At 72.6% G+C, this 46,247-nt stretch carries 38 protein-coding genes, 1 pseudogene and 1 riboswitch; of the genes and pseudogenes, 24 read left to right on the top strand and 15 right to left on the bottom strand.

Annotated features, from left to right (window positions below):
- Together gabD2 and ABZ471_RS34650 are read left to right on the top strand one after the other, a co-directional pair.
- A pseudogene (gabD2, locus tag ABZ471_RS34655) lies at positions 1 to 171 on the top strand (succinic semialdehyde dehydrogenase); the annotation flags it as partial.
- 42 nt (positions 172 to 213) lie between these two features.
- Positions 214 to 2,019: a GMC family oxidoreductase gene (locus ABZ471_RS34650; protein WP_359072128.1), complete on the top strand. Its 1,806-nt coding sequence runs from the start codon at positions 214 to 216 to the stop codon at positions 2,017 to 2,019.
- Positions 2,020 to 2,585: 566 nt separating this feature from the next.
- On the opposite strand, the gene ABZ471_RS34645 is transcribed toward ABZ471_RS34650, so the two are convergent.
- Positions 2,586 to 2,852 (bottom strand): chorismate mutase, encoded by a 267-nt coding sequence (locus tag ABZ471_RS34645; RefSeq protein ID WP_359072126.1) that lies wholly within the window; start codon positions 2,850 to 2,852, stop codon positions 2,586 to 2,588.
- A gap of 388 nt (positions 2,853 to 3,240) precedes the next feature.
- Here ABZ471_RS34645 and guaA point away from each other — a divergent pair, with 388 nt between their 5' ends.
- Positions 3,241 to 4,821, top strand: a complete 1,581-nt coding sequence (gene guaA, locus ABZ471_RS34640) for a glutamine-hydrolyzing GMP synthase (protein WP_359072124.1) — start codon at positions 3,241 to 3,243, stop codon at positions 4,819 to 4,821.
- Between the two features lie 15 nt (positions 4,822 to 4,836).
- Here the strand turns inward: guaA and ABZ471_RS34635 are convergent, their stop codons facing one another.
- Entirely contained in the window at positions 4,837 to 5,298 is a 462-nt protein-coding gene (locus ABZ471_RS34635) for a pyridoxamine 5'-phosphate oxidase family protein (protein ID WP_359072134.1), read from the bottom strand.
- 155 nt (positions 5,299 to 5,453) lie between these two features.
- Between ABZ471_RS34635 and ABZ471_RS34630 the strand changes: the two genes are divergently transcribed.
- Positions 5,454 to 6,248 (top strand): class II aldolase/adducin family protein, encoded by a 795-nt coding sequence (locus ABZ471_RS34630; protein WP_359072122.1) that lies wholly within the window; start codon positions 5,454 to 5,456, stop codon positions 6,246 to 6,248.
- Here the strand turns inward: ABZ471_RS34630 and ABZ471_RS34625 are convergent.
- Entirely contained in the window at positions 6,241 to 7,128 is an 888-nt protein-coding gene (locus tag ABZ471_RS34625) for a DUF4429 domain-containing protein (protein WP_359072120.1), read from the bottom strand. The genes ABZ471_RS34630 and ABZ471_RS34625 overlap by 8 nt on opposite strands.
- Positions 7,129 to 7,318: 190 nt before the next feature.
- Between ABZ471_RS34625 and ABZ471_RS34620 the strand changes: the two genes are divergently transcribed.
- Together ABZ471_RS34620 and ABZ471_RS34615 are read left to right on the top strand one after the other, a co-directional pair.
- Positions 7,319 to 8,605, top strand: coding sequence for a hypothetical protein (locus tag ABZ471_RS34620; RefSeq protein ID WP_359072119.1), 1,287 nt, complete (start codon positions 7,319 to 7,321; stop codon positions 8,603 to 8,605).
- A gap of 135 nt (positions 8,606 to 8,740) precedes the next feature.
- The gene (locus tag ABZ471_RS34615; protein WP_359072118.1) at positions 8,741 to 9,271 is read left to right on the top strand and encodes a DoxX family membrane protein; all 531 of its coding nucleotides are present in this window, start codon (positions 8,741 to 8,743) and stop codon (positions 9,269 to 9,271) included.
- 108 nt (positions 9,272 to 9,379) lie between these two features.
- Here ABZ471_RS34615 and ABZ471_RS34610 read toward each other — a convergent pair whose 3' ends face one another.
- Positions 9,380 to 9,589: a hypothetical protein gene (locus tag ABZ471_RS34610; protein ID WP_359072116.1), complete on the bottom strand. Its 210-nt coding sequence runs from the start codon at positions 9,587 to 9,589 to the stop codon at positions 9,380 to 9,382.
- Entirely contained in the window at positions 9,576 to 11,048 is a 1,473-nt protein-coding gene (locus tag ABZ471_RS34605) for a PspC domain-containing protein (protein WP_359072114.1), read from the bottom strand. The genes ABZ471_RS34610 and ABZ471_RS34605 overlap by 14 nt, the downstream gene beginning before the upstream one ends.
- A 198-nt stretch (positions 11,049 to 11,246) precedes the next feature.
- On the opposite strand from ABZ471_RS34605, the gene ABZ471_RS34600 reads away from it, so the two are divergent.
- Both ABZ471_RS34600 and ABZ471_RS34595 read left to right on the top strand, forming a co-directional pair.
- A complete protein-coding gene (locus tag ABZ471_RS34600; protein WP_359072113.1) occupies positions 11,247 to 12,536 on the top strand; it encodes a PspC domain-containing protein in 1,290 nt (429 codons plus the stop codon).
- Complete coding sequence (locus ABZ471_RS34595) at positions 12,533 to 13,264, top strand: response regulator transcription factor (protein ID WP_359072112.1); 732 nt, start codon at positions 12,533 to 12,535, stop codon at positions 13,262 to 13,264. The genes ABZ471_RS34600 and ABZ471_RS34595 overlap by 4 nt, the downstream gene beginning before the upstream one ends.
- Before the next feature lie 21 nt (positions 13,265 to 13,285).
- Here ABZ471_RS34595 and ABZ471_RS34590 read toward each other — a convergent pair whose 3' ends face one another.
- On the bottom strand, positions 13,286 to 14,350 hold the full coding sequence (locus ABZ471_RS34590; protein WP_359072133.1) for an NlpC/P60 family protein: 1,065 nt from the start codon (positions 14,348 to 14,350) through the stop codon (positions 13,286 to 13,288).
- Positions 14,351 to 14,770: 420 nt separating this feature from the next.
- On the opposite strand from ABZ471_RS34590, the gene ABZ471_RS34585 reads away from it, so the two are divergent.
- Positions 14,771 to 15,124: a hypothetical protein gene (locus ABZ471_RS34585; RefSeq protein ID WP_359072110.1), complete on the top strand. Its 354-nt coding sequence runs from the start codon at positions 14,771 to 14,773 to the stop codon at positions 15,122 to 15,124.
- A 3-nt stretch (positions 15,125 to 15,127) separates the two neighbouring features.
- On the opposite strand, the gene ABZ471_RS34580 is transcribed toward ABZ471_RS34585, so the two are convergent.
- Complete coding sequence (locus ABZ471_RS34580) at positions 15,128 to 16,096, bottom strand: tellurite resistance/C4-dicarboxylate transporter family protein (RefSeq protein WP_359072109.1); 969 nt, start codon at positions 16,094 to 16,096, stop codon at positions 15,128 to 15,130.
- A gap of 72 nt (positions 16,097 to 16,168) precedes the next feature.
- Positions 16,169 to 17,224, bottom strand: coding sequence for an NlpC/P60 family protein (locus ABZ471_RS34575; protein ID WP_359072107.1), 1,056 nt, complete (start codon positions 17,222 to 17,224; stop codon positions 16,169 to 16,171).
- A 7-nt stretch (positions 17,225 to 17,231) separates the two neighbouring features.
- Positions 17,232 to 17,403, bottom strand: a riboswitch (cyclic di-AMP (ydaO/yuaA leader).
- 284 nt (positions 17,404 to 17,687) lie between these two features.
- Here ABZ471_RS34575 and pcrA point away from each other — a divergent pair.
- Positions 17,688 to 20,198: a DNA helicase PcrA gene (pcrA, locus tag ABZ471_RS34570; protein ID WP_359072105.1), complete on the top strand. Its 2,511-nt coding sequence runs from the start codon at positions 17,688 to 17,690 to the stop codon at positions 20,196 to 20,198.
- A 52-nt stretch (positions 20,199 to 20,250) separates the two neighbouring features.
- On the opposite strand, the gene ABZ471_RS34565 is transcribed toward pcrA, so the two are convergent.
- Both ABZ471_RS34565 and ABZ471_RS34560 read right to left on the bottom strand, forming a co-directional pair.
- Positions 20,251 to 21,810, bottom strand: a complete 1,560-nt coding sequence (locus ABZ471_RS34565; RefSeq protein WP_359072104.1) for a M23 family metallopeptidase — start codon at positions 21,808 to 21,810, stop codon at positions 20,251 to 20,253.
- A 256-nt stretch (positions 21,811 to 22,066) separates the two neighbouring features.
- Positions 22,067 to 22,918, bottom strand: a complete 852-nt coding sequence (locus ABZ471_RS34560) for an alpha/beta fold hydrolase (protein ID WP_359072102.1) — start codon at positions 22,916 to 22,918, stop codon at positions 22,067 to 22,069.
- A 224-nt stretch (positions 22,919 to 23,142) separates the two neighbouring features.
- Here ABZ471_RS34560 and ABZ471_RS34555 point away from each other — a divergent pair, with 224 nt between their 5' ends.
- On the top strand, positions 23,143 to 23,565 hold the full coding sequence (locus tag ABZ471_RS34555) for a cobalamin B12-binding domain-containing protein (RefSeq protein WP_359072101.1): 423 nt from the start codon (positions 23,143 to 23,145) through the stop codon (positions 23,563 to 23,565).
- Positions 23,566 to 23,686: 121 nt separating this feature from the next.
- On the opposite strand, the gene ABZ471_RS34550 is transcribed toward ABZ471_RS34555, so the two are convergent.
- The gene (locus tag ABZ471_RS34550; protein ID WP_359072099.1) at positions 23,687 to 25,336 is read right to left on the bottom strand and encodes a DUF5691 domain-containing protein; all 1,650 of its coding nucleotides are present in this window, start codon (positions 25,334 to 25,336) and stop codon (positions 23,687 to 23,689) included.
- A 79-nt stretch (positions 25,337 to 25,415) separates the two neighbouring features.
- Positions 25,416 to 26,777, bottom strand: coding sequence for an SWIM zinc finger family protein (locus ABZ471_RS34545; protein WP_359072098.1), 1,362 nt, complete (start codon positions 26,775 to 26,777; stop codon positions 25,416 to 25,418).
- Between the two features lie 132 nt (positions 26,778 to 26,909).
- Here ABZ471_RS34545 and ABZ471_RS34540 point away from each other — a divergent pair, with 132 nt between their 5' ends.
- The 7 genes from ABZ471_RS34540 (at position 26,910) to sucD (ending at position 37,076) form a co-directional block, all read left to right on the top strand.
- A complete protein-coding gene (locus tag ABZ471_RS34540; protein ID WP_359072097.1) occupies positions 26,910 to 28,040 on the top strand; it encodes an AAA family ATPase in 1,131 nt (376 codons plus the stop codon).
- Complete coding sequence (locus ABZ471_RS34535) at positions 28,037 to 30,427, top strand: DUF5682 family protein (RefSeq protein ID WP_359072096.1); 2,391 nt, start codon at positions 28,037 to 28,039, stop codon at positions 30,425 to 30,427. The genes ABZ471_RS34540 and ABZ471_RS34535 overlap by 4 nt, the downstream gene beginning before the upstream one ends.
- Positions 30,424 to 31,617, top strand: a complete 1,194-nt coding sequence (locus ABZ471_RS34530) for a VWA domain-containing protein (RefSeq protein WP_359072094.1) — start codon at positions 30,424 to 30,426, stop codon at positions 31,615 to 31,617. The genes ABZ471_RS34535 and ABZ471_RS34530 overlap by 4 nt, the downstream gene beginning before the upstream one ends.
- A 185-nt stretch (positions 31,618 to 31,802) precedes the next feature.
- Positions 31,803 to 32,564: a hypothetical protein gene (locus ABZ471_RS34525; protein WP_359072093.1), complete on the top strand. Its 762-nt coding sequence runs from the start codon at positions 31,803 to 31,805 to the stop codon at positions 32,562 to 32,564.
- Between the two features lie 139 nt (positions 32,565 to 32,703).
- A complete protein-coding gene (locus ABZ471_RS34520) occupies positions 32,704 to 34,563 on the top strand; it encodes a hypothetical protein (protein WP_359072091.1) in 1,860 nt (619 codons plus the stop codon).
- A 429-nt stretch (positions 34,564 to 34,992) separates the two neighbouring features.
- A complete protein-coding gene (gene sucC, locus ABZ471_RS34515) occupies positions 34,993 to 36,171 on the top strand; it encodes an ADP-forming succinate--CoA ligase subunit beta (RefSeq protein WP_359072090.1) in 1,179 nt (392 codons plus the stop codon).
- A 20-nt stretch (positions 36,172 to 36,191) separates the two neighbouring features.
- Positions 36,192 to 37,076, top strand: coding sequence for a succinate--CoA ligase subunit alpha (sucD, locus tag ABZ471_RS34510; RefSeq protein WP_359072088.1), 885 nt, complete (start codon positions 36,192 to 36,194; stop codon positions 37,074 to 37,076).
- Positions 37,077 to 37,185: 109 nt separating this feature from the next.
- On the opposite strand, the gene ABZ471_RS34505 is transcribed toward sucD, so the two are convergent.
- Positions 37,186 to 38,067 carry a sigma factor-like helix-turn-helix DNA-binding protein gene (locus ABZ471_RS34505; RefSeq protein WP_359072087.1) on the bottom strand — a complete coding sequence of 294 codons (882 nt, stop codon included), beginning with the start codon at positions 38,065 to 38,067 and terminating at the stop codon, positions 37,186 to 37,188.
- Between the two features lie 113 nt (positions 38,068 to 38,180).
- Here ABZ471_RS34505 and ABZ471_RS34500 point away from each other — a divergent pair, with 113 nt between their 5' ends.
- Positions 38,181 to 40,079, top strand: coding sequence for a DUF6350 family protein (locus ABZ471_RS34500; protein WP_359072132.1), 1,899 nt, complete (start codon positions 38,181 to 38,183; stop codon positions 40,077 to 40,079).
- 24 nt (positions 40,080 to 40,103) lie between these two features.
- Here ABZ471_RS34500 and ABZ471_RS34495 read toward each other — a convergent pair whose 3' ends face one another.
- On the bottom strand, positions 40,104 to 40,871 hold the full coding sequence (locus tag ABZ471_RS34495; protein ID WP_359072085.1) for a hypothetical protein: 768 nt from the start codon (positions 40,869 to 40,871) through the stop codon (positions 40,104 to 40,106).
- A 282-nt stretch (positions 40,872 to 41,153) separates the two neighbouring features.
- Between ABZ471_RS34495 and purN the strand changes: the two genes are divergently transcribed.
- Together purN and purH are read left to right on the top strand one after the other, a co-directional pair.
- Complete coding sequence (gene purN / locus ABZ471_RS34490; protein WP_359072083.1) at positions 41,154 to 41,792, top strand: phosphoribosylglycinamide formyltransferase; 639 nt, start codon at positions 41,154 to 41,156, stop codon at positions 41,790 to 41,792.
- Positions 41,789 to 43,360, top strand: coding sequence for a bifunctional phosphoribosylaminoimidazolecarboxamide formyltransferase/IMP cyclohydrolase (purH, locus tag ABZ471_RS34485; RefSeq protein WP_359072082.1), 1,572 nt, complete (start codon positions 41,789 to 41,791; stop codon positions 43,358 to 43,360). The genes purN and purH overlap by 4 nt, the downstream gene beginning before the upstream one ends.
- Positions 43,361 to 43,442: 82 nt before the next feature.
- On the opposite strand, the gene ABZ471_RS34480 is transcribed toward purH, so the two are convergent.
- Complete coding sequence (locus ABZ471_RS34480; protein ID WP_359072080.1) at positions 43,443 to 44,033, bottom strand: RDD family protein; 591 nt, start codon at positions 44,031 to 44,033, stop codon at positions 43,443 to 43,445.
- Between the two features lie 277 nt (positions 44,034 to 44,310).
- On the opposite strand from ABZ471_RS34480, the gene ABZ471_RS34475 reads away from it, so the two are divergent.
- The 3 genes from ABZ471_RS34475 to ABZ471_RS34465 all read left to right on the top strand — a co-directional run.
- Positions 44,311 to 45,165: a bifunctional methylenetetrahydrofolate dehydrogenase/methenyltetrahydrofolate cyclohydrolase gene (locus ABZ471_RS34475; protein ID WP_359072078.1), complete on the top strand. Its 855-nt coding sequence runs from the start codon at positions 44,311 to 44,313 to the stop codon at positions 45,163 to 45,165.
- Positions 45,155 to 45,625, top strand: coding sequence for a DUF3017 domain-containing protein (locus ABZ471_RS34470; protein ID WP_359072076.1), 471 nt, complete (start codon positions 45,155 to 45,157; stop codon positions 45,623 to 45,625). Before ABZ471_RS34475 ends, ABZ471_RS34470 begins: the two co-directional genes overlap by 11 nt.
- Before the next feature lie 480 nt (positions 45,626 to 46,105).
- A partial coding sequence (locus tag ABZ471_RS34465; protein ID WP_359072130.1) for a helix-turn-helix transcriptional regulator occupies positions 46,106 to 46,247 on the top strand: 142 nt, incomplete at its 3' end.

Raw genomic sequence — 46,247 nt, 5'->3', positions numbered from 1 at the left:
GGACTCGGCCGCCGCCACGGCTCCGAGGGCATCCTCAAGTACACCGAGGCCCAGACGGTGGCCGAGCAGCGCCTGCTCCCGATGGCGCCGTCGCTCGGGATGGACGACGAGAAGTACGCCGCCTTCATGAGCCGCAGCCTCCGCCTGATGAAGGCGTTCCGTTTCCGCTAGACCACCGCGTTCGCACCACCAGGTTCTCAACGAGGAGAGCACGTGTCGCAGGAGAAGTCTGTCCAGACCCGGGACGAGGACGGGTACGACTACGACGTCGTCGTGATCGGTTCGGGGTTCGGCGGCTCGGTGTCCGCCCTGCGCCTCACCGAGAAGGGCTACCGGGTCGGCGTCCTGGAAGCCGGCCGCCGCTTCACCCGCGACGCCCTTCCCAGGAACTCCTGGGACCTGAAGAACTACCTCTGGGCGCCCAGGCTCGGCATGTACGGCATCCAGCGCATCCACCTGCTGGGCAACGTGATGGTGCTGGCCGGCGCGGGGGTGGGCGGCGGCTCGCTCAACTACGCCAACACCCTCTACGTACCGCCGAAGGCCTTCTTCGACGACCCCCAGTGGAAGGACATCACCGACTGGCAGGAGGAGCTGAAGCCGTACTACGACCAGGCGCAGCGCATGCTCGGCGTACGGCTCAACCCCACCATGACCCCCTCCGACGTGCACCTGAAGGCGGCGGCGCAGCGGATGGGCGTCGGCGACACCTTCCACCTCGCCCCGGTCGGCGTGTTCTTCGGTGACGGCAAGGACGCCGACGGGACGGCGAAGGCGAAGCCGGGCGGCCAGGTGGCGGACCCGTACTTCGGCGGTGCCGGACCGACCCGCAAGGCCTGCACCGAGTGCGGCGAGTGCATGACCGGCTGCCGGCACGGCGCGAAGAACACCCTGAACGAGAACTACCTGTACCTCGCCGAGAAGGCGGGCGCGGTGGTGCACCCCATGACGACGGTCGTGTCCGTCACGGACGACTCGCGGGGCGGCTACGCGGTGGCGACCCTGCCGACCGACGAGAAGAAGAAGGGCAAGGGGCGGATCCTCACCGCGCGGAAGGTCGTGGTCGCGGCGGGTACCTACGGCACCCAGACCCTGCTGCACCGCATGAAGTCCGGCGGCCAGCTGCCGCACCTCTCCGCCCGCCTCGGCGATCTGACCCGCACCAACTCCGAGGCGCTGGTCGGCGCGCAGACCGACAACCGGCGCTACCGCAAGGCGACCGGGGAGTTGAAGGCCGACTTCACGCGCGGGGTCGCCATCACGTCCTCCGTCCACCCCGACGAGAACACCCACATCGAACCCGTCCGCTACGGCAAGGGCTCCAACTCCATGGGTGGCCTGTCGATCCTCCAGGTCCCCTACGCCGAGGGTTCCTCGCGCGTCCTGGCCTGGCTGGCGAACGCGGCCCGCCACCCGCTGCTGGTCGCCCGCTCCCTGTCCAACCGGCGCTGGTCGGAGCGGACCATCATCGGCCTGGTGATGCAGTCGCTGGACAACTCGCTGACGACGTACCTGAAGCCCGGCGGCGTCGGCAAGGGCCTGCTCACCGCCCGGCAGGGCCACGGCGCGCCGAACCCCAAGCAGATCAAGGCCGCCTCGGAGGCCGCCTCGGCCCTGGCGGCCGAGATCAACGGCTTCGCGGGCAGCAACGTCGGCGAGCTGATGGGCACCCCGCTGACCGCGCACTTCCTCGGCGGCTGCCCCATCGGCGACTCCCCGGAGACGGGCGTGATCGACCCCTACCACCGTCTCTACGGTCACCCCGGCATCTCGGTGGTGGACGGCGCCGCGGTCTCGGCCAACCTGGGCGTCAACCCGTCGCTGACGATCACCGCGCAGGCCGAGCGGGCCATGTCGTACTGGCCGAACAAGGGCGAGGAGGACCCGCGTCCGGCGCAGGGGGCGGCGTACGAGCGGTTGAAGCCGGTGGAGCCGTGCACACCGGCGGTCCCCGCGGACGCGTTCGGCGCGCTGAAGCTGCCGTTCCTGGGGATCCCGGCGGTGCCGCCGAAGAAGTAGCCGGGCCGGAAGAGTGACGCCGGGCCGGAGAAGGGCCGAGGGACCTGCATCCCCCTCCGAACGCAGGTCCCTCGCTTCTTACCGTCTTCTTGATCCGGCAGCAGGTTTGATCAGCGAGGGGCCTGAAAGGTTGTCTCGCCCCACGTGGTTTTTGTGTGAGGTGAGTCACGCGTGAGGCGCATGGCGAAGGGCCCCGCGGGGCCTGAGGCCGCGGGGCCCTTTTTTCGTCAGCACCGACGTCAGGGCGGCGCCGGTGCCTGGGAGCGGCGCCGGGGGGTTGCGCCGCTTGGGGTGGTCATCTCGGGCGGACGTGGGGGATTCCGCCGGTCGGCCCCGGGCGTCCCCGGAGCCGACCGTTCACTTGTGTGACCGGGCTGCTGTCCCCTGCCGTCCGGTCACTTCCCTGGAGCGAGGTCCCACGGTGCACGGCACGACCCGTACGCCTCATCGCCCCAGCGAGCCACGCGTGGTTCTGTCGGGCCCGCCCCTGGCTGGCACGGACACCGGTCTCAACGAAGCGGTCGGCGGGCCGGTCACGCGCCGTACGGGTGAGAGCGGGACCGAACTCAGATGCGACCCCGGCACAGCTCCAGCAGGGTCATCGCGAGGGCGGTGCCCGGCTTGCCGAGGGCCTCGCGGTAGCGGCCGAGGATGTCCATCTCGCGGGAGAGGTTCACCCGCCGGCCGCCGGAGGCGATACGGGCCTCCTGGACGACGGTGGACACGGCCATCCGCTCCTGGATGAGGCCGATGATCCGGTCGTCGAGCGCGTCGATGCGCTCGCGGGCGTCGGCGATGGTCTGTTCCGCATGGGCGGTGGTCACGGCGGTCATGCTGGGGGCTCCTCGTGAAGGTGGCTGAGCTGAGTGAGGCCCCGGAACGGCAGAACCCGGAAAACGACAGGCGCCCCGGGCCTTGTCGGCCCGGGGCGCCTGGGAAGTCGCTTGGCGTTGGCTCAAGCAGCACGACCATGGCAGCCGGCGGGCCGGGTGCCATAGGTAAAGAAGCGGGTCGTCTGCGTGAGCATGGGGTCAGTATGGCACGGAACCTCTGGGCGCCGGCCGGGGTCGTCCAGCCCGTCCGGCGTTCGAGGGCGAGGCCGTCCGGACCGAAGCAGGGGTCCGGGGGCGGCAGCCCCCAGGACGAGGGGGAGGTCGCTCACGGCCACCCCGGTAGAATCGTCAGCACAAGACCCCCGCCCAAACCGCCGGAAGGCACCCCGTGTCATCAGCGACTCCCGCTGCCGCCACCCCCGACACCGTCCTGGTCGTCGACTTCGGCGCGCAGTACGCCCAGCTCATCGCCCGTCGCGTCCGCGAGGCGCGGGTCTACAGCGAGATCGTGCCGAGCAGCATGCCGGTCGCGGAGATGCTCGCCAAGAACCCCGCGGCGATCATCCTCTCCGGCGGCCCCTCGTCCGTGTACGAGGCGGGCGCCCCCCGCCTCGACCGCGCGCTCTTCGAGGCCGGCGTCCCCGTCTTCGGCATGTGCTACGGCTTCCAGCTGATGGCCCAGTCCCTCGGCGGCACCGTCGACAACACCGGCGCCCGCGAGTACGGCCGTACCGACCTGCACGTCTCCCGGGCGTCCTCCACCCTCTTCGAGGGCACCCCGGCCGAGCAGCACGTGTGGATGTCGCACGGCGACGCCTGCTCCGCCGCCCCCGAGGGCTTCACCGTCACCGCGTCCACGGACGTCGTCCCGGTCGCCGCCTTCGAGGACGACGAGAAGAAGCTCTACGGCGTCCAGTACCACCCCGAGGTCATGCACTCCACGCACGGCCAGCAGGTGCTGGAGCACTTCCTCTACCGCGGCGCGGGCCTGACCCCCTCCTGGACCACCGGCAACGTGATCGAGGAGCAGGTCGCCGCGATCCGCGAGCAGGTCGGCGACAAGCGCGCGATCTGCGGTCTGTCCGGCGGCGTGGACTCCGCCGTCGCCGCCGCCCTCGTCGCACGCGCCATCGGCGACCAGCTGACCTGCGTGTACGTCGACCACGGCCTGATGCGCAAGGGCGAGACCGAGCAGGTCGAGAAGGACTTCGTGGCCGCGACCGGCGTCAAGCTGGTCGTCGTGGACGCCGAGGAGCGCTTCCTGACCGCGCTCAAGGGCGTCAGCGAGCCCGAGGAGAAGCGGAAGATCATCGGCCGCGAGTTCATCCGCGTCTTCGAGCAGGCGCAGGCCGAGATCATCGCCGACGAGGGCCCGGCCGTGGAGTTCCTGGTCCAGGGCACGCTCTACCCGGACGTGGTCGAGTCCGGCGGCGGCACCGGCACCGCCAACATCAAGTCGCACCACAACGTCGGCGGCCTCCCCGAGGACCTCGAGTTCCAGCTCATCGAGCCGCTCCGCAAGCTGTTCAAGGACGAGGTCCGGATGGTCGGCCAGGAACTGGGCCTGCCCGAGGAGATCGTCCAGCGCCAGCCCTTCCCGGGCCCCGGCCTCGGCATCCGCATCGTCGGCGAGGTCACCAAGGAACGCCTGGACCTGCTCCGGGACGCCGACGCCATCGCCCGCGAGGAGCTGACCGCGGCCGGCCTCGACCGGGACATCTGGCAGTGCCCGGTGGTCCTGCTCGCGGACGTCCGCTCGGTCGGCGTCCAGGGCGACGGCCGCACCTACGGCCACCCGATCGTCCTGCGCCCGGTCTCCTCCGAGGACGCCATGACCGCCGACTGGTCGCGGCTGCCGTACGAGGTCCTCGCCCGTATCTCGACCCGGATCACCAACGAGGTCCGGGACGTCAACCGCGTCGTTCTCGACGTGACGTCGAAGCCGCCGGGCACCATCGAGTGGGAGTAGTCCCGCTTCTGAAGATCACGTCCGCTTGAGAGTGCGCACCGGCTCTCCGGGCTTCCAGACCTGGGTGACCAGGTACGTCTCGTCCTCGACGTAGGTCCGCACGACCTCCGTCAGCTCGGTGCGGAAGAGGTGGAACGGCTGCGGCGGTTCCACCTCTTCGACGTATGCCGCCCTGGCCGCGCCGCCTTCGACCTCGAACGCCCGGCCGCCGATCCGCACGTCCCCGCTGTCCACGTCGGCTCCCGGATTCGCCTGGAGCGCGAAGCGCGGATCGCGCAGCAGGTCGAGGACCTTAAGGGAGTTCGGCATCATGCCGAGCCACAGCTCTCCGCCCAGGAAGCGGACCTCCAGGCCGGACGTGCGGGGGGACCCGTCCCTGCGCAGGGTCGCGAGGACATGGTGCCGGTAGGCGCCGAAACGCTCCTCGGCGAGCGCTGCCAGTTCGGGTGCCGCGGTGGTGAAGGCTGCCCAGTTCATACGTGCCAGATCCATACGCCTCAGTCTCACCGGCAAACCGGACAACTTCTGTCGTGTATTCGCTGCGTACGTCATCTTTACAAAACAGCTCTGCCCTTTTGCGCTGACCGGCGGTAACTTCCGGCCCGTACAGCAATTCCCCCGCTGGAGGACCTATGCACGGGCCCACGCCGCCCCTGCCGCTGCCCACCGGCCAGCTGCAGTTCGCCATGCCGCCGATGCACGACTCGGTCGAGGACGAACGCCGGCACCGCAAGGAGCGGCTCGCGGGCGCCCTACGAATCTTCGGGCGCGCCGGATTCGAGGACGGGGTGTCGGGCCACATCACCGCGCGCGACCCCGAGTTCACCGACTGCTTCTGGGTCAACCCGTTCGGGATGCCGTTCAAGCACGTCACCGTCAGCGACCTCGTCCTCGTCAACCAGGACGGGCAGGTGGTCGAGGGCCGCTACCACGTCAACCAGGCCGCGTTCACCGTGCACGCCCAGGTCCACGCCGCCCGCCCCGACGTCGTCGCCGTCGCCCACTGCCACTCCGTGCACGGCCGGGCCGTCGCCGCGCTCGGCGACCTCATCGACCCCCTCACCCAGGAGAGCTGCGCCTTCTACGAGGACGTGGCGCTCTACGACGCCTACACCGGCGTCACCGTCGACGCCGAGGAGGGCCGCCGTATCGCCGGGGCCCTCGGCTCCCGCAAGGCGCTCGTCCTGCGCAACCACGGACTGCTCACCGTCGGGGACTCGGTGGACGCGGCGGCCTGGTGGTTCCTGTCGCTCGAGCGGTCCTGCCAGGTGCAGCTGATGGCGAAGGCGGCCGGCCGTCCCCTCCTCATCGACCACAAGCAGGCCGTGGCCACCCGCGAACAGCTCGGCGGCGACCTCGTGGCCTGGATCAACTACCAGCCGCTGTGGCAGGACATCAGCCGCGGCGAACCGGACCTGCTCAGCTGAAGCCTCTGAGTACTGCCGCCTTGGTCGTCGCGAACTCCTCGTCCGTGAGCACCCCGTCGCGGTGCAGCTCGCCCAGCTCCCGCAGCCGGCGCAGCAGTACGTCGTGGTGGGCGGCCTGCGCCGGCACGGCGACCGGCGGCCGGGCCCGGTCCGCGAGCGCGCCGCCCGTGCGCGTGGAGGGATGCGGCAGCCGGGCGGTGACGGCCGCCGCGACCAGCGCGGTCAGCAGGTCGCGCCGGACGCTGCCCCACAGGTCGAGGGTGTAGGGGTCCCGCTCGGGCGGCAGCTTGGAGAACGCCGTCTCCCGGGTCACGAACCGCAGGAAGCCGTCCTCGAAGCCGGAGTTGGGCAGCCACTCGACCTGGACCAGGTCGCCGAGGCCGATGATCCGTGGTCCGGTCGCGCGCTTGACCCGGTCCGAGGTGTCGGCCCAGTCGATGCGCACCTGGGAGCCGTCGAAGGAGACAGTGCCGTCGGAGGACCGCACCGAGACCGGCACCGGCGGCCCCGCCAGCAGATAGGCCGCCGTGGGCTCCTTGGGGACCTGGTCGAGCAGCAGCGCGTGCCGGATCTCCTCGGCGACGAACTCGGCGGCCCCGCCGCGGTCCGCGTCCACGGCCAGCCGGTAGGGGTCGGCCGCCTCCGGCAGCCGGCCGCCCGTGGCCTGGAGCAGCGGGTCGGCGCCCTCGCGCAGCCGCATCCGCAGTCGGCCCCGCTTGCGCTGGGGTTCGTAGCCGACGCCGGACACCGCTTCCAGCGGTACGGCGATCTCCCCGTACGTCTGCCGGAACAGCGGTACGGAACGGTGGAGTCCGGGGGTGATCCGGATGGTGCTGCCGTCGAACGCCCAGGTGCCGTCCCGCTGGATGATCTCGGCCATACGGTGATTCTCGCAGCCGGGTCAACACGGCGGCCTCGACTTCACCCGCAGTGACCCGTCCCGGCGGGCCCCGACTGCCTCGGGTAGGGCACAATTCGCTCTCGACACTGGGGAGTTGCACGGCTGCGGGAAGGCCCACACCGAGGGCCGCCGGCCGTGTCTCGGACCGAAGGGAAGGCGGGCGTCGGGCGTGGCGGTGCAGGAGGCGCGACAGGGCGTGGCAACGGGTGCCGACGGGGCGCACGGGGGCGGCTGCGCCTGCGGGGACTGCCCGCACGGGGCCCGTGAGGGGCACCGGCGGGCCGTCGCCGCGTTCCTGCGCGCCCGCGACGAGTTCGCGGCCGGGCAGGGCCTGCCGACGGCCGTGGCGCACTCCGCCTCCGCCTCCCGCCAGTGGGTCTCGGAGGAACTGACCCAGCAGGCGGAGGCTGTCGCCGAACGGGGCCGGGCAGAGGGCGAGGCCTGGCTCGCCCGGCTGTGGCTGCGCACGGTCTGCGTGGTGTGGGGCGCGGTCGTCGCCCTGCTGCTCGCCGAGTCGCTCACCGCGATCGGCGCGGGCTGGACCAGCGCCCGTACGGCCGCGCTGCTCGCCGCGCTCGTCGTCGCGGGAGCCCTGACCGCCGCCTCCTGGTTCCACCGGGCACGCGGGGGAGTGCTGGCCCCGGTGATCGGCGAGGACAACCGGATGTCCACCTCGCGTACGGTGGCGGCCGGTTGGGTGCTGCTCGTCGCCTACGCGGTCCTGCTGCTGGCGGGCCGCCTGGCCGCAGCTTCCGACCACGCCGAACGCGATGTGCTGGTCTCCGGCCTCGACCTCGCGCGCGGGGCGGGCGTGGTGACCGTCCTCGCCGTGGTGTGCGGCATCGCCGTGCTGGTCCGGCGGGTGGTCGGCCTGCGCATCCTCGGCCTGCGGCTGCAGAAGGTGCCGGCCTCCCGGCCGCGCGCCGCCGACCTGCTGACCGACGACTCCGGCCGGGGGGCCTTCGCCGATCTCCAGTACGTCGTCATCAGCGCCGTCGCCCTGCTCTTCGCCGCCGTCCGGCTCGCCCGCCGCCCCGACCAGCTGCCCGACCTGCCGTGGGGTCTCGCGGTCGTGGTCCTGATCTCGGCCGCGACCTACCTGGCCGGCAAGTACGCCGAGGGCGGCCGGCCGGTGATCCTCTCCGTGGTCCGCGCCCGTGAGCCCGGAGACCTGGACGGGCCGATCCGCACCGGCGACGACATCGAGATCCGCGGTACCGGTTTCGTCCCGCCGGGCGCCCAGAGCGCCGACCGGCTCTCCCGCGTGGTCGTGCGCATCGGCTCCGTCGACGTCCATGTCCCGCTCGTCCCCGTTGCCGGAGGCTTCCGCAACCCCACGGACAACGTCCTGACCGTGCCCGTACCGGCCGAGGTCGAGCCCGGGTCGGTGGAGGTACAGGTGGTCACCGCGGCCGGGGTGGCGACCAACCGGTGCATCGTCCACGTGACCGAGTGAGAGCGGGAGAGCGCCCCTCTCCCGCACGGGACCCGAAATCCGCAAAAACGCCCGGGAGAGGGTTGAACCGACCCCGTCGGTCGTACGTATCGTCGAGTGAGGGGTGGCACGGCGGGCGAGAGGCGGCTTACAGCGATGACTCACGGCATTCGGACGGACACTGACACGTCCTACCTCAACCGCAGTGGCGACTGGCGGGACACCGCCACCCGCTACGCCCTCCTTCCCCTTCGCGTCTTCCTCGGCGTCACCTTCATCTACGCCGGCCTGGACAAGCTCACCGACAGCGCCTTCCTGAAGTCCGGCGGCGCGGGCTCGATCGGTGACACGATGCGCGCGGCCCGCGACTCCGCCGCCATCCCGGCCTTGATCGACATGGCCCTGAAGAACCCGGTCGGCTTCGGCTATGGCATCGCCCTCGGCGAGCTGGCCGTCGGTATCGGCACCCTGCTCGGCCTGCTCGGCCGACTGGCCGCCCTCGGCGGCGCCCTGATCTCGCTGAGCCTGTGGCTGACCGTCAGCTGGGCCACGACGCCCTACTACTACGGCAACGACCTCGCCTATCTGATGGCCTGGCTGCCCCTCGTCCTGGCCGGTGCCCCCTACCTCTCCCTGGACGCGGCCTGGCGCACCCGGCGCCGCCGGCGGACCGGCGGCTACCGCTAGGGCCCAGGGCCTGCCCGGCGGATCGGGCCGGCTTCAGCCAACGGTGCCTCATCAGCGCAGACGGGCGCGCCGGACCCCGCGATTCCGGCACGATCCGCCGGACAGGCCTTAGCCGCTCTCGGTACCGCGCCGTCTGCGTAGGCCCCGTGCCACGACCGCCGCGACACCGGCCAGGAAGAGCCCGCCCGCCACCAACGGGACGACGGCGAACCACGGGGTGTCCCACAGCCCGGCCGCGTCACCGGCGTAGACGACGCCGGCGGCGGCGAGGAAGAGACCGGCGACCAGCTTCCCGGGCTGGAACTCATGACGCAGCACGGCTGACCTCCACCTGTCCGACGCCCACCCGGAGACCGAGCTCGAGCGTGCCGGCGTCCTTGCCGCCCTTGACCGGCGACAGCGTCACCTCCTTGTGCCTGCCCGGCTCCACGTCCACGTCCTTCCTGTTGTCATCGGGCAACCGGACGTCGCCCACCCCCACGTCGATGCTCATCCGCACGGTCGCGTCCGCCGGCACGATCACCTTCAGCTCACCCGCCCCCACCTCGGCGTGCGTGGCCACCGTCTGCCCCCGGGCGGTGCGCACGCCGGTCAGGTCCAGGGTGCCGACGCCGGTCCCGAGGTCGTAACCGGACCGCACGTCCGCCGTCGCGGCCGGCTTCCAGGTCGCCTCCTTCCAGTGGGTCGAGATGTCCTTGGGCAGGGCAGTGGTCCCTGCGAGCAGCGCTGCCGTGACGAGCGCCAGGAACACCGACCCGGCCCCCGTCCGCCCCAGGAACGCGCTGAGTGTGATGCCCAGGCCGAAGACCACGAGTGCACAGGCCAGGCCGGTCTGCAGGCTGGTGCCCAGCGGATGCGTGTCCCAGGTCAGCCCGGTACCCAGGCCGCCGGCCAGCAGGGCGAGCAGGAACACCCAGCCGCCGATCCAGCGCGGGCCGCGCGGTCTCGGGGGCGCGGTGCGTGACGGGGGCGGGGAGCCGGGGTGGCTCCAGGGGGTGGGCATGCCGACGTCGACGGCCGTAAGGAGGTCCTGGTCGCGGGTGTCGCCGGGGCCCCACAGATAACCGGTGCCGCCGACATGGGTGCCGTCCTTGAAGATCGGGTCCCGCCACCAGGAGGGGTAGCTGGTGACGACCGGCGGGGCCTGGGCCTCCGGCGGGGCGTCGGCGGCGGCCTGCGCGGCGAGCGGGTCGGGGCCGGGGGCGCCGCGGCGCCGCGACCAGTACCCGGCGCCGGCCAGCAGCAGGGAGAGCACCACGGCGAAGGTCAGCACCCCGCCGTTCCTCAGCATCGTCAGGAACGTCCCGCAGCCGACCAGGGCGAACAGCACGGCGGCCAGCGCCTGGCCGTCGACCCGTCCCGTCAGCAGCTTGCGGACCTCGTTCTCCTCTTCCTCCTCGTAGGGCACGAGGAGCCAGGCGAAGCCGTAGAAGATGAGGCCGATGCCGCCGGTCGCGGCGAGCACGGCCAGGGTGATCCGGAAGATCACCGGGTCCATGTCGGTCTGCCGCCCGAGCCCGGCACACACGCCCGCGATCATCTTGTGCCGACGGTCGCGCCGGAACCGGCCGGGGGCCTCGGCACCGCCCTGATCCTGTGCCGCTCCCGTCTCTCCTGCTGCTCCCGTCTTTCTCGTCGCTCCCGTCTCTTCTGCCTTTCCCGGCTCTCCTGCCGCTCCCGTCGCGGCGGGCGCGGCATCCGTCGGCCCGGTGCCCGGGGCCGGGCGCGGGCCGGAGCCGGGTCCCGGACCCGTCGCGGCGTGCTCGTGATCCGTCATGCGTCCATGGTGACGGCCCGTCCGCCGCGACGGCAGTCGGGATGACCCTGGGCGAACCCTGAGATCTGCCCTGAGACGGGACGGGGAGGTGTTCGACGGCCGGTCGGCGGCCGGTTCGGACGACCGGCGCGAAGATCAGGGGAGTCTAAGGGGCCGACCCTGATGCCCTGAACGGACGGCCGTGTGACCATCGATGACATGCCGGAAGCCGCAGCACTGCCACTCGAAGACCCGCGGCCGCCGCGCAAGCTCTACCGCAGCAGCGACGGCCGCTGGCTCGGCGGAGTGGCGCGGGGTCTCGCGGGGCACCTCGGGCTGCCCGTGATCTGGGTCCGGCTGGCCTTCGTCGGCCTGTTCATGGCCAACGGACTCGGCGCGCTGCTGTACGCGGCGTTCTGGTTCTTCGTCCCGCTCGGCGTCGGCGGCGTCGGTGGGCACAAGCCGCCGCCGGTCGCCACCGAGACCGGTCCGGGCGGCCGCCGTCGACTCCTGACCCGCAAGCCGGACAAGGGCCAGATCGTCGCCCTGCTCCTCATGGTCATCGTGTCCATGGTGTTCGTGGGCAGCGTCAACCTGAGCAGCGCGGCCAAGGCGTATCTGCTGCCCGCCGTCCTGGTCGCGGCCGGTGTCGCCCTCGTCTGGCGCCAGGCGGACAACGCCCGCCGGGCCCGCTGGGTCGAGGTCGGCAGCCGCCGGCGCACACTCACCCTGCTGCGGGCGGGCGCCGGCGTCCTGCTGGTCACCGCCGGTGTCTCGGCCATCTTCGTCATGCAGGGCTCGGCCGCCCACCTCGGCGCGGTCCTCCAGGCCGCGCTCATCGTCCTCGTCGGCATCACGCTGCTCGCCGGTCCCTATCTGGTCCGTATGACCCAGGACCTGTCCGAGGAACGCCTGATGCGCATCCGCGCCCAGGAGCGCGCCGAGGTCGCCGCCCACGTCCACGACTCCGTGCTGCACACTCTCACCCTGATCCAGCGCAACGCCGACAACGCGAACGAGGTGCGCCGCCTGGCCCGCGCCCAGGAGCGGGATCTGCGCACCTGGCTGTACAAGCCGGAGGGCACCGGCAAGGACGAGGCCGACGAGCCGGACACGGTCGCCGAGGCGGTGCGGCGCAACGCGGCCGAGGTCGAGGACAAACACGGCGTCCCCATCGAGGTGGTCGTGGTCGGCGACTGCCCGCTCGACGAGCGGACCGGCGCGCAGATGCAGGCCGCGCGCGAGGCGATGGTGAACGCCGCCAAGTACGGTGGCGAGGGCGGTGCCGTACAGGTCTATGCCGAAGTCGAGGGGAAGACGGTGTTCGTGTCCGTCCGCGACCGCGGCCCCGGCTTCGATCTCGACTCGATACCCGCCGACCGCATGGGCGTTAGAGAATCGATCATCGGCCGTATGGAGCGCCACGGCGGCACGGCCCGGCTGCGGGCGGTGCCGGGCGGCGGTACGGAGGTCGAGCTGGAGATGGAGAGGGCGGAGAGGACGTCATGAGCGACGCGACCGAGGCGAACGGTACGGCGGGAGCGGCGGAGCCGGCCGGGTCCGGCCCCGCCGGGGAGCGGCACGTGCGTGTGGTGCTCGTCGACGACCACCGCATGTTCCGCACCGGGGTGCAGGCCGAGATCGGGCAGACCGCCGAGACCGGTGTGGAGGTGGTCGGCGAGGCCGCCGACGTCGACCAGGCGGTCACGGTCATCACCGCGACCCGGCCCGAGGTGGTGCTTCTCGACGTGCACCTGCCGGGCGGCGGCGGGGTCGAAGTGCTGCGCCGGTGCGCCGCGTTGATGGCGGACGCCGAGCGGCCCGTCCGTTTCCTCGCGCTGTCCGTCTCGGATGCGGCGGAGGACGTGATCGGCGTGATCCGGGGCGGCGCCCGCGGCTATGTCACCAAGACCATCACCGGCACCGACCTGGTCGACTCGGTCTTCCGGGTGCAGGAGGGCGACGCCGTCTTCTCCCCGCGCCTGGCCGGGTTCGTCCTGGACGCCTTCGCCTCCACCGACGCCCCGCCGGTCGACGAGGACCTGGACCGCCTCACCCAGCGCGAGCGGGAGGTGCTGCGCCTCATCGCCCGCGGCTACGCCTACAAGGAGATCGCCAAGCAGCTGTTCATCTCGGTGAAGACGGTCGAGTCCCATGTCTCGGCGGTCCTGCGCAAGCTCCAGCTGTCCAACCGCCACGAGCTGACCCGCTGGGCGACGGCCCGACGGCTGGTCTGACCGCCCGCCCGGCTGCGGCCCTCAGACGACCCGCGTAGCCCCTGCGAACGGCATCTGGTCGATGGGCGCCAGCCGGACCGGTGCCGACGGGTTCGGGGCGTGGATCATCTGGCCGTTGCCGACGTAGATGCCGACGTGGCTGATGCCGGAGTAGAAGAACACCAGGTCACCGGGCTGGAGTTCGGAGCGGGAGACCCGTCGGCCCGCGTTGATCTGGGCGTAGGTCGTGCGCGGCAGGGAGATGCCGGCCGAGCGGTAGGCGGCCTGGGCCAGGCCCGAGCAGTCGAAGGCGTTCGGGCCGGTAGCGCCCCACACATAGGGGCTGCCGAGCTTCTGGTAGGCGTAGGCGACGGCCGCCGCCGCGCGGGAGTCGGAGGCGGCGACGGTCCCCGCCTGCTCCAGGGCCGCCCGGACGTCCGAAGCCGATCGTGAGGCGTGCCCCGGAGTCGCGCCGTCGCCGGTGACCTCGGCCCGCTGCGGCGAAGTGAGCCGGGCCAGCAGCTCGCGCGCCTGAGCCAGCTTCCCGGTGATCGTCTTCTTCTGCTGCCGCAACTCCGCCTGCCGCGACCGCAGCGACTTCAGCTCGACGCGGGCGGCGCCGCGCAACTGCTCGATCTCCCGCAGCTGTTCGCGTACCCCCGCCACCGCCTTGGCCTGCCGCTCGCCGGCCCGCTCCGCGAACTCCGCCTTGTCCAGATACCGGTCGGGGTCACTGGACAACGCCAGCTGCCAGGCGGGGTCGATCCCGCCCTCGCGGTACTGGGTCGCGGCCAGCGAACCCAGCGCGTCCCGGTCCGTGTTGAGCTTCTGCTGCTTGCGGGCGGTCTCGTCGCGCAGCGAGTTCAGCCGCCGCTGGGCCGTGACCGCCTTCTCCTTCGCCCCGTTGTACGTCTCGGTGGCGGTCTCCGCCTCCTGGTACAGCTTGTCCACCTTGGCCTTCACCTGTGCCGGGGTCAGCTCCGGCGCGGCGTTGGCCGCTCCTTCGAAGGCCGTTGCGGTGGCCGCGCCCGCCAGGGCGAGGGTGGCGGCCGTGCGGGCCGTGTTCCCGCCGAGCGAGCGCTGTCGGGGCTTGCGGTGCGCTGCCACCTGGACCGTCACGTCCTTCCGTGGGACTCGTGCGACCGAGCGAGCGGTCGATGCGTCCGGCGGCGGCCCGCACAGGGGAAGCGGGCCGCCGCCGGACCTTTCTCGGCGGTGGTGGCCGACGGCCGCCCCTGGCCCGGGCGGCGGTGGGGAGCCGGTCACCTGGGGGAGGACGCTAGGCCTGCCTGTGACAGGCAGGTAACGCGGAGTGCAGAACTGGCTTTGACCGATCGAGGTGTGACCGTATGTGACCGAGATTCGAGGTCGGAGGCGTCGCCTTCACGCAGCGTGGTGACCGATGCGCGCAATGCGGGACACGCGGGAGCCGCGTGGTGCTATGGGGCGCATATATGCAAGATCCACGGATCCGGCGGCGAGCCCGGTGAAGGGAGCCTCAAGCGCCCTTCACTAGGCTCCGGGCCCATGGACGTACTCATCCATCTTTTCGTCGGCGTGCACATCATCGGCATCGCCGCGCTGCTCGGTGGTTTCCTCACCCAGATGAAGGCGATAGGCCAGGGCACAGCCCGCTTCGTCCCCGGAATGCTGCATGGCGCGCTGGCCATGCTGGGCACCGGCGTGATCCTGGTCGGCCTGAACCAGGCCGACGACCACCACGTCAACACCGTCAAGATCGGCCTGAAGCTGGCCCTGCTGATCGTGATCCTCGGGCTGGTCTACGTGAAGCGCGACGAGGAGAAGGTGGACAAGGGCGCCTTCGGGCTGGTCGGCCTGCTGACCGCGGCGAACATCTTCATCGCCGTGCTGTGGACCTGACGCTCAGCGCCGTCCGCTGATCCCTCCACGGACCGCGAGGGCCGCGCCGGCCGCGACCACCAGCCACGCCGCCACCGCCCCCCACACCAGCACCCGCCCCAGCCCCTTCAACGACCCGATGCCCAGGGCGGCCGCGACCGACAGCGTGGCCGCCCCGGTCATCCCCAGCGGGAACACCGTCGCCCACCGCCGGATGTCGTAGCGCAGCCGCGGCCGGGCCACCTCGGCGGCCAGCAGGACCACGCACAAGGCCAGATCCAGGACGAGCAGCGCGACCGTCACGTTGCGCAGCACACCCCGGTCGTCGTCGTTCCACAGGTACAGCCGCGCACTGTCGGCGGAGAGCAGCTTCGCCCCGGCCAGTGCCGAGATGCCGAGCGCTCCGCCTGCGATCCACTGGTCCCCGGCCGCCTCGAACACCTGCCGCCGATCGAAGTGCCGCAGTGCGAGGACGTAGAGCACCAGGCCCAGCCAGAACAGCACCAGCGCGGCACGCGCGAGCCATGCCGTCGTCTCGGCCGCGGCCAGCGTGGCCGCCAGCACCGCCGGCCCCTGTGTGGCCACGCAACACAGGAACACCGCTCCCGGCATGCGCCGCTTCCAGTGCCCCACGACGAGGAACAGCAGCACCGGCCACAGCACCACCGCCACCACCAGCAGCACCTCGGCCAGGGTCTGCCGGCCGAGCGCCGAGAACCGGGTGCCGAGCACCGCCGTGGCGGCGACGGCGGTGAGCGCGCCCGGACTCTCCGCCGCGGCCACCCATCGCTGCCGCTGCATCAGCAGCCGTACGAGAAAGTCGGCGGCCAGCGCCACCCAGGCGACGCAGGCCGGCCAGAGGAAGACCCGGGACAGCGTCTCGTCGCCCGTCAGGTGCAGGCCCACCGAGACGATGCCGGTCGCCATGACGGCGGCTCCTGCCGCCGGCGGACGCTCCGCCCACCACGCACGCAGACCTGAGATGCCGGGCATGCGCCCGATGCTAGGGAGCCGAGCGGGCCCGGCGAGGAGGGCACGCGCGCGTGGGGCTCGAAAAGAGGACGGTCAGGCCGGCCGGACCACGCTGTGAATGATCGATTCGCCCCCGTGGAAGACGGACTCCTCGCGGATGTACGCGCCGGGCCGCGGGGCATGGATCATCATCCCGTTGCCCGTGCAGAGGCCGACGTGGCTGTGGTCGCCGTGGAAGAAGACCAGGTCACCGGGGTGCGCGTCGGCGAGGGAGACCGGGGTGCCCGCGGCGGCCTGGTCGCGCACGGCACGGGGAAGGGTGACACCGGCGGCCTTCCAGGCGGCCTGGGTGAGGCCTGAGCAGTCGTAGGAGCCGGGGCCGCTGGCCCCGTTCACGTACGGCTTGCCGATCTGGGCGCGGGCGAAGGAGACCGCCTTCTCGGCCCTGGAGGCCTGCGCGCCCGAGGACCCGTACGACCGCGGCTCGGCCCCCTCCTGCGTCCGCTGCTCCGGCGCGGCCGGCCGAGCCTGCTCCCGGTCCGTCAGCCGGGACAGCAGCTCGCGGGCGGAGGCGAGCTTCTTCTGGACGACGGCCTTGGCGCTCTTCGGGTCACGCGGCGACGGGGTTCGGGTCTCGTCCGGCCTCCCGGCCGGCGCCTCCTGGCTCCAGACGGGGGCCGCCTCCGTGCTTCTGGCGGTCGGTGCCGCCGCGCTCCTGTCGGCCTGTGTCTCCGGGGCCCTGTCGGCCTGCGGCTCCAGGCTCCGGGCGGTCTCCTGCCGCTTCTTCACGGTCGAGGCCAGCCGGTCCATCAGCCGGTTCTGGTCGAAGTAGTCCGGCGAGGGCTCCGGCTGCTCCTGCGGCGCGTCCGCGAACAGGGTCTTCCCGCGCGGGTCTTCCCGCCGCCCCCGCTGTCGCCCGGCCCGCTCCGTGGCCTCCTCGGACCGCTCGGCCGCGGAGTCCGCCCGGCGGTACAGCTCGTCGATCTTCTTCTCGATCTCCTCCACGCTCGGCCTGCCGTCGTCGGCGGGGGCGGCCTCGGCCGTCTGGGACAGTACGGCCACGGAGGTGAAGGCGGCGGTGGCGAGGGCGGGCGTGTGCAGGCCCGGTCCGAGGGTTCCGCCGGGGCGCGGCTTGCGGTGCGACGCCAAGAGAGGCGACTCCTTCCAATGTGCCGCCTACCGAGTTAGCTGTCGGGTTCGGGCGGGTGGTTCGGAAGGGTTGCCCTACGGCGTCGTCCCGGGCGGGAGTCGGCCGATTCACCCCGGGATCGGTGGGTCCCCGGCTCCGGCTGCCACGTAGGGCGCACCGGACTCGGCGGAGGCCGCGGCGCTCGGCGACGTTCGCCGGAAGGGGGTCGTGCGGCCTGACGGCAACCTAGCCAACTCGTGTGACTCCTGTGAAGGTTGGTGTGCCATATGTCCGATACATTTCCGTGACCTGAGGCTGTTTTCATACAGGCGTGACAAGACGCTTCCGCAGCGTGAGGGCCTGATCGGCGCGGAACTGCGCGATGACCGACCGCTCGGGAGCGGTGATCAACCCTCCGGCGATCCGGCCATGTTCCCGGGGTGGCGGCCGGTTGTCGGTGCGGCGCCCTAGACTCGGAGAGCGATGAGCAGCCTCTTTGACGACAGCTTCCTGGCGGACCTCCAGCCCCCTCGCGGGCGCGAGGAGGAGCCCCCGCCGCCGCCCGAGGACGATCACGCTCCGGAGCCGCTTGCGGACGATCTGTTCGGCGGGAAGTTCGACGTGCCGCCGGACCGGGACGCGTACTACCGCGACGGCGCCCCGCGCCCCGCGATCGACGCGGCAGCGCTCCTGGAGGGGCTGAACGAGAACCAGCGCGCGGCGGTCGCCCACGCCGGCTCCCCGCTGCTCATCGTCGCCGGCGCAGGTTCCGGCAAGACCCGTGTGCTCACCCACCGCATCGCCCACCTGCTCGCCGAGCGGAACGTGCACCCGGGCCAGATCCTCGCGATCACCTTCACCAACAAGGCCGCGGGCGAGATGAAGGAGCGCGTCGAGCAGCTCGTCGGTCCGCGCGCGAACGCGATGTGGGTCATGACCTTCCACAGCGCGTGCGTCCGGATCCTGCGGCGCGAGTCGAAGAAGCTCGGCTTCACGTCGAGTTTCTCCATCTACGACGCCGCCGACAGCAAGCGCCTGATGGCCCTGGTCTGCCGCGACCTGGACCTCGACCCCAAGCGCTTCCCGCCCAAGTCCTTCAGCGCCAAGATCAGCAACCTCAAGAACGAGCTGATCGACGAGGAGGACTTCGCCGCCCAGGCCACCGACGGCTTCGAGAAGACCCTCGCCCAGGCCTACGCGCTCTACCAGTCGCGGCTGCGCGAGGCCAACGCGCTCGACTTCGACGACCTGATCATGACGACGGTCAACCTGCTGCGCGCCTTCCCGGACGTCGCCGAGCACTACCGCCGCCGCTTCAGGCACGTCCTGGTCGACGAGTACCAGGACACCAACCACGCCCAGTACGCCCTGGTGCGCGAACTGGTCGGCACGGGCGACCGCGCCGGCGAAGCAGACGTCCCCCCGAACGAGTACGACCTCCCGCCCGCCGAACTGTGCGTGGTGGGTGACGCGGACCAGTCGATCTACGCCTTCCGCGGCGCGACCATCCGCAACATCCTCCAGTTCGAGGAGGACTACCCGAACGCGACGACGATCCTGCTGGAGCAGAACTACCGCTCCACGCAGACCATCCTGTCCGCCGCCAACGCGGTCATCGAGCGCAACGAGTCCCGCCGCCCGAAGAACCTGTGGACCAATGCCGGCCAGGGCGCACGGATCACCGGCTACGTCGCCGACACCGAGCACGACGAGGCCCAGTTCGTCGCCGACGAGATAGACCGCCTCACGGACGCGGGCGAGGCAAAGTCCGGGGACGTCGCCGTCTTCTACCGCACCAACGCCCAGTCCCGTGTCTTCGAAGAGGTCTTCATCCGCGTCGGCCTGCCCTACAAGGTGGTCGGCGGCGTCCGCTTCTACGAGCGCAAGGAGGTCCGGGACGTCCTGGCCTACCTGCGCGTCCTCGCCAACCCCGAGGACTCGGTGCCGCTGCGCCGCATCCTCAACGTCCCCAAGCGGGGCATCGGCGAGCGCGCGGAGGCGATGATCGACGCCCTCTCCCAGCGTGAGAAGATCAGCTTCCCGCAGGCCCTGAAGCGCGTGGACGAGGCCTACGGCATGGCCGCGCGGTCGACGAACGCCGTCAAGCGGTTCAACGTGCTGATGGAGGACCTCCGGACGATCGTCGAGTCCGGCGCCGGACCGGCCACGGTCCTGGAGGCCATACTGGAACGCACCGGTTACCTGGCCGAGTTGCAGGCCTCGACCGACCCCCAGGACGAGACCCGCATCGAGAACCTTCAGGAACTCGCGGCCGTGGCCCTGGAGTTCGAGCAGGAGCGCGGCCAAGGCGCAGCGACATCCGGGACTGCCGCCCCGGGCGGCACGCTGTCCGACTTCCTGGAGCAGGTCGCCCTGGTCGCCGACTCCGACCAGATCCCGGACGAAGAGGACGGCGACGGCGTCATCACCCTGATGACCCTGCACACCGCCAAGGGCCTGGAGTTCCCGGTGGTCTTCCTGACCGGCATGGAGGACGGCGTCTTTCCGCACATGCGCGCCCTCGGCCAGAACAAGGAGCTGGAGGAGGAGCGGCGCCTGGCGTACGTCGGCATCACGCGCGCGCGGGAACGGCTCTACCTCACGCGGTCGGCATTGCGCAGCGCCTGGGGACAGCCGTCGTACAACCCGCCCTCCCGATTCCTGGAGGAGATCCCGGCCGCCCATGTGGAGTGGAAGCGGACGGGTGCGACCGCACCGGTGTCCTCCGGGCCGGCCTCCGGGATCGCGGCCTCGCTGTCCTCGTCCCGTTCCCGGTCGTCGGCGGCCGGCGCGTCCGGGTTCGCCACACGGCGGACCACGGAGAAGCCGGTGGTCGCCCTGGCGGTCGGGGACCGCGTGACCCACGACCAGTTCGGCCTCGGCACGGTCGTCGCGATCAAGGGCACGGGTGGGAACGCGGAGGCGACGATCGACTTCGGGGACGCCAAGCCGAAGCGGTTGCTGCTGCGGTACGCGCCGGTCGAGAAGCTGTAGACGATCTGAGCCCCGCCGGATCGATCGGCGGGGCTCGCTTCGTGCGGGCGGCTCAGGTCGGGTCCAGGCCGTGGCTGCGCAGCCACGGCAGTGGGTCTATGGCCGCCCCGCCCGCGGGCCGTACCTCGAAGTGCAGGTGCGGGCCGGTGGAGTTGCCCGAGTTGCCGGAGTAGGCGACCGGCTCGCCGGCCTTCACGGTCGTACCGGAGGCGACGCGGTAGCTGGAGAGGTGGCAGTACCAGGTCTCCGTGCCGTCCTTCGCCGTCACGATCATCATGTTGCCGTAGGCGCTGTTCCACTTGGTGGAGACGACGCCGTCGGTGGCGGACATCACCGTGGTGCCGTACGAGACCGGGAAGTCGATGCCCGTGTGCACGGACATCCAGTTCACACCGGCCTGGCCGAAGTAGGCGCTGAGCCCCCGCTGGGTGACCGGCACAGCGAACTTGGGGCGCAGGCGCTCCTTGAGCGCCGCGGCCGCGGCCGCCTTCTTCTGCTGCAGCTCCTGCTGCGCCTTCAGGTCGATGCGCTCCTGCGTACGGCTCGCCCGGTCGGCGAAGTCGTCGGCGCCGGCGGAGAGGGTCCGGAGCTGGGCGTCCAGCTTGCTGTTGGCGACGGACGGCTTCACCGCGTCCGCGTCCGGGGCGGCGGCGGTGGTGTCCTTGTCGCCGTCACCGGTCAGGCTGCCGACGGAGGCGGCGGCGATCCCCGCGACCCCCATCACACAGGCCGAGGGCACCGCGACGGTGAGCAGCGCCGACCGCTTGGGGGGCGTACGGCGCCGGGAACGCGCCGCGCTGCGGGAGCCCGCGCGGGTCGGCGGAGCCGGGGTGGCCTCTTCCTGGTCGTCGAGCAGGGACACGGCGGGCAGCTCACCCGTGTCACCCAACTCGCCGTTCCCGGCGGGGGTTTCGGCGAAATCGCCGAGTTCGGTGAATTCGGTGAATTCGCCCGGTCCGCCGTGTTCACCGTGTTCGCTGTAGGAGGTTTCCTCGTACGGAACCTGGTCGAAGGCGGCGGTCGCCTGCGGGTCGCCGACCTGCTCGAACGTGGCCGTGGCCTGCTGGTCGAACGGTTCGGCAAGCTGCTCGTGCGGCACGGCCGTGCCGTCGGAGTTCCACTGCGTGGCGTCGTACGCGCCCGTGTCGAACGTCTGGGTGCCCCACTCCCACTGCTGGGTGGGGCCGACGCCGACGGACTGGTCGGGCTGCACCCAGGCGCTCGTGTCCCACTGGCCGCTGATGTCGTTGCCCGTGGGCTGCGCGGGGACCGTCCAGGCGGTGGCGTCGTACACGCCCGAGTCGTAGGCCGCGTGGTGCTGGGCTGCGTACGGGTCGTAGTTCAGGGACTGCCCGGTGCCTGCCTGCCACTGCGTGGTGTCGTACGCGCCGCTGTGCTGCTCGCCGCCGGGGAGAGTGCCGAAGAGCGGGTCGGTGTCGAAGGCTCCGGTGTCGGTGGCGCTGCCCGCAAAACCGCTGGCGTCGTAGCCGCCGTACGTGGTGAGGTCGTCGTAGTGGGCTTCCGGTGCTCCGTACGGCGCGTAGTGCGCGGTGGAGGCGTCGGAAGCCGGAGCCGGGGTGGTCATGATCCCCGACGGGTGACGGTCGTTCACCAACTTCTCTTTCGCCTCGACAACAGGGGCTGCCAGAGCAGTGCGGCGACTGTACCCGGCGGTATACGGGCGCGACAATCTTCGGATGGTTTCGCGTTCGCCGGAAACGGGCATTCGGCCGTGTTTTGGGGGACGACGGGCGCGAGTTTGGCTTTGTGTTCGAGAGATGTTCGATGTCGGATGACGGTGAGTCACCCCTGGACCCGCTGTGCCGCGCCTGTGCGGGTGGCCTGGGTCGCCTGTCCGGCTGCTCCCCTCAGGCCACTGTCAGGCCGTCGCTGAGTCGGTCCTCGAGGTGTGCGGCGTCGAGGGCCTCGCGTATCCCGGCCGCCACGGCAGGGTGCACCGGCAGCGCGAGATGCCCGATCCCGGTCACCCGGACGTTCTGCGCATCCAGGTCGGGATGGTCGATGCAGGCCGTCTCCGGTGGGTCCATCACGGAGTCGAGGTCGCTCCAGAAGCTGACGAACCGGGTGCGGCAGCTAGGTGCGGGCCGGGTCAGCTCCTCGATCACCTCCGAGCCGGGCCGCATCTGCCGCACGATCGGATGGGCGCTGGCCAGCGGCACGGCCCGGGTACCGGAGTGCGGGGTGCCCAGCGTGACGAGCGTGCGCACCCGCAGGTCACCGCCCAGGCGCTGGATGTAGTAGCGGGCTATCAGCCCGCCGAGGCTGTGCCCGACGATGTCGACCTGGCCGCTTCGGGTGCGCTCGCAGATCTCCTCGACGTGCCGGGCCAGCAGCTCGGCCGCGGTGCGTATGTCGCAGGTCAGCGGAGAGTAGTTGAGTGATTCGACGCGCTGCCTGCCGCTGCGGGCGAGGTTGCGGCGCAGCAGGACGAAGACCGAGCGGTTGTCGATGAAGCCGTGCAGCAGGACCACCGGCGGGCCCGGCCTGCCGGGCAGCCGTGCGGCGCCGTCCGGGGCCGGGAGCGCGGGGGAGCGGCGCTCCTGGGTGAGGCCGGTCGGGTACAGCAGCAGGTGACCGGCCAGGATCGCCGCCTCCAGCGCGGTCGCCTTGAGGAGGGTGATGGACAGTTCGGCCAGTCTGCCGGGCCACAGGCGCCGGTAGAACGGGAGGAAGAGTGGCAGTACCCCGGTGACCTTCATGGGCCGACCTCCTGTCGGCACGCGGGGAGACGGCTCGATCCCCCGTGTGCCCTCATGTCCCACCGTGTGATTTCCCCCTCGCTCCGCGCCGTAAAACCGCCGGTTGCGGGATGCTGGAGATAACGTTCGTTCACTTCCTGAGGGTGGCGGAACGTGCCAGATATGCGGTACTTGTCGGTACGGACGGAAGCGGTCGCTTCCGCGGTCGCTTGTTGGAGGCAGTGATGGGTGTGGCAGCCGGCCCGATCCGCGTGGTGGTGGCCAAGCCGGGGCTCGACGGCCACGATCGCGGGGCCAAGGTCATCGCGCGGGCGCTGCGCGACGCCGGTATGGAGGTCATCTACACCGGGCTTCACCAGACGCCGGAACAGGTCGTCGACACCGCCATCCAGGAGGACGCCGACGCGATCGGCCTGTCCATCCTCTCGGGGGCCCACAACACCCTCTTCGCCGCGGTCATCGACCTCCTCAAGGAGCGTGACGCCGCGGACATCCTCGTCTTCGGCGGCGGCATCATCCCCGAGGAGGACATCGCTCCGCTGAAGGAGAAGGGGGTCGCGGCGATCTTCACGCCGGGCGCGACCACCACGGCGATCGTGGAGTGGGTGCGGGAGAACGTGCGACAGCCGGCTGCCTCCGGTGGCTGAACGACCGCCTCCGGCGCTTGAGCGACTGCCTCCGGCGCCTGAGCCGATGGTGCGCTGAGCCGATGGTGCGCTGAGCTGTGGTGGGCGGTCACCGGGGGCTGCCGTCCCCAGCCCCCGCTTCTCAATCGCCGGACGGGCTCCTCCTGCCGGCCGGTGCCAACTCGTCGGCCATCGCCGCCCGCAGCCTCAGCGTGGCCATGAGCCGCTGGAACGCCTCCGCCCAGTACCCGCCGGCCCCCGGCGACGCGTCCTCCCGCTCGTCGGGTATCGCCAGCAGGCCGTCCAGGCGTGCGGCCTCCGCCGGGTCCAAGCAGCGCTCGGCCAGACCCATCACCCCGCTGAAGCTCCAGGGGTAACTGCCCGCGTCCCGGGCGATGTTGAGGGCGTCCACCACGGCCCGGCCGAGCGGGGCGGCCCAGGGGACCGCGCACACCCCGAGCAGCTGGAACGCCTCCGACAGGCCGTGCGTCGCGATGAATCCGGCCACCCACTCGGCCCGCTCACCGGCCTCCAGCGCGGCCAGCAGCTTCGCCCGCTCCGCCAGGGACACCGCTCCGGGTCCGCCGGCCTCCGGTGCCGAGGGTGCCCCGAGCAGCGCCCTGGACCACGTGGCGTCCCGCTGCCGCACCGCCGCCCGGCACCAGGCCGCGTGCAGCTCGCCCTGCCAGCCGTCGGTCACCGGCAGCGCCACGATCTGCTCCGGGGTACGCCCGCCGAGCCGGCCCGGCCAGGTGCCGAGCGGTGCCGCCTCGACCAACTGGCCCAGCCACCACGACCGTTCTCCCCTGCCCGCGGGAGGTTTGGCCGCCACGCCGTCCCGCTCCATGCCCGGGTCGCACTCGGGCGGGGCCTCCACGACGATCGCGGGCGAGTCGCCCGTGCGGTCGACGGCCACACAGGCCGAGGCCCGCACCGCCATCCGCGCGGCGAGCGCCGAGCCCGGCAGCGCGGACAGCAGCTCCGCCGCCGTCGCCCGGACGTTGCGGCTGCGATCTCCCAGGGCCTGCTCCAGGAACGGCTCGTCCCCGGGGGACAGCCCCGTGCGCAGGGAGTCGAGGAACATCAGCCGGTCCTCCGCCCGCTCCGTCGCCCAGGTCGCCGTCAGCAGCTCCCGGGCGAACGCGGGCGTACCATCGCGCAGCGCCGCCAGCAGGGCGACCCGCTCGGCGAACAGGCCCTCCTGCCACAGCCGCTGCACCGCCTCGCCGTCCTCGGGGTCGGGCAGCGCCGTTCCGCCGCCCGGCGCCGAACGCCGGGCGAACCGCCAGTCCTGGTTCAGCCCAGCCAGCCACAGGGCGCGCGGCCCGGCGAACGCCAGCGCCGCCGGCCGCAGGTCGGTCCGGCCCCGGGCGGCGTCCAGCAGCGCGGGCAGGGCCTGCGGAGGTGCCGCGTACCCGTGGGCGTTGGCCGCCGCGAGCCACTGCGGGAGCAACTCCATGAGGTCCGGCGCGCTGCCCCGTCTGCCACCGCCGCCGCTGCGGTCCGCCAGCAGCATCGCGAGCCGGCGCGCCGCGGCGGCGGGCAGCACCGGGCGCGGATCCTCTGGCGCGGGCTCCGGCCGCCGCGCAGCCGGCCCGGCCCGCAGCCCCGCACGCCGCCGCACGGTGGCCACGGCGGCAGCGTCCAGCAGCGCGACGGGGGCTTCCCGCCCGGGCACGGACCTCGCCGAGGGGCGCCGTTCGGTGCCGAGAAGGGCGGTGGTGACGAGGTCTTCCCAGGAGGATGGGGTCAGGGCCTGGCCATCCGCCGCGGTCGAGGTTCCGTTCAACACGATCCCTTGCCTTTCCCTTCGTGCTCTTCGTGTTCTTCGTTCCCCTTGTGTCCTTCGTGTCCCTGAGAGATCGGCCCGGTCAGCACAACGTCACCGGATCGCCAGGGCCCTGCGGCCATGCCGTCAGCGGGGTGAAGCCGCGGTGGCCGCACTCGCCGAAGACGGTGACGGGGGCGCCGCCGGAGAGGGCGATCAGGCGCCACAGGCCCGGGCGGGAGTGAGGGGCCGGTGTGAGCGGGAGCGCCGAGTCCGTGTCGGCGTCGGCCAGTTGCCAGGCGCCCGGCTCCGCCGCCGGTGTCGGTATGACGCGGTCCAGTGTGACCGGGACCGAGTCCAGCCAGGGGTCCTCGCGCAGGGCCTCGCCGTAGCGGGCCGCCGCCTGTGCCGTGGTCGCTCCCGGCGGGCGGAGTGCCGCGGGCGCGGGCGGGGCGTACTGCTCGCCGAGGGCCGCCCGCACCTGTCCGGCGCCGGGGAACACGGACAGCTCGGCCTCCAGCGCCAGGCCCACCGGCAGGGACAGCTCCGGCGCCCGGCCCGCCGCGCCGTAGGAGAGGAGCAGTCGGGTGTGGCCCGACTCGGACCCGTGGAGCCAGATCCGGCGCGTCGTCAGTTTCGGGTCGGCCGTGTCGTACTGGGCGAGGACCAGCCAGCGGTCGCGCACCGGCGGGCCGTCCGCCGGGGCGGGCAGGCCGAGCCGGGAGCGGACCGTGGCCGCGAGGGCGTCCGGCAGCCGCTCGCGGTGCAGCCAGCCCAGGTCCAGGAGGTGGAGGAGCGCGCACTCCTCCAGCAGCCGTGCCGGCCAGCCGGGCCCGGAAGCCGGTATCGCCCCCAACTCCCGCACCCGGGCAGCCAGTCCCGGGGCCTGGGCGTCGACCATGCGGGCCGCCGTCTCGTCCCACATCCCGTACCCGGTCTGTTCGGCCGAGGCCAGGCCGCCGCGCAGCAGGTCCGCCAGGCGCTGCTCCAGCTCCGTCGCCCCCGCCGTGACCCGCTCGGCCCGGCGCTCCGCCCGGCGCCGCGCCGCCTCCGGATCAGCGGACCCGGGCGCGGAACTCCCGCCGCCCTCCGACCGTTTGCTCTCCGCACGCCTGCGTCTGCCCGAGAGCCACTGCTCGGCCCAGTCCGGCGGCTCGGCCACCACCGGCACCGCGCCGTCTTCCGCCGCCCACAGCAGGAGCAGTCCGAGGGCGTGCTTGCACGGGAACTTCCGGCTCGGGCAACTGCACTTGTATGCCGGCCCGGCCCCGTCCGCGAGGTCCACCACCGTCTGGTACGGCCTGCTGCCACTGCCCTTGCACAGCCCCCACACCGTCCCCTCTCCGCTGCCTGCCTCGGACCACGGTCCGGCGGCGCCCAGCTTGCTTCCCGCTTTGCGTGACGAGGCGTCAGGCGCCAGTGCCAGCACCTGCTCCGCGGTCCAGCGCACCCCCTGCTCAGTCATGCCAACGACGGTAGATCCCCCCACTGACAATCCACCCTGCGAGCACGTGTGTGCAGGTCAGAGCGATTGTCAGTGGCGTGGTGCACGGTTGGTGCCAGATCCGAACCGGCCGAGCTGGAGGGGGCCTCAGCCATGACTGTGTCCGTGGAACCGACGTCCGTCGAAGCGAGCGGGAGCAAGGATTCGCAGGCGCTGCGACCGCATGCCGAGCATGCCTTCGCGGCCGAACTCGCCGCGCTGGCCGCCCAGGACGACCGCCCGCGTCCGGAGCGCTGGAAACTGTCGCCGTGGGCGGTGGCGACCTACCTGCTCGGCGACACCCTGCCGGACGGCACGGTGATCTCGCCGAAGTACGTGGGCCCGCGCCGCATCGTCGAGGTCGCCGTCACCACGCTCGCCACCGACCGCGCCCTGTTGCTGCTCGGGGTACCCGGCACGGCCAAGACCTGGGTGTCGGAGCACCTGGCGGCAGCCGTGAGCGGCGACTCGACCCTGCTGGTGCAGGGCACGGCGGGCACGCCGGAGGAGGCGATCCGGTACGGCTGGAACTACGCGCAGCTGCTCGCGCACGGCCCCAGCCGTGACGCCCTCGTGCCCGGCCCCGTCATGCGGGCCATGGCCGAGGGCATGACGGCCCGGGTGGAGGAGCTGACCCGCATCCCGGCCGACGTGCAGGACACGCTGATCACGATCCTGTCCGAGAAGACCCTGCCGATCCCCGAGCTGGGCCAGGAGGTGCAGGCCGTCCGCGGCTTCAACCTCATCGCCACCGCCAACGACCGCGACCGCGGGGTCAACGACCTCTCCAGCGCGCTGCGCCGCCGCTTCAACACCGTGGTGCTGCCGCTTCCGGAGAGCGCGGACGCCGAGGTCGACATCGTCACGCGCCGTGTCGAGCAGATCGGCCGCTCCCTCGACCTGCCGGCCGTGCCCGACGGCATCGACGAGATCCGCCGGGTCGTGACGGTCTTCCGCGAGCTGCGCGACGGCATGACCGCCGACGGCCGCACGAAGCTGAAGTCGCCGAGCGGCACGCTGTCCACCGCCGAGGCGATCTCCGTCGTCACGGGCGGCCTGGCTCTCGCGGCCCATTTCGGCGACGGCGTGCTGCGCTCGGGCGACGTCGCCGCGGGCATCCTCGGCGCCGTCGTCCGCGACCCCGCGGCCGACCGGGTGATCTGGCAGGAGTACCTGGAGACGGTCGTCCGCGAGCGCGACGGCTGGAAGGACTTCTACCGGGCCTGCCGGGAGGTGAGCGTGTGAGCGACGACTCCACGCACGACCCCACGCGGCACAGGGCCCGGGCGATCGGGCCGCTGCTGCTCGGCGTGCGCCACCACGGGCCCGGCTCCGCGCGCGCGGTGCGGGCCGCCCTGGACGCCGCGCGGCCCGGCGTCGTACTGATCGAGGGGCCGCCCGAGGCCGACGTGCTGGTCCCGTTGGCCGCCGACCCGGACATGCGGCCCCCGGTCGCGCTGCTCGCCCATGCCCTGGACGAGCCCGGCCGCTCGGCGTTCTGGCCGCTGGCCGAGTTCAGCCCCGAGTGGGTGGCGCTCCGCTGGGCCCTCGAACAGGGTGCCCCGGCCCGCTTCATCGACCTGCCCGCCACGCACACGCTGGCCTGGGACACCGAGGCGGAGGCGCCGTCCGAAACGGGCACCGAGGACGAGTCGGGTGCTGTGCGGGGCCTGCAGGTGGACCCCCTCGCCGTGCTCGCCGAGACCGCCGGATACGACGACCCCGAGCGCTGGTGGGAGGACGTCGTCGAGCACCGGGGCCCGGGGCAGCGGGACCCCTTCGCGCCGTTCGCCGCGCTGGAGGAGGCCATGACGGCGCTGCGGGAGCGGTACGGCGTCGGCGGGCGGCCCCGCGACCTGGTGCGGGAGGCCCATATGCGGCTCCAGGTGCGCGCAGCGCGCAAGGAGTTCGGGGATGGGGTGGCCGTCGTGTGCGGGGCGTGGCACGTGCCCGCGCTGCGGGAGAAGACCGCCGTCACCGCCGACCGGGCACTACTGAAGGGGCTGCCCAGGACCAAGGCCGACCTGACCTGGGTGCCGTGGACGCACCGCAGGCTGGCCAGGTCGAGCGGGTACGGCGCGGGGATCGACTCGCCGGGCTGGTACGGCCATCTGTTCCGGGCGCAGGACCGGCCGGTCGAGCGGTGGCTGACCAAGGTGGCGGGGCTGCTGCGCGCGGAGGACCGGATCGTCTCCTCCGCGCATGTCATCGAGGCGGTACGGCTCGCCGGGACCCTCGCGGCCATGCGCGGCCGGCCGCTGCCCGGCCTGAGCGAGACCACCGACGCCGTGCGGGCGGTGATGTGCGACGGCTCGGACGTACCGCTGGCGCTGGTGCACGACCGGCTGGTGGTCGGGGACGTGCTGGGGGAGGTCCCGGAGGCGGCGCCGGCGGTGCCGTTGCAGCGCGACCTGGCCCGGGAGCAGCGTCGGCTGCGGCTCAAGCCGGAGGCGCTGGAGCGCGAGCTGGAGCTGGACCTGCGCAAGGAGACCGACGCCGGCCGCAGCAGGCTGCTGCACCGGCTGCGGCTGCTCGGCGTCGGCTGGGGCGAGCCGGCCGAGTCGCGGGGGAGCACGGGCACCTTCCGGGAGACCTGGCGGCTGCGCTGGGAACCGGAGCTGTCGGTGCGGCTCGCCGAGGCGGGGGTGTGGGGGACGACCGTGCTCGCTGCGGCCACGGCCAAGGCGGAGGCGGAGGCGACCACCGCGGGCGCCCTCGCCGAGGTCACCGCGCTCGCCGAGCACTGTCTGCTCGCCGGGCTGCCGGACGCGCTGCCCGTGGTGATGAGGGTGCTCGCCGACCGGGCGGCCCTGGACACAGACGTCGGCCATCTCGCCCAGGCGCTGCCGGCCCTGGTCCGCTCCCTGCGCTACGGCGACGTGCGCGGCACCGGCACCGCAGCCCTGGCCGGTGTCGCCGCGGGCCTGGCGGAGCGGGTCTTCGTCGGACTCCCTCCGGCCTGCGCCGCCCTGGACACGGACGCGGCGGAGGAGATGCGCGGCCATGTCGACACCGTGCACGGCGCCGTGGGGCTCCTGGCGGAGACCCTCACCGGCACGCCGGACACCCGCCACGGAGACCTGCGCGGCCGCTGGCGCTCCGTGCTGCGGACCCTGGCCCTGCGGGACACCGTGCCCGGTGTCGTACGGGGGCGGGCCGTTCGGTTGCTGCTGGACGACGGCGAGCTGGGGCCCGAGGAGGCGGCCCGGCTGATGGGCCTGGTGCTCTCTGCGGGCACACCACCCGCCGACGCGGCCGCCTGGATCGAGGGCTTCGTCGGCGGCGGGGGCGGCATGCTGCTGGTGCACGACGAGCGGCTGCTCGGCCTGGTCGACGCCTGGCTGACCGGGGTCCCGGCGGAGGCGTTCACCGACGTACTGCCGCTGCTGCGGCGCACGTTCTCGGCGTACGAGCCCGGGGTGCGCAGAACTCTCGGCGAACTCGTGCGGCGCGGGCCCGGAGACAACAGCGGCCCGGCCGGCCCGGCGGCAGGACTGCCCGGCTTCGCCGCGGAACCGGACACCGAGCGCGCGGACGCCGTGCTGCCGGTGCTGCGGCTGCTGCTCGGCCTGGACGAGGGGCAGGAGCGCGAGATACCTCACGACAACAGCCTTGCGGGGGTGGGCACATGACAACCAAACGGATGCCGGCCGAGACCGCCGTCGCCGGTCCCGCCGACCCCGCACAAGAGCGGCTGCGGCGCTGGCGGCTGGTGCTCGGCGGCGACCAGGCCGACGGCACCGGATGCGCCCTGTCCGGCCGGGACGCGGCGATGGACGGTACCCTCGCGGCGCTGTACGGCAAGAGGGACAAACCGCAGACCGGACGGGACCGTTCGGCGGGGCTCGGGGTGTCGGCGCCGTCGGTGGCGCGCTGGCTCGGGGACATCCGCACCTACTTCCCCTCCTCCGTCGTCCAGGTCATGCAGCGCGACGCCATCGACCGGCTCGGGCTGGCCTCGCTGCTGCTGGAACCGGAGATGCTGGAGGCGGTGGAGGCCGACGTCCACCTGGTCGGCACGCTGCTCTCGCTCAACAAGGCGATGCCGGAGACGACGAAGGAGACGGCACGGGCGGTCGTGCGCAAGGTGGTCGAGGACCTGGAGAAGCGGCTCGCCACCCGCACCCGGGCCACCCTCACCGGCGCCCTGGACCGCAGCGCGCGCGTCAGCCGGCCGCGCCACCACGACATCGACTGGAACCGCACCATCGCGGCCAACCTCAAGCACTACCTGCCCGAGCAACGCACGATCGTGCCGGAACGGCTCATCGGGTACGGGCGGGCGGCGCAGTCCGCGAAGAAGGAGGTCATCCTCTGCATCGACCAGTCCGGTTCGATGGCGGCGTCCGTGGTCTACGCGTCCGTGTTCGGGGCGGTGCTCGCCTCCATGCGGTCCATCAGCACCCGGCTGGTCGTCTTCGACACCGCGGTCGTGGACCTCACCGACCAGCTGGACGACCCCGTCGACGTCCTCTTCGGCACCCAGCTCGGCGGCGGCACGGACATCAACCGGGCCCTCGCCTACTGCCAGTCGCAGATCACCCGACCCGCCGAGACGGTGGTCGTGCTGATCAGCGACCTGTACGAGGGCGGCATACGCAACGAGATGCTCAAGCGGGTCGCAGCGATGAAGGCGTCCGGGGTGCAGTTCGTGACGCTGCTCGCGCTGTCGGACGAGGGAGCGCCCGCATACGACCGTGAGCACGCGGCGGTGCTCGCGGCGCTCGGCGCACCGGCCTTCGCCTGCACGCCCGACCTGTTCCCGGAGGTGATGGCGGCGGCGATCGAGAAGCGGCCGCTGCCGATACCGGACACCGTGTGACGCAGGGCCGGAAAAGGGACATGACTACCCATCGGTAACAGGGGGGTTGCGCTACCTCGGGCCGACCGTGCGAGGATCGAAGCCCCGCCCTTGTCCCCGCCCCGGCTCACGTCTCCGCCGTGCCGACCCGAGGAAGTCTTCTCTTCTTGATGCTGTCAGCCGCTCCGTTGGGTACCGCTGTGCGCGTGCTGCGTACGGCGGCCGGACGACGTGCGCTGCAACTGGCCCTGCTGGTCGGCGGGTTGTTCGTGCTCGGGTTCCTCTGCGGGGAGCAGGCCCACGCGGCCGAGGGGACGCCGGTGGCACCGGTGATCTCGCCGGGCCCGGCGGCCACGCAGGGCAACGGGGTACCAACCGTCACCGAACGGGTCGTCACCCCCGTCGGGGACGTCGTGCAGACGGCCTCCGACGCCCTCGGGGAGACGCGGGCCGAGGCCCCGAAGTTCCCGACGCTGCCCGCCGCGCCCTCCGTGCCGTTGCCGGAACTCCCCGGAGCCGCTGAGCTGCCCGTGCATCCGTTGCCCACGCCGGGCACCCCGGCACCCGGGCAGGACCGGCACGGCAGCGCGGCACCGGTGCAGGGACCGGCGGCGGGCCACGGCGACCGGGCCCGAGCGGAAGCCCGTACCGCCGTACCCGCGCGGTCTTCGGCCGCGTACGGACCGGACTTCGTGGTCCCCGCTCACTCCCGCCCGGCCGTGGCGCACATCTCCGCACACGGTGCTTCCGCGCCCGTCGGCGCCCCCGCCCAGCAGGCGCCCACCGGGGACCCGGACGGCGCGCTCGGCAAGCAGGCCGCCGACGGCTCCGCATCCCGCCACGGTGACGCCCATGCCGTCACCCCTGACGGGCGGGCGCCCCTGAGGCTCCTGCCCGGCACCGCCGCGCGCGTCGACGCGCCCGGGACCCGGGAGCGGCACCGGGACATCCCGGTCTTCCCCGGCTAGGCCACAGGGCCGACCTCCCCGCCACGGACCTGCCGCGCGGGGGCGGAACAGGTCTGCCCGCTCCGCCGGACCCCGCCGGCCTCTCCGGCGCGCTCCCGACGGAACCTCCCTAGCCGTTTCCGAAGGACTTGACGCACACATGAACAAGAACATCCGCCGCTCGATCGTGGTGGCCGCCGGTGTCACCGGCGCCTGGGCACTCGGCTCGGCCGCGGCCAGCGCCGACGAGCTGTCCACCCCGGCGGTCTCCGTACCGGACACCGACAGCACCGCCGGCACCCTCGCCGACACCGTCGGCGGCGTCCTCACCGACGTCCACGACACCGTCTCCGACGTGACCGGCACGGCCGGCGCGGCCGTCTCGGGCACCACGGCCCAGGCTCAGCAGCAGACCCGGACCGTCACCGCAACGGCCGACCAGGCCCGCCGCCACGTCGACGCGAAGGCTCCGGCCGCCGCGAAGATCCGGGGCGGCCAGGCCATCAAGGGCGCCCGGGCGGCCCGGGCGCAGACCGAGGCGCAGGCACAGCAGACGCAGGCAGCGGCCGCCCGGGCCGCCGGCCGGACCACCACCGACGCGGCCGCGGCGGCCCACGCGGCCGCCCACCACACCGCCGCCCACCTCACCGCTCCCGCCACACCCTCTGTGCCCTCCCCCCAGGGCGGGATCGACTACCTCTTCGGCCCGCTCTCCTCCTTCGCCCCCGAGGTGGAGGAGGCCCTGGCCGCCGCACAGACCAAGCTCCAGGCCGTCCGGCCGGCCGCGCGCCTGCGGGCCGAGGGCGTCGAGGGAGCCGTACGGACGACGGCACAGCAGACCGCGGCCGGGGCGCAGGGCCGGACCGCCGGTGCGGCCTCCCTCGCGCAGGGCGAGGCGGCCCGGGCGACCGGCGCCGCCGAGGCCACCGTCGCCTCGGTTCCCGCGCATGTCACCGGCACGGTCACAGGTGCGGAGCAGCGGGTCGTCGGCACGGTGCGGGCCGTGCCGGGCACCGTCACACCCGTCGTGGACGAGACGACCGCCGCGGCGGTCCCGCCGGTGGCGTCCGCCGCCGTGGCCGGGGTGCTGCCGGTCGCCCACGAGGCCGTGGCGGGCGTACTGCCGACCGCGGGGTACGCGGTCACGGGCGTGCAGGGCACGGCCACGGGCGCGGTGACAGGCGTGGTGCCCACCGCCGGGTACGCGGTCGCGGGCGTCCGGGGCACGGCCTGGCACGCCGTGGCCGGCGTGCACGGGGTCGCCACGGACGCCGTGGCCGATGTGCACGGGGTCGCCACGGGCGCGGTGGGAGACGTGCAGGGTGTCGGCTGGACGGCCGGGGGAGACGTGCACGGCGTCGCCGCCACCGCCCTCGGTGACGCGCTGCCCCTCGCCGGCGGGGTGGTCGCGGACGTGCCGCCCTACGCCACCGGGCTGACCGGGCAGGTCGCCCACGACGCCGTGGACACCGTGCTGCCGCCCGTGGCCGGGACGGCTGTGCACGGGGTCGTGCCGGTCGCCGGGCAGGCCGTGGCGGACGCGGGGACGCTCGTGTACGGCGTGGGCGGTGACGTGCGGCCCTTCGCCGGCGGCGTCGTGGGCGCCGTACCGCCGCTCGCCCATGGGGTCACCGGGCAGGCCGGCGCCTTCGCGGAGGGCGTGACCGGGCAGGTGCCGCCGTTCGCGGCCGGAGCCACCGGTGCCGTGCGGCCATTCGTGGACACGATCACCGACACGATCACCGGGACCGTGCGGCCGGTCGTGGACGGGGTCGGCGGCAGCGCGAGCGGGCTGGCGTACGGGGTCACCGGCGAGGCCGGACCCTTCGCGGGCGGGGTCGTCGGCGAGACCGCGCCCCTCACGCGGCAGGCCGGGCCGTTCGTGCAGGACCTCGGCGGGACCGTGCAGGCCACCGGCGGTCCGCTGGCCGGGCACGCCGTGGCCGGAGCCGACGGCGTCGGCCGATCCCTCACCCCGGGTTACGTCCAGGACCTGGCGTACACCCACGGCGTGCAGTAGGGCTGAGCGCTCAGCACCCGCTCCGCGGGGGCGAGCGGACCCGGACGGCCGAACGCCGTCGGTCGGTCCGGCCGTACCCCCGCGGGACGGGGCGGGTGGTCCCCATTGGGGTGGGGATCAACCGCCCCGGGCCCCTCGGGGCCCGCCCAGAGGCCTCACCGGGTCAACCCCAGCCCGGTGAGGCCTCGCACATCACCCCGATCGCGGCACGCTGTGCCAGGAACCCCGGCATCATGTGACAGGTATCACCGCTCAGGTGTGACCCGCGATTTAGGGCCCTCCCGCAAGCAGAGATAACCTGCGAGACGGACATGCCGCGCGCTCGGACACCGTGTGCGCCCCCCTAGTGACAAGCGGACGTCACGTTGCCCTTCGCGGCACGCCCACGCATCCAACGAACCGCGAGATCACTGATAGGGACGGAAGCGCGTGGACCTGTTCGAGTACCAGGCGAGGGACCTCTTCGCCAAGCACGATGTACCGGTGCTGGCCGGTGAAGTCATCGACACGCCTGAGGCGGCCCGCGCAGCCACCGAGCGCCTCGGTGGCAAGTCTGTCGTCAAGGCCCAGGTGAAGGTCGGCGGCCGTGGCAAGGCCGGTGGCGTGAAGCTCGCCGCCACCCCGGACGAGGCCGTCGCCCGTGCGACGGACATCCTCGGCATGGACATCAAGGGCCACACGGTCCACAAGGTGATGATCGCCGAGACGGCCCCGGAGATCCTGGAGGAGTACTACGTCTCCTTCCTCCTCGACCGTGCCAACCGCACCTTCCTCTCCATCGCGTCCGTCGAAGGCGGCATGGAGATCGAGGAGGTGGCGGCCACCCGTCCGGAGGCCGTCGCCAAGACGCCGATCGACGCCAACGAGGGTGTCACCGAGGAGAAGGCCCGCGAGATCGTCGCGGCCGCCAAGTTCCCGGCCGAGGTCGCCGACAAGGTCGCGAACGTCCTCGTCACGCTGTGGAAGACCTTCATCGAAGAGGACGCGCTCCTCGTCGAGGTCAACCCGCTGGCCAAGGTCGCCTCCGGTGACGTCATCGCCCTGGACGGCAAGGTCTCGCTGGACGAGAACGCCGAGTTCCGCCAGCCGGAGCACGAGGCTCTCCAGGACAAGGAGTCGGCCAACCCGCTCGAGGCCGCCGCCAAGGCGAAGAACCTCAACTACGTCAAGCTCGACGGCGAGGTCGGCATCATCGGCAACGGCGCGGGTCTCGTCATGAGCACCCTGGACGTCGTCGCGTACGCCGGTGAGGCGCACGGTGGCGTCAAGCCCGCCAACTTCCTCGACATCGGCGGCGGCGCCTCCGCGGCCGTGATGGCGAACGGCCTGGAGATCATCCTCGGCGACCCGGACGTCAAGTCCGTCTTCGTCAACGTCTTCGGCGGCATCACCGCGTGCGACGAGGTCGCCAACGGCATCGTCCAGGCGCTGAAGCTCCTGGCGGACCGCGGCGAGGACGTCACCAAGCCGCTCGTCGTCCGTCTGGACGGCAACAACGCCGAGCTGGGTCGTCAGATCCTCTCCGACGCCAACCACCCGCTGGTCCAGCGCGTGGACACCATGGACGGCGCGGCCGACAAGGCCGCCGAGCTCGCGGCTGCGAAGTAAGGGACGAGGGACACACAGCCATGGCTATCTTCCTCAACAAGGACTCCAAGGTCATCGTCCAGGGCATGACCGGCTCCACGGGCATGAAGCACACCAAGCTCATGCTCGCCGACGGCACGAACATCGTCGGTGGCGTGAACCCGCGCAAGGCGGGCACCACCGTTGACGTCGACGGCACCGAGATCCCGGTCTTCGGCACGGTCGCCGAGGCGATCGAGAAGACGGGCGCGAACGTGTCCGTCCTCTTCGTGCCGCCGGCCTTCGCCAAGGCCGCCGTGGTCGAGGCGATCGACGCCGAGATCCCGCTCGCGGTCGTCATCACCGAGGGCATCGCGGTCCACGACTCGGCCGCGTTCTACGCGTACGCCGTGTCCAAGGGCAACAAGACGCGGATCATCGGCCCGAACTGCCCCGGTCTCATCACCCCGGGCCAGTCGAACGCCGGCATCATCCCGGGCGACATCACCAAGCCGGGCCGCATCGGCCTGGTCTCGAAGTCCGGCACGCTGACGTACCAGATGATGTACGAGCTGCGTGACATCGGCTTCTCCTCGGCCGTCGGCATCGGTGGTGACCCGATCATCGGCACCACGCACATCGACGCGCTCGCCGCGTTCGAGGCCGACCCCGACACCGACCTGATCGTGATGATCGGTGAGATCGGCGGCGACGCCGAGGAGCGGGCCGCGGCCTTCATCAAGGAGAACGTGAAGAAGCCGGTCGTCGGCTACGTCGCGGGCTTCACCGCGCCCGAGGGCAAGACGATGGGCCACGCCGGTGCCATCGTCTCCGGTTCGTCCGGCACCGCCCAGGCGAAGAAGGAGGCTCTCGAGGCCGCGGGCGTCAAGGTCGGCAAGACCCCGACCGAGACCGCGAAGCTGGCCCGGGAGATCCTGAGCGCCTGAGTTCCCCGGTTGCACGTGGGTGGGCCCGTTCCCTGGCGGGGGCGGGCCCACCGGCGTTTCCGCTCGCTGCACCGGCGGGTGACTGCACGACCCCCCGCACCCACGTGGGTCAGCGTGCGGCCGGCCGCAGCCGTTCCGGGCCGCCGACATCCGTCCTGTGCAGTTTCGCGCGCAGGGCCAGTTCCGCCTGGGACAGGGGGCCCAGGGCCGGCGCCGGCGGCACGCCCTGTACTGCCTGGGCCGGGGCCAGCGGGGGCTCGTAGTGGGTCGGCGCCGTCCGCAGGGTCAATGTCGTCGCGCCGATGATCGTGACCGTGAAGGCGATGGCCGATCGGGTCCAGAACACGTTCCGGCGCTCGCCGCACGTCCGTACGGTGCGCGGCCTGGCGGCGTGCAGGCGCTCCCGGGCCGCCAGTTCGAGCAGCCGACGGTGCAGTTCGGCGGGGTCGGCCAGTTCCGGTACGTGTGCGGCCACGGCCTCCCGGGCCCGGGTCAGCCGGCCGGCCGCGGCCGGGGTGCTCGCCTCCGTCTCGGCCGCGGTCTCGGGCAGGTCGAGGCCGACGCCGTCGTACAGGACGAGCGTGCGCCGGTACGACGGCGGGAGCTTCAGCAGGGCGTGCAGCAGCGCGCGGTCGGCAGGGTCGGTGGGCGGGGGCTCGGGCTGGCGGTAGCGCGGGCGGAAGCGGTGCCAGGGGGAGAGGGCGCACTCGTACGCCATCGCGCGCACCCATCCGCCCGGGTCCCGGTCCTGGGCCACCTCCGGCCAGCGCTGCCAGGCGAGCTGGAAGGCCCGCTCCACGGCCTCCCGGGCCAGCTCGCGGCGCCCGGTGAGCAGGTATGTCTGCCGTACGAGGGCGGGGACGCAGAACGCGTAGAGCGCGTCGAAGGTCTGATCGGGCGTCAGGGGCCGTGGCGGCGCGGGTGCTGCCCCTGGTCCGGCCGGTTGTGTGCCGAAGCCGGCTTGCCCCACCGGCTGCTGAGTCTCCGTCACCGTACACCCCTTTGTACGAAAAAGAACATAAACATATATTGAGCGACACTTCGGGAGTTCGCCTGTTACGACGGGAAAGCGCGTGTCGTTGGGAGCATGGCGGCGTGACCCTGATGACCGCTCGCCGACCGTCGTTGTCGCCCCTGCTGCACCGCATGCGCGACCGCTCGCCCGGGCTGGGCGCGAGCCTCCTGGGCGGTGCGGTCGCCGCCGGGCTCGGGCTCGGCTCGCTCGCCGTGCTCGTCCTGGCGCTGTGGATCAGCTCGCCGTACCCCGACAGCGGACCGGCCGGCGCGCTGCACATCGCCGCCGCGCTGTGGCTGCTGGGCCACGGGGTCGAACTCGTCCGCACCGACACACTCTCCGGCGCACCCCTGCCGGTCGGCGTGACCCCGCTGCTGCTGTTCGCGCTGCCGGTGTGGCTGCTGTACCGGGCGGCGCGGGACGCGAGGGACGTGTCCGCCGAACCCGACGGCCCGCCTCCGGTCCCGGCGCGTACGGCGTGGACCGGGGTGGTCCTCGGCTACCTCGGCGTCGGCGGTGCGGCCGCCCTGTACTGCTCCGGCAGCGAACTGCGGCCCGTGTGGGGCTGGGTGACGGTGTGTCTCCCGCTGGTTGCGGCGGGCGCGGCGGCGGCCGGGGTGTGGTCGGCCTGCGGCCACCCGCGCGAGCCCGTGCCGAGCCTGCTGCCGGTGCTGCCGGGGCCGGTGCGGCGGCTGGTGTCCGGGGCGGACGCCGGGGTGCGGCTGGGCGCGGCCGTACGGGCCGCCGGAGCCGGGACGGCGGTGCTCTTCGGCGGCGGGGCGCTGCTGCTGGGGGTGTCGCTGGTGCTGCACGGCGACGCGGCGCGGGCCTCCTTCCTGCAGCTGACGGAGGGCTGGACGGGCCGGTTCGCCGTCCTGCTCCTCGGGATCGCGCTGATCCCCAACGCGGCGGTGTGGTCGGCGTCCTACGCCCTCGGCCCCGGCTTCGCCCTCGGCACCGGGCACCTGGTGAACCCCCTCGGCTCCGACCCGGCCCCGCTGTTGCCCCCGTTCCCGCTGCTCGCCGCGGTACCGGACGCGGGCGCCGGAACACGGCTGAACTGGGCGGCGGGGCTGGTGCCGGTGGCGGCCGGGGTGACGGTGGCCTGGTTCGTGGCACGCGCGGCCGCGAGACGCGGGGAGCAGGGGAAGGCGGAGGGTGCCGATCAGGCGCCGGGGCCCTGGTCGGCCGTGCTGACCACTGGGGTGCTCATGCTGGCGGCGCTGGTGTGCGCGGCGGCCTTCGCCCTCCTGACGGTGCTGGCCGGCGGTCCGCTGGGCGTGGCCGCGCTGGCCCGTTTCGGCCCGGTGTGGTGGCAGAGCGGGGGAGCGACCTGGCTGTGGATGACGGTGGTCGGAACGCCGGTGGCGCTGACGGTGCGGGCATGGCGGCTGCGGGGGCGGCGAGCCCACGGCACGGTCCCTGGGCAGGGCGCGCAGCCGGTGCAGGGCACGGAGCCGGGGAGCAAGCCGCGAACGGAGAGCGGGAAGGCGGAGGAGAAGGCCGCGAAGGAGGAGACCTCGACCGCTTCACCGAACGCCGCCGCGAAGGAGACGACGCAGGAGTCGCAGGAGCCGCAGGAGACGTCGAAGGAGCCGCAGGAGGCGAAGGAGGCGAAGGAGGCGAAGGTGGCGAAGGGGACGGGGGAAACGTCGGGGAAGGCGGCCAAGAGCCCGGGCTACCGCGGGGAACACACGCTCCTCGGTGCCGAGCCCGACGAGGGCGACCAGTACGACGTCCTGCCCGCCTCCGACCCCTTCCCCCCGGCCTGGCACGACGACCTCTCCAGGGCCGCCCGCTGGGCGGCCCTGCGCGATGCCGCCACGCCCGTGGACCCGCGCGACCCGGCAGCCGCCTCGGCGGACGCGCCCGTCCCGCACGCCGAGCCGCCCGCTCACACCGACCGGCCGCCCCTCCCGGAGCCCTCGCCTCCCGCGGACGCGGACCGTCCGAAGGGGGAAGAACCCGACGTGGAAGGCACGCCGTAGACCGGTGCCCGGGGAGGCGGTCCCTCAGCTGTTGTCGACTCCGAGCACGCCGCGCAGCTCCTTCGGCAGGAGCTGGTCGCAGGACTGCTTGGCCTCGTGGGTGAGGGCGTCGCTGACGCAGGTGTAGTAGTCGCGGTAGACCAGCTGTGCCGTGAACACCGTGCCCACCATGGCAAGCGCCAGGGAGGCCGTGACCAGGCCGCCGATCGCCGCCGTGGTCTGCGGACGGGGGCCCTGGGCGGGCGCGGGGGTGTCCGGGTCGGGGGTGCGGGGCCTGGCGCGCAGGGCGCTGATGCCCCAGTACAGGGCCAGCGCGCCCAGCAGCAGGGCCACGTACGGCCAGCCGAACAGGACGAAGAAGACGGACCACATGCCGGACAGCAGGGCGTAGCGCGCGCGGCGCTGGCCCGGGTCCGTCGGGTCCCAGCGCATGTTTGCCGGGCCACCCGGGCCACCCGGGCCCTCGGGGCCGCGGCCGGGACGCTCGCCGAAGCCGCCGGGTGAGCGGCCGGGCTGGCGGTCGCTCCACTGGCTGCCCCACGAGGAGCCGCCCCCGGAGTGCGCGGAGCCCTCGGGGTGGCGGGGCTGCCAGGGCCGGTCGGGGCTGCCCTCCGGCGGCGGCGCGAAGGGGTTGTCGTCCTGCTGCTCATCACCGCGTCCGTCGCCGTCCCGCCCACCCCGGGGCGCCTCGGGCGGCGAGGCCGGGCGTTCCCGCAGCAGCACGGCGCCACGCTCGCCTCCCTGGGCCGGGCGCGGGGGAAACGTGAGGAGTCGCAGGCTGCGATCGGGCATCAAAAGAGCGTCTTCCCCTAGGTGACTACGGCAGTCCGATGTGAGCTTCCACCCCGTGAACGCACCGCACGGCGACCGCGTTCCCGAGGCTGCTCCTTCGTGATTCGTCCCGAACGCTACCTTCCGGCCACGCCCCCGTCCCGTGGGGGCCTCCCAGAGTGCCGGTATCGTTGCTGACGGTCGGCCGCTTCGTAGACTTCCCCGTATCCCGGGGCGCGAAGCATTCGTACGACTGTACAAACGCCGGCCGGACACAACGCTCCCCCGAGAAAGGGCCCCACCGTGGCCGCCACCCCCGCTGGCCAAGCGGTCAAGCGCCTCGTCGTGCTGGTCTCCGGATCCGGCACCAACCTGCAGGCGCTCCTGGACGAGATCGAGCGCACCGGAGCCGAGTCGTACGGCGCGAGGATCGTCGCCGTCGGGGCCGACCGCGACGGCATCGAGGGGCTCGCCCGCGCGGAGCGGGCCGGGCTGCCGTCGTTCGTGTGCCGGGTGAAGGACTTCGCCACCCGCGAGGAGTGGGACGCGGCCCTCACCGATGCGGTGGCCGCGTACGAGCCCGACCTGGTGGTCTCCGCCGGGTTCATGAAGATCGTCGGGAAGGAATTCCTCGCGCGGTTCGGCGGGCGGTTCGTCAACACCCACCCTGCGCTGCTGCCCAGTTTTCCCGGGGCCCACGGCGTGCGCGACGCGCTCGCGTACGGCGCCAAGGTCACCGGCTGCACCGTCCACTTCGTCGACGACGGCGTCGACACCGGGCCGATCATCGCTCAGGGCGTGGTGGAGGTCCGGGACGAGGACGACGAGAGCGCGCTGCACGAGCGCATCAAGGAAGTCGAGCGAAGGCTGCTCGTCGAGGTCGTGGGGCGGCTCGCCCGGCACGGCCATCGCATTGAGGGACGAAAGGTAGTTATCCAGTGACCGCCACCGCCGAGAGCACCAAGCGGCCCATTCGCCGGGCGCTCGTCAGCGTCTACGACAAGACCGGGCTGGAAGACCTCGCGCGCGGGCTGCACGAGGCCGGTGTCGAGCTCGTCTCCACCGGGTCCACGGCCGGCCGTATCGCCGCCGCCGGTGTCCCCGTCACCAAGGTCGAGGAGCTGACCGGCTTCCCCGAGTGCCTGGACGGCCGGGTCAAGACCCTGCACCCGAAGGTGCACGCGGGCATCCTCGCCGACCTGCGCCTCGACAGCCACCGCGAGCAGCTCGCCGAGCTGGGCGTCGAGCCGTTCGACCTGGTCGTCGTGAACCTCTACCCGTTCCGGGAGACCGTGGCCTCCGGCGCCTCGGACGACGAGTGCGTGGAGCAGATCGACATCGGCGGCCCCTCGATGGTCCGCGCCGCCGCCAAGAACCACCCCTCCGTGGCCGTGGTCACCAGCCCGGAGCGGTACGGCGACGTCCTCGCCGCCGTCGCGGCCGGCGGCTTCGACCTCGCCACCCGCAAGCGGCTGGCCGCCGAGGCCTTCCAGCACACGGCCGCCTACGACGTGGCCGTGGCCTCCTGGTTCGCGTCCGGATACGCCCCCGCCGACGAGTCTCCCTTCCCCGACTTCCTGGGCGCCACCTGGGAGCGCGCGCACACCCTGCGCTACGGCGAGAACCCGCACCAGCCCGCCGCCCTCTACGTCGACGGCAGCAGCGGCGGCCTCGCCGACGCCGAGCAGCTGCACGGCAAGGAGATGTCGTACAACAACTACACGGACACGGACGCCGCCCGCCGTGCCGCGTACGACCACGACGAGCCCTGTGTCGCGATCATCAAGCACGCGAACCCGTGCGGAATCGCGGTCGGCGCGGACGTCGCCGAGGCGCACCGCAAGGCGCACGCCTGCGACCCGCTGTCCGCGTTCGGCGGCGTCATCGCCGTGAACCGTCCGGTCAGCAAGGAGATGGCCGAGCAGGTCGCGGAGATCTTCACCGAGGTCATCGTCGCGCCGGACTACGAGGAGGGGGCCCTGGAGGCCCTCACCAAGAAGAAGAACATCCGCGTACTGAAGGCCCCGAACGGCCCGTGCAACCGGCTGGAGGCCAAGCAGATCGACGGCGGCGTGCTGCTGCAGCAGACCGACCGGCTCCAGGCCGACGGCGACGACCCGGCCAACTGGACCCTGGCCAGCGGCGAGGCGCTGAGCGCGGAGGAGCTGAAGGACCTGGCCTTCGCCTGGAAGGCGTGCCGGGCGGTGAAGTCCAACGCGATCCTGCTCGCCAAGGACGGCGCCTCCGTCGGCGTCGGCATGGGCCAGGTCAACCGCGTCGACTCCTGCAAGCTCGCGGTCGAGCGGGCCGGCGAGGAGCGCGCCGGCGGCTCCTACGCGGCCTCGGACGCCTTCTTCCCCTTCCCCGACGGACCCGAGATCCTGATCGAGGCCGGCGTCCGGGCGATCGTCCAGCCGGGCGGCTCGGTCCGTGACGAACTCGTCGTGGAGGCTGCCAAGAAGGCCGGCGTGACCATGTACTTCACGGGCACGCGCCACTTCTTCCACTGAGCCCGCAGGGCAAACGAGAAGCGGCCTCCGGCTCCCCGCGCAGGGGGCCGGAGGCCGCTTCCGTCAGGCCGTGCGGTCCGGCTCAGTTCGAGCGGATCACGATCGAGCCGCACACCTTGTCGGCGAACGTCTGGCGCTTGGAGTCCCAGGCCGGCCACAGGTAGCCGAGGTAGCAGGGCAGGCCGTCCAGGATGTGGGCCAGCTGGCGCACGAACGCCATGCCTCCGCCGAGCGGCTGCCCGGTCTCTTCCTTGAGCGTGCGGATGCCGAGCGCCTTCTTGCCGACGGTCTGGCCGGTCTTGCCCTCCATGATCACCTGCCAGACGAACAGGCCGATCAGGGCGAGGAAGCCGATGATCGAGAGGATCGGGGCGTTCTTGGCGCCTGCGATCGTGAGGGCATAGGGCACCGCGTAGAGCAGGGTGTCGAGCAGCCGGGCGAGGAAGCGCTGGCCCCAGTTCGCGTACGTCGGCTGCATGCCGTAGCCGCCCTGCTGCGGGTAGCCCGGGTAACCCGGCTGCTGCGGGTAGCCGTAGCCCTGCTGCGGCGGGACGCCCTGCGGGGCCTGCGGGTAGCCGGGCTGCTGGGGGTAGCCGGGCTGCTGCGGGTAGCCGTAGCCCTGCTGGGGGTCCTGCGGCTGACCGTAGGGCGAGTTGGGCGAGCCGAAACTCATGGCGGAATTCCTCCGTTGAAACTGCGGGGACGACGCGGAAGGAGCGGAGGAACGTCAGGATCTGAGCGGTTTGCCCCCCAACCGGACCGCGATACTGCGCCGTTCATCGTCGTAGGAAAGGCGAGTTCTTGTCCAGCCGGATTCGCAATGCGTTGTGCAAGTGCAACATCACCGATCAAGAGCGGACATCCGGAGCCGGGCCCGGGGTTTCCCCCAGGTGCGGCGCGGCAGGGACCCGGATTGGAACCGGGGGCCGGTCATCCGCGAGGATGGTGTCATGACCGCCCAGATTCTCGATGGCAAGGCCACCGCAGCCGCGATCAAGTCCGATCTGACCGCCCGCGTGGCGGCGCTGAAGGAGAAGGGCGTCACGCCCGGCCTCGGCACGATCCTGGTCGGGGACGACCCCGGCAGTCAGAAGTACGTCGCCGGCAAGCACCGCGACTGCGCGCAGGTGGGCATCGCCTCCATCCAGCGCGAGCTGCCGGCCACGGCCACCCAGGAGGAGATCGAGGCGGCCGTCCGGGAGCTGAACGAGGACCCGGCCTGCACCGGCTACATCGTCCAACTCCCGCTGCCCAAGGGCATCGACGAGAACCGCATCCTGGAGCTGATGGACCCGGACAAGGACGCGGACGGCCTGCACCCGATGAACCTCGGCCGCCTCGTGCTGAACGAGCCGGCGCCGCTGCCCTGCACCCCCAACGGCGTGCTCACCCTCCTGCGCCGCTACGGCGTGGAGATCAAGGGCGCCGAGGTCGTGGTCGTCGGCCGGGGTGTGACCATCGGCCGCCCGATGCCGCTGCTGCTCACCCGGCGCAGCGAGAACGCCACCGTGACCCAGTGCCACACCGGCACCCGGGACCTGTCCGCCCACCTCAGGAAGGCCGACATCATCATCGCGGCCGCCGGGTCCGCCCACCTGGTCCGGCCCGAGGACGTCAAGCCGGGCGCGGCCGTGCTGGACGTCGGTGTCTCCCGCAGCGCCGAGGGCAAGATCGTCGGCGACGTCGACCCGGCCGTGGCCGAGGTGGCCGGCTGGATCTCCCCGAACCCGGGCGGTGTGGGCCCCATGACCCGGGCGCAGCTGCTGGTCAACGTGGTCGAGGCGGCGGAGCGCAGTGCCGGCTGAGGACGCCCACCGCACGCAGCCGCCCCCACGCGACGCGATCAGCACTCCCGAGGCCGAGGGGCGCTCCCGGCGTGCCACGCGCCGCTTCCCGCGGTTCACCAGGGACACCGCCCGCCCCGAGGGCGGCGGCCGGGCCGCCCCCGGTGACGCCCCGGCGCCCGCCCGGCAGTGGCCCCTGCTCGTCGTGCTGTCCGCGGTCGCGCTCGGCCTGCTGCTGACCGCGCTCGACGTGTTCCGTTACGGCACCCTGCTGATCGGCGCCGCCCTGCTGGCCGGTGCGGTGATGCGCTGGACCCTGCCCCGGGTCGGCATGCTCGCCGTCCGCTCGCGCTTCACGGACATCGCCACCTACGGCATCCTCGGCCTGTCGATCGTCCTGCTGGGGTTGATGGCCCAGCCCAGGCCATGGCTGGTGATCCCGTTCCTGAAGGGCACGTTGCACTTCACGGTCACCAAGTAGCGCCGCCGGCCCGGCGCATGACCCGGGAACGGCGGCTCGTCCCCTCCCCCGAGCAAGGACGAGCCGCCGTCGGGATCCAGCCTTCCCTGCCATGAACCACCTGTTCAACGGCTGTCCGTGCGCTGTGGCACGGAAGTGACCGTTCCGCTACCGTGTCCGCGCTCTGCCACATGTGTGCCCGTTGTGTCGATGTGTTGACAGTTCGGGGATATGTCACGAAGGCTCCGTAGAACGGGGTTAACGTGTCCAAGGTGTCCAATCAGGACGGTCCGGTGAAGTGTGGGGCGCTCGGCGTGCGCCGGGGCACAACCGGCGGGGCGATGCTCCCGTGCGCCCCCACTCCGGGAACTGGGATCCCCGGTCGGCGCATCCCTGTGGGTAGCCAGAGGGGGCGCCGGGGGGACCGGGGCGGCGCGAGGTCACGTGCGGGGGAACGGCGCGGGGAAGCGACGGCACCAACCGGGGAAGTGGGGGGAAGCAATGCCTCGATGGAAAACCTTGCCGGATGAGCTGGATCCGCAGATCAAGGAGTTCACGAGCCAGTTGCGGCGGCTCGTGGACCGCAGCGGCCTGAGCATCGCGGCGCTGGCCGACCGGACCGGCTACAGCAAGACGTCCTGGG

Source organism: Streptomyces sp. NPDC005728, assembly GCF_040630895.1.
Classification (GTDB): domain Bacteria; phylum Actinomycetota; class Actinomycetes; order Streptomycetales; family Streptomycetaceae; genus Streptomyces.
Note: the sequence above shows the minus strand (reverse complement) of the source record. Positions and strands in the feature narration are given on the sequence as shown.

Bases quoted from the DNA above. Each gene is read 5' to 3' on its own strand.
- ABZ471_RS34540 (WP_359072097.1), top strand. From the start codon at position 26,910: ATGACTGTGTCCGTGGAACCGACGTCCGTCGAAGCGAGCGGGAGCAAG.
- ABZ471_RS34585 (WP_359072110.1), top strand. From the start codon at position 14,771: ATGGACGTACTCATCCATCTTTTCGTCGGCGTGCACATCATCGGCATC.
- ABZ471_RS34635 (WP_359072134.1), bottom strand. From the start codon at position 5,298: ATGAACTGGGCAGCCTTCACCACCGCGGCACCCGAACTGGCAGCGCTC.
- ABZ471_RS34495 (WP_359072085.1), bottom strand. From the start codon at position 40,871: ATGCCCGATCGCAGCCTGCGACTCCTCACGTTTCCCCCGCGCCCGGCC.
- ABZ471_RS34600 (WP_359072113.1), top strand. From the start codon at position 11,247: ATGCCGGAAGCCGCAGCACTGCCACTCGAAGACCCGCGGCCGCCGCGC.
- sucD (WP_359072088.1), top strand. From the start codon at position 36,192: ATGGCTATCTTCCTCAACAAGGACTCCAAGGTCATCGTCCAGGGCATG.
- ABZ471_RS34475 (WP_359072078.1), top strand. From the start codon at position 44,311: ATGACCGCCCAGATTCTCGATGGCAAGGCCACCGCAGCCGCGATCAAG.
- pcrA (WP_359072105.1), top strand. From the start codon at position 17,688: ATGAGCAGCCTCTTTGACGACAGCTTCCTGGCGGACCTCCAGCCCCCT.
- ABZ471_RS34545 (WP_359072098.1), bottom strand. From the start codon at position 26,777: ATGACTGAGCAGGGGGTGCGCTGGACCGCGGAGCAGGTGCTGGCACTG.
- ABZ471_RS34560 (WP_359072102.1), bottom strand. From the start codon at position 22,918: ATGAAGGTCACCGGGGTACTGCCACTCTTCCTCCCGTTCTACCGGCGC.
- ABZ471_RS34530 (WP_359072094.1), top strand. From the start codon at position 30,424: ATGACAACCAAACGGATGCCGGCCGAGACCGCCGTCGCCGGTCCCGCC.
- ABZ471_RS34500 (WP_359072132.1), top strand. From the start codon at position 38,181: ATGACCGCTCGCCGACCGTCGTTGTCGCCCCTGCTGCACCGCATGCGC.
- ABZ471_RS34645 (WP_359072126.1), bottom strand. From the start codon at position 2,852: ATGACCGCCGTGACCACCGCCCATGCGGAACAGACCATCGCCGACGCC.
- ABZ471_RS34555 (WP_359072101.1), top strand. From the start codon at position 23,143: ATGGGTGTGGCAGCCGGCCCGATCCGCGTGGTGGTGGCCAAGCCGGGG.
- ABZ471_RS34625 (WP_359072120.1), bottom strand. From the start codon at position 7,128: ATGGCCGAGATCATCCAGCGGGACGGCACCTGGGCGTTCGACGGCAGC.
- ABZ471_RS34615 (WP_359072118.1), top strand. From the start codon at position 8,741: ATGACTCACGGCATTCGGACGGACACTGACACGTCCTACCTCAACCGC.
- ABZ471_RS34480 (WP_359072080.1), bottom strand. From the start codon at position 44,033: ATGAGTTTCGGCTCGCCCAACTCGCCCTACGGTCAGCCGCAGGACCCC.
- ABZ471_RS34595 (WP_359072112.1), top strand. From the start codon at position 12,533: ATGAGCGACGCGACCGAGGCGAACGGTACGGCGGGAGCGGCGGAGCCG.
- ABZ471_RS34520 (WP_359072091.1), top strand. From the start codon at position 32,704: ATGAACAAGAACATCCGCCGCTCGATCGTGGTGGCCGCCGGTGTCACC.
- ABZ471_RS34630 (WP_359072122.1), top strand. From the start codon at position 5,454: ATGCACGGGCCCACGCCGCCCCTGCCGCTGCCCACCGGCCAGCTGCAG.
- ABZ471_RS34605 (WP_359072114.1), bottom strand. From the start codon at position 11,048: ATGACGGATCACGAGCACGCCGCGACGGGTCCGGGACCCGGCTCCGGC.
- ABZ471_RS34580 (WP_359072109.1), bottom strand. From the start codon at position 16,096: ATGCCCGGCATCTCAGGTCTGCGTGCGTGGTGGGCGGAGCGTCCGCCG.